Origin of the sequence: Yinghuangia soli, from assembly GCF_021502675.1 — a bacterium.
Lineage (GTDB): Bacteria > Actinomycetota > Actinomycetes > Streptomycetales > Streptomycetaceae > Yinghuangia > Yinghuangia soli.
Genome location: NZ_JAKFHA010000001.1, coordinates 452,382 through 509,299, shown reverse-complemented (window position 1 = coordinate 509,299; position 56,918 = coordinate 452,382). Strand labels below are relative to the sequence as shown.

Genomic DNA, 56,918 nt, shown 5'->3' with positions numbered 1-56,918 from the left:
GGCGTGTGGCCGTCGATTCCGGGGCGGCGAGGTGTCGGGATCGTGTCGGCAGCGCCGTGATCGACGGACCCTGGCTCCTTCGCATGTTCCGCGCCACCGGAATGGCCGTCTGCCGAACCGGGCCGGCTGTCCGCGCCGTTGTCGTGTCCGTCTCCGAGGTGAGGCGGGTCGCTCGCCTGGTTGCCGTCCGCCGAGGGGGATCCGCCCTGAGCCGATTGCGCGCCCGAGTCCAGCCCCGGCGATCCGGTCGTCGTGCCGTGGGGGTCGGCGAGTGCCTGACCGTGCTCGGCGATGCCCGCACCGCCGTCGTCGCCCAGTGAGCGCCAGACGGCTGCGGCCGCGGCAAAGGCTGCCACAGCGGCGATCCGCTTGCCGGTGAGCAGGGACCGGACGCCGGTCTCGTGGGTGAAGTAGGCGCGGGCACGCTCGTCACCGGCTTGCTGTGCCGCGGTCAGGCCCCGGGTGAGGATGCGTCCCCAGGCCCCCCACCGCAGGGAGCAGGCTGCGGCAGGAGCAGCAGCCCGGGCCAGCCCGACTCCGAGATCCGGCCGACCGGAACGGCCTGCGGCCTCGATCCAGGCGGCGATGAGCGGGCCGTGCTCGGCGACCGCTGCGACCGACGTGTCGTGTGCCATGGCCCACGCTGTCATCCGGCCGGTGATCTCGGCGATCCGGGCCGTGTCCTGGCCGGGGTCCGTGGCGAGGGCTGCGACAACATCCGGGGAGACTCTGACCTTCTCGTCGGTACGGGTGAGGAGCCCGAATGCGGCGAGCCGCGCGGCGGTCGAACGTACTGCTTCGGCAGTCGCGGAGGGGGCCAGCAGAACCGCCAGCAGGTCGATCGACACCTCGGCGGCCTGGGCCACCGACAGCAGCCCGAGGATCTCACTTTCCACGCTGGTCGCGGCCGTGATGAAGTCGTGCAGGATCTCGGGAACCTCGGCCGGAGCAGGCAACCGCGCAAGTCCTGTTCCGGCATCGCGCCGGCCCAGCGCGGCGGCGCGCAACAGCTTGAAGGGGTGCCCCGAGCACGCTTCCCAGAGCAGGGACACGCCGACTTCGTCCGCCGGGGACAGTTCACGCCGCAACTCTCCGGCAAACAGCTGCAGTGCCGCCGACTGCGGGATACCGGCGAGTTCGAGCGCCTGGCCGTGTCCCCAAAGCGTGCGCTCGCCGGAGGCGACCAGGACGGTGCCGACGGGTATCGCGTCCTGAAGCCGCGCCAGATGCCGACTCGGCTCGTCGAAGTCGTCGACAACCAGGCAAAGCCGGATGTCGGCCAACAGGGCGTGCAACTCCCCGTCGCTCGGACGGTAGCCAGGACTGTCGTAGCACGCCTCGAACACGCTCTGAAGCAGGTCGTCGAGTTCCTTCCCGTACCCGTCGAGGAACACCACCCCATCGCGGCCGTCGAGTTCGAGGGCGGCGTGCCGGATCAGTGTGCTCTTGCCGATTCCGTCCGCGCCGTATACCTGCACGGGCTCGTTGTCCGCGATGGAGCGCAGCACCAGCGCCGTTTCGTCGTCGCGTCCCAAAGGGCCGGCGCCGCGGCGGGGGAGGCGCTCGATGTGCGTCCGCCGTTGAGGCTTCACACGCGGGGCGGCCAGGTGGACCTGCACCAGCGAAGCATTGGCGGTCACGAGCACGTTGTGGTCTCCGGTGGAGAACTGGCCGATGGCGTCGCCACCTACCGACAGCGCTCTTTCCCCACCCGTCATTGCCGCCCCCGGTCCACAACGTGTGCAGTAACACGGCCCAGCATCCCGGAACTTCGGCAACTCCGGCAGCGGAATAGGGAATTCCCCTTTGCGGCCTTGGGCGAGGCGATGGATGACACTGAGCACCTGCCGCGCGCTGCGGTGGGGCGCGCACGCCGACGAGACGAAACCGGCCGCACCGGTCCATGGCCGGCAAGTACGCCGGCACCCTGAAGGTTGTCACGGATCTCGCGAACTGCCGTGACTTCCGCGGACCGTCCACCGACGCGATGGGGCCGGGGACGCGTTTGCTCGGCCGTGAATGCGGAGAGCGGGCATGCCGGCCACTCACGGCCGCATCACCATGAGCGCAGATCTCGTGGTCTGAGACTCCTTCGCGCAGCCTCACCGCAAGACTCGCGACCACACGGCGTTCGGCTCGTTCCGTCTCGAGCGCCGGCAACGCGACGACGCGTTGAGCGCTCTGGCAACAACAATTCTGACGAGACGTGATCCGCACCCGCCGGTTCGCCACCGTCCTTAATCGGGGGCGGCCGAGCAGCGCGGCGCGCCAGGATGAGTGCATGGACGATCTGCTGGGGTTCCTCGTCGGGCGCATCATGGACGACAACCATGCCTATGCTTTCGTGGCCGACACCATGGGCGGAGAAGCCCTTCTGGACAGCCATCTGCCTATGCTCGACCTGATCTGGCAACTGGCGAACGACCACAAGGCCATGGATGCCACGGATGCCCGTTCGGCGGGGGTGGAATACGCCCTTCGCGTTCTCACCCAGGCGTATGACTACAGCGCCGCCTACCGCGAGGAATGGCGGCCGTAGGCGTCGGAGCAGTCTGCCTCCGGTGTCGGCGTTCGCATGAACGCCACGGACAGCGCTGTACTTGGTCGACTCGCTGGTTCGGCGGGACGGTTCCACCCAGATCTGGCCCCACGTATTGGAACCTGCCACCCGAAGCGGGGCGCGGCGTGACGGATCTGTGTGCGGGGACAACTGCTGTGTCTGTCGGCGTGGATAGGCTCGCCACGCATCTCGAACATGCCGCCGACGGTCTGGGAGTTTTCGTGGTCAGCCGCAGTGTCCAAGCGCATCGCCTCGCTGCGCAGCTGTCAGGAGTCGCCGGAGTCGAGGTGACGCTCCGGTTCCGGAACAAGCGATGGGTTCTTGAGTGGACCGACGGGCCGGAGACCCCGCAGATGAAGCAGTACATAGCTGCGGCGCTGAATGACGACGCCTTCCCCGACATGCGCGCGCACTACGAAGCGCGCCTTCTGATCACCGGTCACTATGTGACTGGCTGATCACGGCCCAGTAGGGCGAGGCTCTTTCGCGTGTGAGCGGCTCTGTCTCCGATGAGGGCGACCGCGATGCGGCGTGCCGGTGCCCCTGGCCCGCAACGCGCGGCAGCACGGCCGTGAAGTAGCTTCGCTGCCATGACCATTCCCCCCAGGCCCCCGCAGCCCCCCGCGCCGGGCGAGCCGACGCACGGACCCGGGAACGGGTCCTGGCCGCAACCGCCCCAGGCGCAGCCGTCCTGGGGCACGGCGCCGACCGCGGCACCGAAGCGGAAGCGGACCCGGCTGGTGGCGGCTGTCGCGGGCTGCCTTGTGCTGGCGTTGGGGTTGGGCGTAGGCGCGTACAAGCTGGCCGGCGGGAACGAGGACTCCGAGAGTGAGTTCCCCGCCGCGGAGTACCGGATCGTGGTGCCGGAGACGCTGATGGACGGCGCGTACAAGCTGCAGGAGCGCCCGACCGTGAACCAGCGCGACGACGGCACCGAGATCCCGGACGCCAAGGATCCGATACCGGTCGCTGCCGTTTACGGGCCCGCCACTCCGAACGCGATGGCCTCGACCGGTGCCGGCCCGTTGCTCTTCTTCGGTATGCACGGCCGTTTCAGGAATCCGGACCTCCACCGCGAGAAATTGCTGAGGCCCGATGTCCCTCAACAAGTCGTCGTGGCGGTGCCGCCGCGTGACATGACACCGCCCGGTTCCGACGTCAAGGTCGGCTGCGTGGTGCACACCGGCGGGCCTGAAGGCGCATACGCCCTGTGCGCATGGGCCGACGACAACACCCTCGGGACGGTCAAGGTCCCGATCCTGCGTGCCGATGTCGAGGATCCCCGAGAGGTGGACCTGGCCGCGTTCGCCCGCACGACCCTTCAACTGCGCAGCGAAGTCCGGCAGCCGGTAGGCACAACGGATCGGCGATGACCCGCCTGCCCGTGGCTGGTGGGGAGAGGGCGTCCGACCGGGGTGGTGGGCGGAGGGGGCGGCGCCAGCGGGCGGCGGGGGTCAGTTGGCGACGGATCCGTCGCCTAGGTCGGCGCTCAGGTGGTGTTCGGGGCGGAGGGTGATCAGTACCGTCTCGCCGTGGTTGGCGTCGGCGAAATCCACGTAGGCGTCGACCAGTTCTGCGGGGAGGTAGCGCGACGCCATGGCGTGGAGGTGGGCGCGTGTGCCGGGGCTGATGTCGATGACCGGGCCTTCGACGGAGATGTAGCGGGCGGTGGGGTCGACGCGGTCGATCATCAGGGAGAACCGGCCTGCGGCCTTGATCAGCCGGGCCTTGCGGGAGTCGGCGCCGGTCAGGATCTGGAGGTCGCCGTCCGCGGTGTAGAGGTACCAGAGGGGTACGGTCAGCGGGCCGCGGCCTGGTCCCGCGTCCACGGACAGGGCCGCCACGTGCGGTTCGGCCAGCATTGCCTCGCGTTCTTGGTGGGTGAGTGCCATGGAGCCTCTCCGGTCCTGAGGGTGTGTGGGTGGTGGGCGGGGTGGCGTGTGTGACGGGTGGTTGGCGACCTTGACGCTTGCCGCTTCGGGGGTCGGCAAACGCGGAGCGCGGACGGCGGCTCGATATCGTGGTCGGGATCTTTCGGTCAGGAGGCCGCGGTGAACCTGGACGAGTTGTTCGAGCGCTCGCCGTGGCAGTGGGGCCTGCGCGGCGACCCTCATGTGTGGGCGGCGATGCGCGAGTACCTGCGGGGCCGGCCGCTGCCTGACGACGCCTTCGCGACGCGGCGCGTCCTCGAGGAGGCCTTCACCGAGGTGGTGGGCGTGGCGCCGCAGTGGCTGCCGGGGCAGGACGAAGCGATCCCGGTCGCGCAGTTCCGTACCGGGTCGGGGATCAGCGACGGCATAGTGTCTCTGCACTACTGGAGCTGCACGGCGATCCCGCTGCTGGTCGACCGGGCGGGGGCTGCCAAGGGCTGGTGACGGCGTCCGTCGGTCGGCTTGGTGGACGCGGGGGATGTCTGGGGTCGGCGGCTTCGGGGAACCGGCCCGGGATGGATGATCACGACGCTGTCGCCATCGTCGGACTCGGGCACCTCGGGGAGGCGATCCTCCGCGGACTGCTCGACGCGGGCGTGGCGCGTACCGCTCTTTCCGGCTCGACGCGGTCCGCGGACGATGCCGAGCGGCTGTCCGCGACGTACGGGGTCCGCGTGTCGGCCGATGCGCGCGAGGTGGTCGGCGGTGCGGGGGTTGTGGTGTTGGTTGTACCGCCGGGTGCGGTGGCGGCGACTCTCGAACGGGTGACGCCGGTGCTCCGGCCGGATGCCGTGGTGGTGTCCCTGGCGGCCGGGGTGTCGCTGGCGCGGCTGGGGGCGTTGCTGCCATCGGGTACGTCTGTGGTGCGGGCGATGACCAATACGGCGGTGGGTGTGCGGGAAGGGATGTCGTGTCTGTCAGCTGATGCTCGCCTGGGGGTCGGTGAACGGGCGCGTGTGCAGGCGTTGTTCGATCTGCTTGGGGCGACGTTGTGGGTCGGTGAGGACGCGCAGCCTGCGGCGACGGCGATTGCCGGGTCCGGGCCCGCGTTCCTGTATCACCAGGCGTCGGCGATGTCGGACGCCGCGCTGGGGCAGGGGCTGGATGCGGACGCCGTTCGCACCCTGGTCACGCAGACCCTGTTCGGGGCGGCCGCCTTGATGCGGGGGTCGGCCGATACGCCTGCGGCTCTGGTGGAGGCGGTGGCCACGCCGGGCGGGACGACACGGGCTGCGCTCGACGAACTGGACGGTGCGGACGTGCCGTTGGCGGTACGGCGTGCTGTGGGGGCGGCTGCGGATCGGGCACGTCTGGCTTCGGGGGTGGAGGCGGATCCGACGGAGCTATTGCCTGCGGCGCTGGCTCGGTGGGGGCGGCTTCCGGTGACCAAGGTGCAGTTGGCCGCCGATGGGGCGTGGGAGCACCCGCTGGTTCTGGAGCCTGGGGCGGAGGGTGCCGGGAGTATCGGCGGTGCCGGGGGAGCTGTGCGGCTTCTCGACGAGTGGCTGGACGCGCAGGGTGAGGACGTTGCCGTGGAGGTGTTCTTCGCGGACCGGGTCTTCCTTGGGGCTCGGACCAGGGATCGGGAGTTCCTGCACGGGGTGGCGGCTGCAGTCTGGGATGGGCGGTGGAGGTCGCTTGCCGCTGCCCCGGAGTACTGGAGGCTGCCGGACGGCACGGCGCTGCTGTCCGCGGCGGCGCCGGACACGCTCGAAGTGGGCGTCGTGGACGCGTGGAAGAGCGTGGGGTCGGCGGTTATCTGGCGTACGGGAGAGACGACGGGATCGCCAGGCAAGACGGGCAGGGCTGCGGCGGACTTTGGGCGCCTTACCGCGGAATTGCGTGAGCCACAGAGGACGCCCGTCGCGGTGGAGGCGGCGTGGAGTGTGCCGATCGGGCATTGGATCGGTATGAACGTGGCGGCCGCGGAGTATCGCCTGGACGTACACGAACTGGACGGTGTGGTACGGGCGTTCCTTGGCCGAGGCGGCGTGGCTTGAAGGCTTCCGGTGTGCTGAGGAGTCGCTGCGTGTGCGGCCGCTTCGTGCGGAGCCGCTACGTGAGCGGCCGGCGGCCGGCGAAGCCGGTGTCGGTGCGGTGGTACCAGGTGAGCGCGCGGTCGCCTTCGAGCCAGCAGAGCAGCACCGGGGTGCCGTCGAGGTCGGACGGGAAGTCGACGAGGAGGGGAGCGAACCCCTTGAGCTCGGCGCCGGTCTCCTGGACGCGGGTCATCAGCTCGTCGAGGCGGGCGTGCAAGCCCTTGAGCTCGGGGAGCCCGCCGTGCTCGGTCGGGCCGGTGCCCTCCGCGAGGTCGGTGGACAACTCGGCGGCCTGTGCGCGCAGCGCCACGATCTCGTCGAGGACCGGGAGCAGCTCGGCCAGGACCTCGCGCGCCTCGTCGACAGTGAACAAACCCATGGCGACAGCTTGTCATGTCCGTCCGCGGGTGCCCGCGCCGCGGCGCTCCGGTCAGTCGTCCGCCAGCTGCTTCTTCTGGACTTTGCCCATCGCGTTGCGCGGCAGTTCGTCGCGCAGCAGGACGCGGCGCGGGCGCTTGTGGACCGACAGCGAGCGGGCCACGAAGTCGGTGAGCTCCGTACCGGAGACCCCCTCGGCCACCACGTACGCCACGATCTCCTGGCCGAGATCGTCGTGCGGGCGGCCGACGACCGCCGCCTCGCGGACCCCCGGATGGGCGAGCAGCGCGCTCTCCACCTCGCCCGCGCCTACGCGGTAGCCGCCGGTCTTGATCAGGTCCGTGGACGCGCGTCCCACGATCCGGTGCCGGCCGTCCGCCGCGACCGCGGCGACGTCGCCGGTGCGGAACCAGCCGTCCGGGGTCATCGACTCCGCGGTGGCGTCCGGACGGTTCAGGTAGCCGTCGAACAACGTCGGCCCGGAGACCTGGAGTTCACCGACCGACTCACCGTCGTGCGGCACCGCGGAGCCGTCCTCGCCGACGAGGCGCGTGGCGATGCCGGCGAGCGGCGTACCGACCCAGCCGGCCTGCTTCGGGCCGTCCGCGCGGGCCGAGACGGTGATCAGCGTCTCGGTCATGCCGTACCGCTCTGCAGGGGCCTGCCCGGTCAGCGCGGCGAGCCGGTCGAAGACCGGGACCGGGAGCGGTGCACTGCCGGAGACCAGCAGCCGCGCACCGGAGAGCGCCCGCGCCGACGCCGGGTCGTCGGCGATCCGCGACCACACCGTGGGGACGCCGAAATAGAGCGAGCCGCCGGCCTTGGCATACGCCTGCGGGGTCGGGCGCCCGGTGTGCACGACGCGCGAGCCGGTGCGCAGTGCGCCCAGCACGCCCAGGACCAGACCGTGCACGTGGAAGAGCGGCAGGCCGTGGACGAGGACGTCGTCGGGCGTCCACGCCCACGCGTCGGCCAGCGCATCCAGGTCGGCGGCCAGCGCGGCCGCGGACAGCAGTACGCCCTTGGGGGCACCCGTCGTGCCGCTCGTGTAGAGGATGAGCGCGGCGCTGTCGGGTGCGGGCTCGGGCGCGGTCCGGGTGTACGCGGGGTCGGCGCGGCGTGCCGGGTCGACCGGGACGACGGGGAGGGCCAGGTCGTCTGTCGACCAGCCGGGGGCACCGGCCGGATCGGGCTCCAGGAGCAGTTCGGCTCCGGAGTCGCCCAGGATGTGCGCGCGTTCGACCGGCCCGGAGTCCGGCGGTACCGGCACCACGGGGACCCCGGCCAGCAGCCCGCCCAGCGTCGCCGCCACCGTGCCCGCGGATGCGGTCGCGCGGACGGCGACGGCACGTGCGCCTGCGATGTCCCGGGCCACGGCCGCGGCCGCGCCGAACAGCTCCTCGCGGCTCATCGCCCGGCCGTCCACGACGACGGCGTCCGGGCGGTCGGCCGCCGCCGGGACGGCGAGGGGCACGAGCGGGGTCGCGGACGGGGTCGCGGGCGGGGTCACAGGGGGCCTCCACGGGGTGACGGGTACGGCCCGATCGTAGGCAGTCTCCCTTTCTTCCCGGCCAAGGGATGGTCCGGCGCCGTGCGGGCTGGGATCATGCCGTTCACCCTGGTCGCGAGGCCAGGGCCGGGGGACAGGCGCGGGGGAAGGCGCCGGGGGCAGGCGCGGGCAGTACCGGGTGGGGCCGGGCGGGCCTGTGCGGCGTGAACGGCGCATTGCTCGCAGCGCACTGCGCACGCACCACGAACTATGTACGGCGCTCCACGTACCGCGCTCCATGTACGGCGCTCCACGTACCGCTTGTACGGACAGCACGCAGCGCACGGCTCGGACGTCTGGTCCGACGCGTATCGAATGCACCGCCTGAACAGAGGCTCGGTTCGGCTCGGTTCCGCACAGCCCGGTACGGATCGGCTTGGTTCGGATCGGCTCGGCACAGTTCGGCACAGCTCGGCTCGGCACAGCTCGGCTCGGCTCGGCACAGTCCGGCACCACGGGGGCACAAGATCGAGGGGGCGCAATGCGTCGCGGCGTTTCGGTGGGGCTCGCTCTGGCGGGCTTGCTGAGTGTCCTGACCGGCTGCAGCAGGTTCGAGAACCGGAACGACGCGTTCCCGGACCGCTGGCCCACCGCCACGGCCCCGGTGACCGCCCCTGCCCCCGGCCGCGGCACCACGCCGCCCGTGTCCGGTGCGCCTGGCGGCGGTGTACGCCCCGACGCGCTGGACGCCGCCGAACTCCTGCGCCGCGCCCGGCTCGCCGTCGCCGACCTGCAAGGCCTGCGGATCCGGATCGGGCCGGACGCGCGGAGCGGGATCAGCCTCGTGGACGCCGGCTACAACCCGCGCGAGAACACGTACACGGCCATTGTCGTCTCCGGCCGGTTCACACGCGACATCGTCCGGATCGGGCCGGACGCGTGGGTGAGCGCGTCGATGGCGTACTGGATGGATCTCGGGTGGCCGGAGAGCGACGCCCAGCAGCTCGGCGACCGGTACGTTGCCGCCACCGTGGACCCGAACTTCGACGCGTTCGAAGTGCTGCTGGAGCAGTCGGTGCCCGAATTCGTGCTGACCAGCTGGGACGGACGTCCGGAGAAGGTGACCGTCCAGGCCGAGGGGCAGGGCCCGGTCACCGCCTTGAAGGGCCGCGCCCAGGGCGGTGAACTCACCGTGCACCTCACCGGCGAAGCGATCCTCCCGTCCCGGGCCATCTTCACCGGATCACGCGAACGCAGCATCGAATACAGCGAGTTGGGGATCCCGCAACCTGTCCTTGCGCCGCTTAACCCGGTGTTCCCGACGCGCTGACGCCGGGAGCTTCGCTCAGAACGACGCACCGCAACTGTGGTGTGCGCCATGGCTGGTGTGGTGCGTCGCCCCCGGAGTCGCCCCCGGCGTCGTCGGTGCGGAGGCGGGAGGACTGCTCGGGCGCGGCGGGGTGGTTGCGGTGCGCGACCACGGGTACGAGGAGAACACGTCCGAGTCCGGAAACAGCGCCTCCCACCACAGCGCGAGCCGCGTACCGGACTCCGCCTCCAGGGCCTCCCAGGCGGCGACCTCCCAGCGCACCGGCGCGTTCGCCCATCGGCTCAGCTCGCGCAGCGCGGCGTCGAGGGTGTAGGCGTCAAGGGGTTCGGCGGCGGCCCACCGGTGCGGCGCGACGGGGTCGGGGAGGACGTCGGCGGGCGGGACGTCCACGCGGTGGACGTACACGTAGCGCGTACCGTACGGGCCGTTCACCAGGAGCATCTTCCACAGCTGCTGCCCGGCGATGACGCGGCCGGTGCGGCGCGCCTCGGCGGCCGCTGCCCGCGCCTCGGCCGCCTCGCGGATCAGCGCCTCGTCGCTGTCCCGCTGCCACGTCGCCCCGTGGCCCGGCTGCTGACGAGCATCCAACGCCGACACCCCCCTGCCGCTCGCACGCCCGGATCTCATGGTCCGGCACCGCGCCGCCGCGGACAATGGATCAGGCGCTGGATCAGGCGCTGGATCAGGCGTTGGATGACCCGCTGGATCAGGGTGGATCAGGTGCCGGCCCGCCGGCGGATCAGCCGCCAGATCAGCCACTGGGTCAGTCTCCGGATCAGCCTCCGGATCATCCGCCGGGTCAGCCGCGTCCGCCGCCCATCCGCGACGCCAATTGCGCCAGATCCGCGGTGCGTTCGGCCGGCGGGCGGCCCGGGCAGCTTGTGCACATCGCCTGGCCGGGGGCGCGGTAGATGAGGCAGCAGGAGGTGCGGTGCACGAACCGGGTGCGGCCGAAGTCGACGTAGCGCGGGGGCGGGAGCGGCTCGCCGACCGCTTCGGACGCTGCGGCGAAGAGCGGCGCGGCGAGGGCGGTCGCCCGGGGAGCCTCGCCGATCACCGTCCCGGCGCGGAGCAGGACGCCGGCCGCGGCGTCGACCCCGATCGCCCAGGCGGCGCGCGGGCGCACGGGGGCGGCGGCGGACAGCGCGGTGACGTAGGAGCGGAGCGCCTCGCCGAGCGCCGTCCCGACCTCGGCGGGATCGCTGCCCGCGACGGCGGACGACCGGGCGCCGGACGGCAGTCCGTCCCGGCGCAGGTGGAGCACGGTGGCGGCGGGGCGCGGGTCGACGGCCCAGCGGGTGATGGCGTACGAGGCGAGGGCGGGGGTGAGCAGGACGCTGCTCGCGGAGTACCACCAGAGCACGGCCGCGACGCGGGCGTCGGCGGTGCGGTAGCGGCGCGCGGACTCGGCGACCCGGTCGGCCAGCCAGGCGGCGTCGAGCACGGCGGAGGCGGGGACGGCGGTGTCGGCGGGGGAGGGGAGCAGTTGGGGGCGGTACTCGGGACACCAGTCGGCGAGGGCGCCTTGGATCTGCGCGGCGTCGGGGCGGCCGGACGCGGGCCCGGGCGCGTGCCCGGACGCGGGTGCAGGCGCGGCCGCGGGTGGCTGGGCGGGGGGTGGCACGTCAGACGGAGGCACCCGCCGAACCTACCGGGCGGGCCGGGCTGCCCTGGCGGCCCGAGCGGGCCTGGCGGGCCTGGCGGCCCGAGCGGGCCTGGGCCGGGCGGGCCTGGGCCTGGGCCTGGCGGGGCGGGCCTGGGCCTGGCGGGGCGGCGTATGTCACGGGTGGTGGAAAAGGGAGTCAGGTGTTTGTAAAGCGGGTGGGTCCCTTGCAGCCATAACGAATGCGATGGGGGAGGGGTTCCGCGGCGGCGCGTGCACGGCTCCAGCCCTTCGTTCTCACTCAGCGTCAATGAACCCGCCTGTATGCTGACGCAACGTCATAACACTGATCAACTCTGACATATGCCTGTAACACACGGGCCTTACGCTGCGGTAATGGGCGGCGGCAGTGCAGGTGCGACGCGCGCAGTGACGGTCGGGGTCGAGGAGGAATTCCACCTCGTCGGGCTCGACACCAGGCATCTCGTACCGGGCGCCCGTGAAGTGCTGGAGCGCCTGCCGGGCAAGGGGTTCACCGCCGAGCTGCAGCAGTCCGTGGTGGAGACCAACAGCCATCCGCACACCGGCCTCGCCGAGCTGCGCGACGACCTCGTCCGGTCGCGCCGCGAACTCGCCGACGCCGCCGAGCAGTCCGGCCTGGCGATCGTGGCCGCCGGGACCGTGCCGCTGGCCCGCATCGAGGAAATCTCGGTCACCCCCGACGCGCGCTACCTGCACATGGTCGACGCCTACCAGCGCGTCGCCCACGAGCAGCTCATCTGCGGCGCCCAAGTCCACGTCGGCGTGTCCGACCGCGACCTCGCCGTCGCCGCGCTGCCCTGGCTCGCCCCCTGGTTACCGGTCCTGCTCGCCATCTCCGCGAGTTCGCCCTACTGGCTCGGCACCGACACCGGCTACGCCAGCTGGCGCACCAGCGTGTGGCAGCGCTGGCCCACCACCGGCCCCGCCGGGAGCTTCTCCTCCGCCGCCGAATACGACGAGATGGTCGAAGGGCTGCTCCGGTCCGGCGTGATCAGCGACCCCGGCATGGTCTATTACGACGTCCGCCCCTCACGCCACCTGCCCACCCTCGAACTCCGCATCACCGACGCCTGCCCCAACGTCGACGACGTCCTCCTCATCGCCGGCCTCTTCCGCGCCCTGGTCGTCCGCGGCTGCACGAACGCCGCCAAGGGCACCCGCCCCCCGCACATGCGCGACGAATGGCTCCGCGCCGCCACCTGGCGCGCCGCCCGCTCCGGACTCGAAGGCGAACTCGTCGACCCCGTACGCCTGGACGCCGCCCCCGCAGGCGAGGTCGTGCACCAGCTCCTGGAAACCCTGCGGCCCTACCTCGAAGACCTCGGCGACTGGGACGAGATGTCCGCCGCGGCCCTCGCCGTCCTCGCCCACGGCACCTCCGCCGCCCGGCAGCGCGAAGCCGTCGCCCGCGGCGGCTCGCTCGCCGACGCCGTCGACCTCGTCGTCGGCCAGACCCGCACCACCCCGGTATGGCCGCTCGGCGGCACCATCCCCGCCCAGCGCACCCCCGGACTCTTCGAGGGCTACGCAGCCCCCACCGACGAAGCCGTCGGCCCCGACGGCCGGGTACGCCCCGCCTATGCCGGCCCCGTCGCCGCCCTCGCCCGCCTCGGCGCCGCCCGCCTGCGGGTACGCGCCCGCGCCCGCGACGAACTCCAGCGCGTCGACGGCACCCTCTTCCGGCCCGAAGGCGCCGACGAGCCACGCCTGTTCCCCTACGACCTGCTCCCGCGCATGGTCGACGGCGAAGACTGGTCCCTGCTGCGCCGCGGCCTCGCCCAGCGCGTCTCCGCCCTCGAAGCGTTCCTGCACGACGTGCACGGCGACCGCATGGCCGTCCGCGACCGCATCGTGCCCGCCTGGGTCGTCGAGGACGCCCCCGGACTGCGCGACACCGGCGCCCGCGTACCCGCCGACACCGTCCGCATCACCCTCGCCGGCATCGACCTCGTCCGCGACGGCGACGGCCACTGGATGGTCCTCGAGGACAACCTCCGCACCCCCTCCGGCATCGCGTACGCCCTCGCCGCCCGCCGCCTCTCCACCGTGGTCCTGCCCGAACTGGAGCCCGGCGACCTGGTCCTGACGCCCGATCAAGTCCCCAGCCTGCTCAAAGGAGCCCTCCTCGCCGCGGCCCCGCGCCGCTCCGAACGCGACCCCGTCGTCGCCGTCCTCAGCGAAGGCCCGGACAGCCCCGCCTGGTTCGAGCACAAGCTCCTCGCCACCGAGATGGGCGTCCCGGTGGTCACCCCCGGCGAACTCCGCATAGTCGACGACCGCGTGGTCGTCATGGGCGGCCGCTACGGCGCCTACCCCGTCGACGTCCTCTACCGGCGCATCGACGAAGACCGCCTCGTCGCCGCCCTCGGCGCCGACCGCCGCCCCCTCGGCCCCGGCCTCCTCGACGCGGTACGCGCCGGCAAGGTCGCCGTCGCCAACGCCCTCGGCAACGGCGTCGCCGACGACAAGGTCCTGTACGCCTTCGTGCCCCGCCTCATCGAGTACTACCTCGGCGAGCAGCCGCTCCTGCGCTCCGTACGCACCTACATGTGCGGCGACCCCGACGAGTGCGCCCACGTGCTCGACCACATCGACCGGCTCGTCGTGAAACCCGTCGACGGAGCCGGCGGCAACGGCGTCCTCATCGGCCCCGACGCCACCGACGCCGAACTCAAACAGGCCCGCGCCGACATCGCCGCCGCCCCGCGCCGCTGGGTCGCCCAGGAGACCGTGCCGCTCTCCACCCACCCCACCTTCACCGGCGAGCGCTTCGAACCCCGCGCCGTCGACCTGCGCGCCTTCGTCTGCCAGTCCGGCAGCGCGACCGTCCTGCCCGTCGCCCTCACCCGGTCGGCCCCCTGCCGCAGCCTCCTCGTCCACTCCCTCCGCGGCGGCGGCGCCAAGGACACCTGGATCATGCGCTGACCGCAGCCCCCGGTCCCCCTGAACCGCCCCGTGGATTGTGCGGTGCGCAGCCCCGGCGCCCGCAATATTTGTCGTCCCGCACAGTCCCCGGCGCGTTGAGACCAAGCTCACAGAACCGCTTACGACCTGTGAGGGAACAATGTTCCCGCTGGTCAGCGCTGTTGCTCCGCAATCACGCACGGTGCCCGGCATATGGGACCGACCTGCGGGGGACCAGTACATCTGTCCTATGGTTCGGGGCATTCCGACCGGAATCCCCGGGCGACCGGGCAAGGAGGGTAGGTAGCTCGTGATCCGCAAGTTGCTGGTGGCCAACCGCGGCGAGATCGCCGTGCGGGCGCTGCGTGCCGCAACCGAGCTGGACATCACCACCGTGGCCGTCTACGCGTATGAAGACCGCCACTCGCTCCACCGTCAGAAAGCAGACGAGAGCTACGAGATCGGCGAACGCGGCCACCCGCTGCGCGCCTATCTGGATGTCGACACCATCGTCAACGCCGCGCTCGCGTGCGGTGCGGACGCCATCTACCCGGGCTACGGCTTCCTGTCCGAGAACCCGCTGCTCGCCGAGGCCTGCGAGGCCAACGGCATCCAGTTCGTCGGCCCCAACGCCGACGTCCTGTCCCTGGCCGGCAACAAGGTCCGCGCACTGGAGGCCGCCAAGTCGGCCGGCCTGCCCACGCTGCGCACCGCCGACCCGCAGGACGACATCGACGCGCTGCTCGCCGCCGCCGACGAGATCGGCTTCCCGATCTTCGTCAAGGCCGCGGCCGGCGGCGGCGGGCGCGGCCTGCGCCGCGTCGACCGGCGCGAAGACCTGCGCAGCGCGATCGAGACCGCGATGCGCGAGGCGCAGACCGCCTTCGGCGACCCGACCGTCTTCCTCGAAGAGGCGGTGATCCGCCCGCGGCACATCGAGGTCCAGGTCCTCGCCGACGCGGCCGGCAACGTCGTGCACCTGTACGAGCGCGACTGCTCGGTGCAGCGGCGCCACCAGAAGGTCGTCGAGATCGCCCCCGCGCCGCACCTGGACCCGGACATCCGGGCCCGCATGTGCGCCGACGCGGTGCGCTTCGCCGAGACCATCGGCTACCGCAACGCCGGCACCGTCGAGTTCCTCCTCGACGAGCGCGGCCGCTACGTCTTCATCGAGATGAACCCGCGCATCCAGGTCGAGCACACCGTCACCGAAGAGGTGACCGGCATCGACCTCGTGCAGTCCCAGCTGCGCATCGCCTCCGGCGCGACGTTCGCCGAACTGGGCCTGTCCCAGGACGCCATCCGCGTCCAGGGCGCCGCGCTGCAGTGCCGCATCACCACCGAGGACCCGGCCCTCGAGTTCCGCCCCGACACCGGCACCGTCTCCGCCTACCGCTCGCCGGGCGGCGCGGGCGTGCGCCTCGACGGCGGCACCTTCACCGGCGCCGAGGTACTGCCGTACTTCGACTCCATGCTGGTCAAGCTGACCTGCCGCGGCCGGACGTTCGGCGACGCGGTGGCCCGGGCGCGGCGCGCGGTCGCCGAGTTCCGGATCCGCGGCGTGGCCACCAACATCCCGTTCCTGCAGGCCGTCCTCGACGACGCCGAGTTCCGGGACGGCAAGGTCACCACGTCCTTCATCGAGGACCGCCCCGACCTGCTCCGCGCCCGCGCCGGCGCGGACCGCGGCACGCGCCTCCTCGCGTACCTCGCGGACGTCACCGTCAACCGCCCGCACGGCCCCGCCCCCGCGCTCGCCACGCCGCGCACCAAGCTGCCCGAACTCCCGGCCGGGTCCGCCCCGGACGGCGGCCGCCAGCAGCTCCTCGCGCTCGGCGCCAAGGGCTTCGCCGAGGCACTGCGCGCGCAGACCGCGCTCGCCGTCACCGACACCACCTTCCGCGACGCCCACCAGTCGCTCCTCGCGACCCGGGTCCGCACCTTCGACCTGGCCGCCGCGGCACCGCACGTGGCCCGGCTGACGCCGCAGCTGCTCAGCGTCGAGGCCTGGGGCGGCGCGACCTACGACGTCGCGCTCCGCTTCCTCACCGAAGACCCCTGGGAGCGGCTCGGCACGCTGCGCGAGGCCATGCCGAACCTCAACCTGCAGATGCTGCTGCGCGGCCGCAACACCGTCGGGTACACCCCGTACCCCGACAAGGTGTGCGTGAAGTTCGTCGAAGAGGCCGCCCGCACCGGCATCGACATCTTCCGCATCTTCGACGCGCTCAACGACATCGAAGCCATGCGCCCGGCCATCGAGGCGACCCTCGGCACGCACGCCATCGCCGAAGGCACCCTCTGCTACACCGGCGACCTCGCGAACCCCGACGAGACGCTCTACACCCTCGACTACTACCTGCGGCTCGCGGAGCAACTGGTCGAGGCGGGCGTGCACGTGCTGTGCATCAAGGACATGGCCGGCCTGCTGCGCGCCCCCGCCGCACGCACGCTCGTCACCGCGCTGCGCGAGAACTTCGACCTGCCCGTCCACCTGCACACGCACGACACCGCGGGCGGCCAGCTCGCCACCTACCTCGCCGCCATCGAGGCCGGCGTGGACGCGGTCGACGGCGCCTCCGCGGCCCTGGCCGGCACCACCAGCCAGCCGCCGCTGTCCGCGATCGTCGCCGCCACCGACCACACCGAGCGCGCCACCGGGCTCTCCCTGGACGCCCTATGCGACCTGGAGCCCTACTGGGCCGCGGTCCGCGAGGTGTACGCGCCGTTCGAATCGGGCCTGCCCGCACCGACCGGCCGCGTCTACCGGCACGAGATCCCCGGCGGCCAGCTGTCGAACCTCCGCCAGCAGGCCATCGCCCTCGGCCTCGGCCACAAGTTCGAGCAGATCGAGGACGCGTACGCCGCGGCCAACGCGATCCTCGGCAACATCGTCAAGGTCACCCCGTCCTCCAAGGTGGTCGGCGACCTCGCCCTCCACCTGAGCGCGGTCGGCGCCGACCCGGCCAAGTTCGAGGACGACCCCGCCGCGTTCGACATCCCGGACAGCGTCATCGGCTTCCTCCAAGGCGAGCTGGGCACGCCGCCCGGCGGCTGGCCCGAGCCGTTCCGCTCCCGGGCCCTGGCCGGCCGCAGCACCACGGTGTCCCGCACCGTCGAACTGTCCGCCGAGCAGGACGCCGCCCTCGACGGCGACGACGTGCGCGGCACCCTCAACCGGCTGCTGTTCCCGGGCCCGGCCCGCGACTACGAAGAGGCCCGCCGGCTCTACGGCGACGTCTCGGTGGTCCCGACCCCGGCGTTCCTGCACGGCCTCAAGCCGGGCGAGGAACTCACCGTGGAACTCGCCACCGGTGTCGCGATCTACCTCGCCGTCGAGGCCATCGGCGAAGCCGACGAGCGCGGCTACCGCACGGTCTACTGCCGCATGAACGGCCAGCCCCGCGTGCTGTCCGTCCGCGACCGGTCCGTCAAGCCCGCCCGCCCGGAAAGCGAGCGCGCCAACCCGGACAACCCGAGCCACGTCGCCGCACCCTTCAGCGGCGTCGTCACGCTCCAGGTCGGCGTCGGCGACCAGGTCGAGGCCGGCCAGGCGGTGGCCACCATCGAGGCGATGAAGATGGAGGCCTCCATCACCGCGTCGGCCTCCGGCACGGTCGAACGGCTCGCCATCGACAAGGTCGCCTCCGTCGAGGCCGGCGACCTGCTCGTCGTCGTCGGCTGACCTTCCGCTGACCGTCGGCCGACCCTTGGCCGACGCAGTCCGCACCCGGGTTCGCCCAGGTCGACGCACAGCCGCACAGCGGCGGAACTACCGCCGAAGGGCGGTGCGCACACAGCGCACCGCCCTTCGGCGTACTCGGCGACGCCGATCCCGCGTCGTGCCCCGAGCTCAAGCTGAGCCCACGTCGCGTTCGCCCCGCGCCCGCGTTCGCCCCGCGCCCGCGCCGCATCGAGCGAAACCCGCGCGGCCCCGCGCCAAGCCGCGCGGCCCGGCATCGTGCCGCCCGTCGCGGCAAACCAACACGTTGCCCGATATGTGACGTTCATCGCCGCACGCGAAGCGTTTGATTTCGGACGCCCCCTGCCTCTCGGCCCGGCACTCCCATTCGGCGGTTCCGATAAGCGGACATTAGGCCGAATGAACGGCGTCTCATCAGTTTTTCGGACGCTCCTTGCGCGCGTTAACGCCCGTAGAAGGGGGTTTTGTGGTGTTTTGGACACTTCCGTAACCCGTCGGGCCTCTTGCCCTTACGTGTCCGGCGTCACAGACTCAGTGTCCACTCGGGGTTTCGGTGTCTGTCCGTCCGGTTTTGGAGACCTGTATGGCTGTGCGCCTCGAGTACGACGCCGCCGTGGCCCGGCGGGGCAAACGCCCCGCAGCCGTGGCGACCGAGCCCGCGAGCGTGCCCGCTGCCGACCACTCTGCCGACCCCGCGGCACACCCGGCAGCCACCGCGGCCGCCGCCGCACCATCCGTCGCGGCGACCGTCGTCCCGCCCGCACCGGCCGACCAGCTGTCGCCGGTCCGCACAGGATCGACGCTCGACATCGACGAGCTGCTCGCGTACCCGCAACTGCTCAACCACCTGCCCACCCCGCTGGCCCGCGAGGCCGGCGACGGGCTGCTGGCCCGGCTCGCCACCCTGGAACCGGGCACCGCGCAGCACAGCTACGTGCGCGGCCTGCTGGTCGAGCTCAACCTCCCGATGGTCCGGCACGCCGCCGGCCGCTACCGGCGCCGCGGCGAGCCGGTCGAGGACATCGTCCAGGTCGGCACCATCGGCCTGATCAAGGCCATCGACCGCTACGAGGCCGACCGGGGCAGCAGCTTCATGGCCTACGCGATGCCCACGATCATCGGCGAGATCAAACGTTTCTTCCGGGACACCTCCTGGTCCGTCCGGGTGCCCCGCCGACTCCGCGAACTGCGCACCGAGCTCCTCCGGGCCACGGACGAGCTCACCGCCACGCTGGGCCGCACCCCGACCCCGCGCGAACTCGCCGAACGCATCGGCATCACCGAGGAAGAAGTCGTCGAGGGCCTGGACGCCTGCACGGTGTACACGGCCACGTCCCTCGACGAGACCGCGTACGGCGACGCCGAAGGCCAGGAGACCGTCGGCGACCGCCTGGGTGCCGAGGACCACGAGCTCGACCTCGTCGAATACCGCGAGGCCCTGCGTCCCCTCCTCGCCGAACTCCCGGGCCGCGAAAGGGCCATCCTCGTGATGCGCTTCTACGGAAACCTCACCCAGGCCCAGATCGGCGAACGCGTCGGCATCTCCCAGATGCACGTCTCCCGCCTCCTGGCCCGCACCCTCGCCTCCCTCAGAGAGCGCCTGATGGTCCCGAACTGAGCCGCGGCGAACCGCGAGACGGCGTGTGGCCGCCGACCCGCAAGGGTCGGCGGCCACACGTGCGTTGCGAGCAGCAGGCGTACAGAGTCCGCAGACCGGGCCCGGCCCGGATCAGGGGCCCGGATCAGGGGCCCGGATCAGGGGCCCGGATCAGGCGGCCGGGGTCGCGGCCGGGGCGGGGTGGTCCTTGGCCGGGACCGGAGCCGCCACCGGGGATTCGCCGGAAGCGGCGGAGCCGCGGCCGGGGATGAGGAGGGTGGCGAGCGCGCCCAGGACCGCGGCGGCGAAGCCGGTCCACAGGCCCGCCTTGAACCCGTCCAGGGACGGGATCGTGCGCGGGCCCAGGTCCATGGTCATGGACGCCAGGATCATGCTGACGACGGCCGCAGAGGTCGAGGTGCCGATCGAGCGCATCAGGGTGTTGAGCCCTGTCGCGGCGCCGGTCTGCTGCGGAGGGACGGCCTGCATGATCAGGGCCGGCATCGCCGAGTAGGCGAACGCGCAGCCGACCGTGGCGACGCAGGTGACCAGGATGATCTTCCAGACCGCGTCCAGCATGAGGATCGCGAGCAGGTAGCCGAGTGCCGTGATGGCGCTGCCGATGAACAGCGAGACCTTCGGGCCCTTGGCGGCGGACAGCTTCGCGGAGAGCGGCGACACGAACATCATCACCAAGCCCGCCGGGGCCATCACCAGACCGGTGACCACCATCGACTTGCCGAGCCCGAAACCGGTCGACTCCGGCAGCATCAGGATCTGCGGGAAGACCAGCGACTGCGCGTACATCGAGAATCCGATGACGATGGACGCGAGGTTGGTGAAGAGAACCTGCGGACGGGCACTGATGCGCAGGTCCACCAGCGGTGCGGGGGTGCGCAGTTCGATCCAGCCCCAGAGCGGCAGGACGAGCAGCGCGGCAAGGATCAGGCCGAGCGTCGTCGCGCTGCCCCAACCCCAGTCGGAGCCCTTGGACAGGGCAAGGAGCAGCGCGACCAGCCCGGCCGAGAGGCCGAGCATCCCGACGAAGTCGAAGCGGGCGGGCGTGCGTACCGGCGACTCCGGGACGAGGAGCAGGACCAGGACGATGTCGACGGCCCCCAGGACCGCCGCGCCCCAGAACAGCATGTGCCAGTCGGCGTTCTGCGCGACCACGGCGGCGATCGGCAGGCCGACCGCGCCGCCGATGCCGAGCGTGGCGCTCATCAGGGCGACGCTCGGGCCCAGCTTCGCGGGCGGGAGCTCGTCGCGCATCAGGCTCATGCCGAGCGCGATGACACCGAACGACGCGCCCTGGAGCAGGCGTCCGACGATCATCGGGCCGATGGTGTCGCTGAGCGCGCAGATCGACGAGCCGACGGTCAGCAGCCCCAGGCAGAGCGCGAGGATGCGCCGCTTGCCGTACATGTCGCCCAGCCGGCCCATCACCGGCGTGAACACCGCACCGGAGAGCAGCGTCGCGGTGATCACCCACGAGGCGTTGGACGCCGAGGTGTCGAGCAGTTGCGGCAGGTCGGTGAGCAGCGGGACGACGAGCGTCTGCATCAGCGAGACGACGATGCCGCAGAAGGCGAGAACGGTGACGATCACGCCGGGGCCGGCACGTCCGGCGGCTGCGTCGTGGGCCGGCGGCGCGGTCGCGTCGCCGGCGGAAGGTGCGGCGGTCATCTGCCCTCCGAGGCTGTCCCGGCCGAGGCGGCGGGAGGTCGTTCGGTATGCACGATACACATAGTGTGTATCGTGCATATTCAGGTGGGGCCAAGAGACGGGAAAATGACCGGAACGCCGCAGATCCGGTACACGTTGCGGCAATAGGCGATCCGAGGGAGGACGACGTGCTGGACCACGTGCTGGCCCAGATCGAGCGCGAGTGCATGCTCCTGGCCCGGCATCAGGTGATGGTCAACCGCAATGCCGAGGGGCACCCGCTGGAACGCTCGGCGTACCTGCTCATCAGCCGGCTCGAGGACGAAGGCCCGATGTCCATCGGCCAACTCGCCGACGCCTTCAGCCTGGACACCTCGACCGTCAACCGCCAGGTCGCCGCCCTGCTGCGCGGCGGACTCGCGGAACGCATCGTCGACCCGGACGGCGGACTCGCCCGCAAGCTCCGCGCCACCGATGAAGGCCGCCGGCGGCTGGCCGCGGACCGCGAGCGCTACTGCCGCGGCGTCGAACGCGTGGTCGCGAACTGGAGCGACGCGGAGCGCCGCGAACTCCTCGACGTCCTGGCCCGGTTCAACCGCTCCATCGAGGACCTGCAGGGCAACCCCTGGCCGCGCCCCGACCTGGCGGCCGGAGCACGCACCGAATAGGGGACGCGCCGAATAGCGGACGAGCCGGGGGCCGCGCGCTGCCCCCGGCGGTCAGGCGGAGGCGGGGCCGTCCGGCTTCCGGGACTCGGGTGCGTCGGTCTCGGGGTTGGTGTCGGTGTCGACATCGGCTTCGGCTTCCGCATCCGAGTCCGACGCGGCATCCGGGCCGGCGTCGGGAGCGGCAGCGGAGTCGGCTCCGGAAGCAGCGTCGGAGGCCGGGGCGGTGTCGGGCTCTGGTTCGGCTGCCCGCTTCGCTTCCGCTTCCGGGGCGTCGGGTTCGGCTTCTTCCGCCCGGCTGCCCGCGGTCTTCCCGGCGTCCGGCGCCGGAGCGTCAGCCGGTTCCGACCCGGCGGCGGCAGATGCCGGTGACGACTGCGCCGATGGCGATGAAGGCAAGGCCGGTGCAGCCTCTGCGGCCGCCTCGTCCTCCTCGTCGTCCAGTTCGTCGTCCCAGTCGTCGTCCCAGTCCTCGTCGAGGTCGTCCTCCGCGGCCGCGGCCCGCGCCGCGCGTACCCGGACCACGCCGACGACCGCCGCGCCGCCCAGCAGCATCGCGACACCCGCGGTGAGGATCGCCGGGTCCTTGCCGGTCGCGCCGGTGTCGGCGAGGACCGGCTGCGGGTCGTCCTGCAGGCCGGGCACCGCACGTACCGTGAACGGCGCGGCCACGGCCAGGGCGCCCACGGCGATGGTGACGGCCGCGACGCGGCGCAACGTCTTCGTTGACGTGTTCTGCAGCATGCAGTTGCTCTTCTGTCCTTATGCCGACCGGGTGTCTGCGACCTTCCTAGCAGGACCAGAGCCCCTGCGGGAGCCCGACCCGGAACGGAACGCCCGCGCCGCGCGGTGGATTGCGATGATCGAGATGACTTGCCCGCCGCGCACCCGGTACGAGAAAGTGTCGGCCCCCCACTCCGGAGGCCGCCATGACCGACGACCGCGCCGCCGACCCGAGGCGCCCGCGAGGCGGCTCCGGGGGCATACCGACGCAAAGCCGGGGCGCCGACGGCACCCACGGCCACGCCGGTCAGGGGCACGGCCACGCCGGGCATGGTCATGGCCACGGTCCCGCCGCGCCCGCGTCTTCACGGGTACGCCGCATGCTGGCCATGGTGCTCATCCCGTTCGCCCTCGCGGTGGCCGTCGCCATGTACCTCATGTGGCCCTCCCACGACACCGACCGGCACCGCAACGGGAAGGCCACGCAAGGCGTCGAGACCGCGTACGGTGAGGTCACCGCGACCGCCGCGGTGTCCTGCGACCCTGGGGTCTCGGGCGCGGACGGCACCGGCGTCCCGGGAGCCGCGCCGGGAACGAACCCGGGAACGACGCCGGAGACCACCCCCGGGGCCGACCCGGCGGCCGCCCCCGGTACGCCTCCTGACGCCGCGTCGGGAGCCGCGGGTGCCCCGGGGACTCCGCCCCAGAACGCCGCCCCGGCCCCGGCCGCACCGCGCAACTGCACCTCGGTCGCCGTCGACGTCGCCAAAGGCCCCGGCCGCGGCACGACCGTCCGCCAGCTGATCTCGCCCGGCGCCGGGCTCGCCGGCCTCAAGGTCGGCGACAAGGTCGTCCTCGACTACGCCGAGAACGCGCCGCCCGAAGCGCAGTGGACCATCGTCGACTACCAGCGCGACAAGCCGATGCTGTGGCTGGCCGGGATCTTCGCCCTCGCCGTCGTCGCGGTCGGGCGGTGGCGCGGCCTGATGGCGCTGGTCGGCCTGGCGGGCAGCTTCGCGGTCCTGGTGTGGTTCGTGCTGCCCGCGATATTGCAGGGCAGCTCGCCGCTTCCGGTGGCCGTCGTCGGGGCGTCCGCGATCATGCTCGTCACCCTCTACCTGTGCCACGGCTTCAGCGCGCGCACCTCGATCGCGGTGCTCGGGACCCTGGTGAGCCTCGCGCTGATCGGGGTGCTCGGCGAGGTGTTCATCGGGCTGACCCGGCTGAGCGGCATGGCGTCCGAGGAAGCCACGATGGTGCGCGCACTGCACGCCGAAGTGGACGTACGCGGCCTGCTGCTCGCCGGTGTGGTGATCGGCTCGCTCGGCGTCCTGGACGACGTGACCGTCACGCAGACGTCCGCGGTATGGGAACTCAAGCACGCCAACCCGGCCTTGCGGGCCCGCGACCTGTACCGCGCGGGCGTGCGCATCGGCCGCGACCACATCGCCTCGACCGTCAACACCCTGGTCCTGGCGTACGCGGGCGCCTCGCTGCCGCTGCTGCTCCTCTTCTCCGGCTCCGACCTCGCCGTGAACGGCCTGCTCACCAGCGAGATCGTGGCCGAGGAAGTGATCCGCACCCTGGTCGGCAGCATCGGCCTGGTCGCGTCCGTGCCGCTGACGACGGCCCTGGCCGCGGTCGTCGCGGCGCGCGAGCGCGTGCCGCAGGCGTCCGGGCACCACGGCCACGCCGCCCCGCGCGGCCGCGGCGCGCGGCGCAAGCACAAGCACTCCGCCTCGGTCTGAGGGCTGAGGTCCGAGGTCCGACTCGGCCTGCATCGGCTGACTCGGCCCGACCCGACCCGGCCCGACTCGGCCCGACTAGTTCCGACCGCCGGGAGTCCGTCAGTCCGCGGGCCGCGCCCCGTTCTCGCGTCCGGCGAGAAGGTCGGCGGCCGTGGCGCGGTTGCCGGCCGACGCCGCCCGGGCCATGGCCGCGGCCGCGGTCGCCTCGTCGGTGTCCGGCGGCACGACCAGCAGCAGCACGTGGTCCTCCAGACCGTGCGCCAGGTGCACCGTGTGCGCGGTGGTCGACAGCGGGCTCACCTTCGCCGGTGCGGCCTCGGTGAGCACGGCCTGCGGCACCGAGCGCCAATCGGCGTGGTGGATGCCGATCCGCAGGACGGGTCCGATGTGCGCGCCGACCGCGGTCACCAGGTCGGTCAGCTCGGTCTGCGCATCGTCGCTGCGCGGCCACCACGCTCCGTCGAACATGCCCTCGCGGTCCAGGAGCAGAGCCAGCCGGGGGAGCAGCGGCGACCACGGGGGACCCCAGATCCCCCAGGGGGAGTTCGCGTTTTCGGGAGTCGGCATGCGTGCCGTCCAGCCCGGCCCGGAGCGGGCCGCTCGCGGCCGCGGGCGCCGTCGGCGGTACGCCGACGGGCGACGGCCCGCGGCCGTTCTCCACACTACTGCGCCGATTCCGCGGACGCAGGAGATAGTTGCGCAAGTGGCGCAACTATGGTTGCGTGGCGCCACTGACGGTCCGTCAGGTCGTCAGCCGGGCAGGTGGCAGGGGAGGGAGCGGAAGATGACCGACCGCGAGAAGCGGGCACAGACCGTCGCCGACTTCTGGAAGGGCGTCGACAGCCACGACTGGGACCTGGTGGCGTCCACGCTGGCCGACGACTTCGTGCGCATCGGCATGCGCGACAACGAGGCGGACACCTGCCGGGGCAAGGAGAACTACATCGCCTTCGTCTCCGGCGTCATCTCGCGCATGGTCGAGCACGAACTGCAGTCCCGCTTCACTTTCCTCAGCGAGGACGGCCGCTTCGCCTTCAACGAGGCCGTCGAGATCATCACGTACGCGCCGGGCGAGGAGCCGCTCGCGATGCGGTTCGCGAACTACCTCGAACTGAACGACGAGGGCCTGATCAGCAAGCTCGACATCTTCTGGAAGACCCCGCCGCAGATGCCGCCGGACTGGATCGCGGTCGAGGCGGTCATCGGCGACGCCGCCGGGGAGTAGCCTCCGGGGCAGTCGAAGACGGAGGAGCCGGCCATGACCGACCATCCCCGCGCGGGAGGTGCCGCCGGCACGCCCGACGGCACCGGGCTCGACGTCGTCGTGGCCGGCGGCCGCCGGACGCTCACCGACGACGAGATCCACCTGCTGCGCACGATGGCGGCACTGGCCGGCCTCCGCGCGCCCCGCCCGGCCGACACGTACGCCGCGGGCGTCTGACCGGGGCCGGGGCGGCGGCATAGGGTGTTGCGGCCGCGGCACCGCGACGCGGCGCAGTACCGCAGTACGTGGGACTTCAGTACCGAGCAGCACCGAGCAGCACCGAGCAGGCAGGGCAGGCCGATGGCAGACGTACACACGACCGGAACTCCGTCCGCCCCGGCCCGGAGCGGAACGGACGACGCCGTCTGGCTCGCGGCGCTCGTGCCGCCGCTGCGCGACCTGGTCCGCGCGGCCCGCGACGACCGCCTGCTCGCGCGCGTGGGCCGGGCCGCCGAGGTCGACGTGCCCACCCACCTGGTGCTCGCGCTCACCCGGATCGGCGACTTCCAGCCCGTCCGGCTGACCGACCTGGCCGACCAGATGGGCATCGGCCGCACCACGCTCAGCCGCCAGGTCGCCGACTTGGTCGCCGCCGGGCTGGTGGCGCGCACCCCCGACCCGCAGGATGCCCGCGCCGCGACACTGGAGCTCACCCCGCAGGGCACTGCCACGCTGCGGCTGATCTGGGACGCGTGGACGAGCCTGCTCGGCGAGGCCACCGCCGCCTGGGGCGATGCGGAACGCCAGATGCTCCCGCTGCTGCTGGGCCGCCTGGCCCGGGCCCTGACCACGATGGCCGAGGACTGATCCGGCACCCGGCACCCGGCACGCACCCGGCACCCGGCACCCGGCACGCACCCGGCACCCGGCACCTGCCCCCGGCACGGCACCGGAAGCCGCACGGGGTTCGGCATCGGGATCGGCACCGGAGACGGCCGTACAAACGGCCGCGGAACGGCGCACGCGGCGCCGGGCCGAAGCCCGACGCCGCGTACTCACCTGTCAACCTGGCCGGCCGTTCCCGAGAAGCGCGGGGGTGGAGGAGTTCCCGCGCAACGGCCGGAGGCCTCGGAGGTAGGGTCAGCCGTTCTCGGAGATGACGCTCTGCAGGACGTGCGCCAGCGGGTCGTCGCCGGTCTGCTGCACCGCGTTCGGGCTGCAGTACTGGTTGACCTGGTCGGTCAGGACGTCCTGGACGCCGATGCCCGCGCCGATGACGCCGACCGGCACGTTGACCGGGATCTTCTGCAGGCCGAAGCAGTTCACGACGCCGCCCTGGACGAGCGCCATGTTCGGGCTCATGTAGCCGCCGCTGGTCGTGTTGGCGATCTGCTGGTTGGAGCTGTTGCCGTACGAGACCGCGTTGTTGCCGTCCTGACCCCCAGCCATGGCCACGGGCGCCCCGGCAGCCGTCAGGCCGAGGACCGACGCGGCCATGAGGGTGGTGGCGGACACGCGCTTGAGAGCGTTCGTCATCAGACTTCCTTCGAATATGGGTTGCCGTAAAGGGTGCTGCTAGCGCTGCGGCAGCCTGACTAACAGCCAAAGAATGGTTTGGTTGCGGGAGTTCACCCGAAAGCCACACAGATTCCCGAGTGGGTGAATTCCCTTCAGATCCCGCCCTGGTCGGCCCAGCCCTGCGTCCGGCGCGGTCCGATGCGACATATGACGGCCCGTCAAGATCCTTGCGTGGAACGCATGATCGAATCGGCCGAAAAAGTCAACCGGAAACGGAACCGAACGATGAAATTTTCACGCCCGTAACATGGCGCCGAGAGGCTTGCCGTCGCGGGCGGCGGTTCGGGGCGGTTCCGGGCGGTTCCCCGGCCGCGTCACCGGACGAGAGGACCGCGATGGGTGTCATGGCGACGCAGGCGGCACTGGGCTGGGAACGGGAAATCGACGACGTACCGGCCGCGTTGGCGGTCTCCGGCACCCAGTGCGTGGTGGCCGGGCACGGGGGCGCGGTCAACCTGCTCGACATGGCCACCGGCCGGCTCCTCGCCAAGCTCGTGCTGCCGGGTGGCGCCCGCCAGGTGCAGTTCTCCCCGGACGGCACCGTCGTCGCCCTCGCCGGCCCCCGCGGATACGCCTTGTGGCGGATCGCCGACGGCGCGGTGATGATGCGGACCACCGAGGCGGCGTCGCGCTTCGCCTGGACCGACGGCAATCTGTGCGCGGTCTCGTCCGCCGGCACGGTCCGCGTCTTCGACGCCGCGACCGGGATGGAGCAGTGGCGCCCGGTGGACGGGGCGGTCGCGGTGGACGACATGACCTGGTTCGACCGCGGCCGCATGATCGCGGTGGCGGTCGGCGGCGAGGCGCACGCGTACTCCGCACGGGGACGCGTCGCCGCCTGGTCGTACCCCGCCCCCGTCCGCGTCCTCGCGGGCGGCACCGACGGCGCGTGGCTGTGCGCCGCGGGGGACGGCCCGGGCGTCTACATCCGCGGCATCGGCGGCACGTACGAAGACCTCCCGACGCAGGGCCACGGGCTGATCGACGGCCTCACGCTGGACGCCACGGGCCAGTGGCTGGCCGCCGAGGTCGACGGCGGGCTGACGGTGTGGGACCTCGCCGCCCGCGGCGGACGCGTCCGCCCCCGCCCGCGCCGCCTCGAAGCGCGCATCGGCATGGGCGTCGCCGCGTGGCGCCCGGCGGCCCGCGGCGCGGTCGTCGCGACCGGGGGAGTGGACGGCACGGTGTCGCTGTGGGACGTCCGGGCCGGCTCCGCACGCCGCTCCGCGGTCCCGGTCGCCCGCCGCCACACGGGCGCCCCGGTCGTCGCCCTGGCCTGGTCGGGCGCGGACGCGCTGCTGTACGCCGACCGTGCGGGCAAGGTCACCGCAGCCGGCTTCCCGGAGATCGCCGCCCGCTGAGCAGGCCGCCGCGGAATGACGTTCGCCACGGCGCATCCAGCCCTGCGTCCGGTAGGTTGCACAAGCAATGTGACGGTGGGTCAGATCCGTTCTGCCCCACGGCGGTCCGCAGGTGCGCCGGCCGGTCCTCGGCGACGGTCGCGGTGGCGAAAAGATGAGGTGGGCGATGTTCGGCAGGAAGAAGGCGGCCGCGGCCGGCAAGGCGGCGGCGGACGGCACGGGCAAGGACGTCGCGGCCCTGGTGCTCCGCGCCACCCTGGGCCCGATGCTCTTCGCGCACGGCTACAACAAGGTCGCGGGCCCGGGCGGCCTCAAGGGCACCACCGGCTGGTTCGAGGCGCTCGGCCTCAAGCCCGCCGAGGTTCACGCCAAGATGGCGGCCGGCACCGAGATGGCGGCCGGCGTCGGCCTCACCCTCGGCATAGCCAACCCGCTGCCCGCGGCCGCCACCGTCGGCCTGATGTCGGTCGCGGCGCGCACCGACCACCGGGGCAAGGGCTACTTCGTCTTCAAGGGCGGCTGGGAGTACTGCGCGGTCGTCGGCGGCGCCGCGGTCGCGCTGGCCGGCCTGGGCAACGGCAAGTACTCGGTGGACCGGCTGTTCGGCCGCGAATCCTCCGGCGCCAAGCCCGCGCTCGTCGCGGCCGGCCTCGGCATCGCGAACGCGGCCCTGCTCCTCAAGCTCTGCTACAAGCCCGAGGAAAAGCCGGACGAAACGGTCTGATCCGTACGCCGCGCACAAGCACATGCGGGGGTGGCACCGCCGGTCGATCGGTCGAACCGGCAGGTGCCGCCCCCGTTGTCGTCCCGGGCGACTACGTTGGGTGGACACGAAGGCGCTGCACCCGACCGGTGCGGGCCGCGATCCGTCGCGGCTCCCCGCGCGTGCCCCGGGCGCCGAAGTCGAACCAATGCGTGGAGGTTGTTGCTGTGCAGACGCTGCCCGAGTCGTGGCGCCCGGTCCTCGCCGACGAGCTGACCGCGGACTACTACGCCGCACTCACCGCGTTCGTCGACGCCGAGCGCGCGGCACACGAGGTCTTCCCGCCCGAGGACGAGGTCTTCGCGGCACTCGAGGCGACGGCGTACGAGGACGTGAAGGTCCTCGTCGTCGGCCAGGACCCGTACCACGACAACAACCAGGCACATGGCATGTGCTTCTCGGTGCGCCCCGGCATCAAGGTGCCGCCGTCGCTGCGCAACATCTACAAGGAGTCGGTCACCGACATCGGCCTGACCGTGCCGGACAACGGCTACCTGATGCCGTGGGCCGAGCAGGGCGTGCTCCTGCTCAACACCGTGCTCACCGTGCGCGCGCACGAGGCCGCCTCGCACAAGGGCCAGGGCTGGGAGCGCTTCACCGACGCGGTCATCAAGTCGGTCAGCGACCGCGAGCAGCCGGTCGTGTTCCTGCTGTGGGGCGCGCACGCCAAGAAGAAGGCCGCGCTCATCGACACGTCCCGGCACGTGATCGTCGAAGGCGCCCACCCCTCCCCGCTGTCCGCGAAGAAGTTCTTCGGCAGCAAGCCGTTCTCGCAGATCGACGCCGCGCTGGAGAAGATGGGCCACGGCAAGATCGACTGGCAGATCCCGGACCTCGGCAAGGTCGACGCCTGACAATTCCCGTGCCACCACGGCACCACGGCATCACCACCGCACCACCAGCGCTCCGCGGCCTCGGTCATCCGAGGTCGCGGAGCGTCGTTTTCGGACACCGATTTCCCGGTCCTTCCCGGGGATTTCCGCCGGGAACGGTCGACTTGGGGCCAGTTTCGGAGAACGGCGTAAAACCATCTTGTCCGGCGGGAACGGCGCCGCGCCGTGTGCCAAGCTGTGAGGCTCGGTTCGAGCGCACGTCTGGCGGTCCCCTGTGGCATCAACCGTTGTTCGTCCTTCCCTTCCCTCTCCTCCTCCCGACCTGACGCCCGGCTACCTCGCGCACCGCGGACTGCGCGAGGAACTGGCCCGGCTGGCCGTCGCCACCCGCGAGGTCAACCCCGCCGACATCCGCCAAGTCCAGGCAGTGGAAGAGCACTTGGCCCTGGTGCTGCGCTTCCTGGCGGCCCACCACCGCGAAGAGGACACCGTCGTCTACCCGCGCGTCCGGGCCCGGTTGCGCGCCCCGGTCCCCGGACGCGTCTTCAGCGACCTGGAAGGCGACCACGACTCGCTCGACACCCTCACCCGCCGCGCCGCCGACGTCCGCGTTCCGCTCCGCGAACGCGCCCCCGCGGTAGGCCGGTTGCACGATCTCGTGGCCCGGCATACCTATCAGGAGGAGCGCGACCTGTTCCCCCTCATGCGGCGGCACGTGAGCAACCGCGAACACGGCAGGCTGGTACGCCGCACCCTGCGCGGCTGGGGCCGCGACCTGCCCGTGTTCATCTCCCTCTATCTGCATCACGCCGACCCGGTCGAGCAGATCCGTCTGCTCCGCTTCGCCCCGCCGGGCGCGGGCGTGATGTGGCGGCTGGCGTGGCGGCGCCAGTACGCCCGCCGCAGGGCCGCCGCCTACGGAACCACGTAGGCGGCGGCAAACGGGCCCCCGCAAGTGGCGCTGGTTCTAGCCTGGTTGCGGGGGTGCCGATGGACTGGGCGAGTGTCACCGGGATCGGAGTCGGGGCGGGGCTGTTCCTCGCCGGCGTGGTCCTCGCGCTGCTGAAGGACTCCATCGAGAAGGCCGCGGCAAAGCTCTACAACCTGGCCCTCGACCGGCTCGCGGGCAGCGCGCTGCTGCGGCGTACCGTCCTCAAGCGGTACGCCCGCTCGGTGGCCGAGGCGTACGAGGCGGTCCCGGTGCCGTTTGCCACGCGCGGCACGCTGAAGATGAGCGAGATCTACGTCCCGCTGGCAGTCCACGAGTTCGGGTGGGCCGACGAGCGGCGGGACGCGTACGAGGTGTTGCACGCGCACCGGCGGGCGGTCGTGATCGGGGATCCCGGGGCGGGGAAGTCGGTCCTGCTGCGGCACAGCCTGCTCCGTTGGGCTACGGCCCCGAAGCCGGGACGCGGTGCCGTGGCAGTACTGGTCGAGCTCCACCGGCTCAACGGCCTAGTGGACGTGGAGGGGCCGGACGCGTTCCGCCGCCTGATCGTCGACCAGTTCGCCCGGCACCGCTTCCCGCGGGCCGACAAATTCGTGGCCCGGCGGCTGGAGGCCGGCACGCTCACCGTCTACCTGGACGGCCTGGACGAGGTCGACAGCGCAGACCGCATGCGCGCGATGGGCGGCATCAGGGACTTCGCGACCGCGTACCCGGAGTGCCGGATCGTGGTCAGCTGCAGATCGGCTGTGTATGACGGCGGCTTGCGGCCGGAGTTCGCCGACGAGGTGCGGATCGGGGAGTTCGACGACCGGCTGATGCGGCGCTTTCTGGAGGCCTGGCCCGGGCTGCCGGAAGGGCGCTCGACCGTCGAGCAACTGATGGCCGCGCTGCGGAACGCGCCGCGCGTCATGCAGCTGGCCCGCAACCCGCTGCTGCTCACGATGATCGCGTGGCTCTACAGCGAGGTGTACGTGCACAGCGGCAAGCGACTGCCGCACTCGCGGGCGGAGTTCTACAACGAGGTGACCACCGAGCTGCTGCACCGCTGGAACAACCGGCACAACCGCTATGTGGGGCCGGAGAAGAAGATCGTGCTGCAGGCCGTGGCGTTGGCCGCGATGGAGAACGGCGGCGTCATGGACGCCGACCGCCTGGCGCTGCCGTACCACGAGGTGGTCCGGCTGATCGCGGAAAAGCTGCCGGACCTGAACCGCGACCCGTCCGAGGCGCGGGAGATGCTGGACGAGATCGTGCACCGCAGTGGGCTGCTGGTGTACGTGGACGGCGGCGACAAGGTCCAGTTCGCGCACCTGACGCTCCAGGAGTTTTTCGCGGCCCGCCAACTCCAGGACCGGCCGGACGAGTTGCTCGGCCGCTTCCGCAACGACCGGTTGCGCTGGCGCGAGACCGTGCTGCTGTGGTGCGGGATGGCGGAACGCGACTGCACGGAATTCCTGGAGCAGCTTTTCGCGGTGGACGGGCTGCTGGCCTTCGAGGCGCTGGCCGAGGTGCACGCGGTGGCGGACGAGATCGCCGACCTCATCGTGGCGTACGCGCAGGAGCGAGCTGAGCACAATGCGTCCGCTCCGAGGCCCGGTTGGGGGTTCACCGGCGAATTCGGCCGGGTGGCGGCCGCGCGGACTCCGCGCGGCGAAAGGACACTTGCCTATCTGGCGAGCGTGTTGGCGGATCCGGGGAACGGGGCAGGGCTGCACAGGTTCGCCGCGGATGCCTTGGCCTACACCAGCCTTCCCGAAGCCGCCGAGATCCTGGTCAGGTCGTTCGCCCGCTCCCAAGAGGCCTTTTCGGCGCTGGCAGCAATGCGGGAGATCGCCATCCCGGCGCTCGAGCCGATAGCCGATACGGGTCGGCCCTGGGGAAGGGAGCAGATGCTGGTCGTCAGTCTTGTCCAGGGCATGGGCCCGGGCCCTGCCGCCCTCATGCTGGTCCCGTGGCTCGCCGACGACGATGCCCGCGCGCTGTGTGCGGCGCTGTGCCTGGCGTCGATGGCCGGGGAATGGCAGCGGTATGTGGGGCCGCAGCCCGACAACGGTTGGAGATGGTCCACTCGGCCGACTCAGGGCGAAGCCGAGGCCTGGTTGGTAGGCCGACTCTGGGACGCCCGTGTGCCCGGCCGTACCGATGACGTCATCGGGCGGATCGGCAAGCTGCTCTTGCATGCTCCGGAGGCGGACTCGATCTGGATCGACGTGCCGCTCGGCACGGGTCGCCGCCGCGGGGCCGGCCGCCAGGAGCAGCCGGCCCTGCGGGAGACCGTCAGGCCGGAATGATCCGGACCGGCATGTCCTTCACGCCGTTCAGGAAGTTGGAGCGCATCCGCCGCGCCGGGCCGGTCAGTTCGACGCGGTCGAACTTGCGGGCCATCGTCTTGAACATGATCTCCAGCTCGAGCTTCGCCAGGTGCCGGCCCAGGCAGAAGTGCGGGCCGCCGCCGCCGAAGCCCAGCATCGGGTTCGGGTCCCGGCCGATGTCGAACGTGTGCGGGTCCTCGAACACCGACTCGTCGCGGTTCGCCGAGCCGTAGAACACGATGACCTTGTCGCCCACCGAGATCTTCTGCCCGCCCAGCTCGGTCTCCTGGACCGCGGTGCGCCGGAACGCGTTGACCGGGGACACCCAGCGCACGATCTCGTCCGCCGCGGTCGCCGCCAGGCCCTCCGGGTCGGCCTTGAGGCGCGCCCACTGCTCGGGGTGCTCGATGAGGGCCAGCATGCCGCCGGATATCGCATTGCGGGTGGTCTCGTTGCCGGCCACGGCCAGCAGCATGAAGAACAGGTCGAACTCGAGCGCGGTCAGCTCGTTGCCGTCGCGGTCCGGCTGGACCAGCTTGGAGACGATGTCGTCGACCGGGCAGGCGCGCTTCTCGGCGCCCAGTTGGTCGGCGTACGCGAACATCTCCATCTGCACGGCCTGCCCGGCGTCCGGGCCCTCGCCCTTGCGCAGGTCCGGGTCCTCGGAGCCGACCAGGGCGTTCGACCAGTGGAAGAGCTGGTGGCGGTGCTCCTGGGGGACGCCCATCAGGTCGGCGATGACGACGAGCGGCAGCTCGGCCGAGCACATGGTGACGAAGTCGCCCTCGCCCTGCGCCAGTGCCTCGTCCACGATCCGCTCGCAGGCCGCCTCGACCTTGCCCTCGAGGGTCAGCGTGGTCCGCGGGGTGAAGCCGCGGTTGACGATGTTGCGCAGCCGGGAGTGCTCCGGCGGGTCCATGTTGAGCATCATCATGCGCTGCGTGTCGAGGGTGTCCCCGACCGGCTCGATCAGCAGCGACAGGCGCTCGTAGGACGAGAAGATCTCGGGGTTGCGCGACACCGTCACGACGTCGGCGTGCCGGGTGACCGCCCAGAAACCCTCGGGGACCTCGGGGTCGGGGTGGCGGTGGACCGGGGCTTCGCGGCGCAGCGTCGCGAACGACTCGTGCGGGATGCCGTTCTCGTAGGCGTCCGCGGAGTAGACGTCGATCTCGGCGACGTCGGCGGAGGCAGGCGCGGGGTGGGGCACGGCGGACCTTTCGTGGACGGAAAAGGTGCGGTGGTGCGGCGTGTTGCACGCGGCGCGCGGCTGCGCGGGTGCGGCGTGTGGCGACTGCCCCGGAGCATGCCACGCGGCCCCGGAACGGGGAAGACAGAACGCCTGACCGTCGCGGCGTCCGGGTGATCTGTCCGGGACACGCCGTCGGCCTGCGCGGCGCCTCCCGGACAAAAGATGACGCTTTGCTACTTTGTAGACACTTTCGGTAGTCATCCCGATAGGGGCCGCCTGCGCCAAAAGCGTTCAAAGCGGCCTGGAAAGCCACACATCCCCCCTGGTCGCGGCAAGCGTGCCGTCCCCTGCGCTTAACCTGCGCCCCTTCGAGGAGTCCCCATGGCTTTGAACGTTTCCGTCGTCGTCCTGCTGGCGGTCATCGTGTTCCTCTTCATCCGCAAGGGCGGCATGAAGATCTGGCACGCGATCGTCTGCGCGCTGCTCGGGTTCTACCTGGCCAGCACGTCCATCGCACCGAGCATCAGGACGAGCGGCAACAGCGTCGCGAATCTGCTCGGCAACCTGAACTTCTAGGTCTGCCGAGTACGGGCGGGCCGCCTCCCCTCTCCCGGGGCGGCCCGGCCCCTCGTACGGCCCTGTCGTGCCCTCGGCCGGTACGACCCCCGTCACACCACCAGGCGCAGCCGCTTGCCGGCCGGGCCGATGTCCACGCGTTCGCCCCACGAGAGCACGAGGCGGTCCGCCTCGATCCCGTCGCCGAACGCCACCAGCCCCTCCGACTCCACGGTCAGCGAAAGCGTCGCGGCCCCGTCCAGCGTGCCCTGCGTCAGGTCGGTGCCGGTGGTGGGGGAGGGCCACGCCTCGCGCACGAACCACACCAACTGGTCCTGCGTCGGCCCGGGCAGCCGCGGTGCGCCCGGGCGTTCGCGCTGCACCGAGCCGCACCAGCCGGTCGAGCCCGTACCCGTCCCGACCAGCACGCCCGACGAGGCCTGTCGCTCGGTACGCCCGTCCGGGGTCGCCAGCCGGTAGCGCGCGGTCTGGTGCGACGGGTGGCCCAGGAACACCTCGTTGAGCGCGGTCAGCGTGCGCCCGTCGTCGGTGCGCGCCTCGGCCATCGTGCGCAGCTCGCACTGCGCGGTGCCGGCCTCGACCCGGTGCAGCAGGCGCTCGACGGCGTCCGGGCCGTGCCGGGTCAGCACCCCGGTGTTGCCCGGATCCGCGTTCACCCCGATGACCGGCTGGCCGTCGAGGTACTTCGCGACGTTCGCGACCAGGCCGTCCTGGCCGACCACCACGACCACGTCGTGCTCGTCGAACAGGAACCGGTCCAGGTCGCCGCGCTCGACCGTGCCGCGCCGCCAGTGCGGCGGCACCGACGCGCCGGCCAGCGCCAGCGCGTCCTGGACCGTGTCGTTCTGCGCCACCATGCTCTTCGCGGACAGCCCCTTGTTGCTGAGGAAGAAGCTGCCCTGGTTGTACGTGCCGTGCCGGTTGATCAGCTGCTGCAGCGCGGACTGCCGGTGCACGAAGACCGCCCGGGGGACTTGCGCCACCGCGTCACCGCGCCTGCTGGATCTGCTGCGGCGCGGGCCCGCCCGGTGCGGCGGGTGCCTCGGCGAGCCGGCTCAGGGCGCCGCTCAGCAGGTCCGGGGTGATGTTGAGGGTGCCGATCTCCGGGAAGCGCTCGGCGAGTTCCTGCGCCGCGAGGGCGAGCAGGACGGCCGGGCTGGCGCCTGCGTACGCGGCCACGTGGGCGGCGTGCGCCTCGGCCTCGGCGGCACCGAGCAGCCTGCGGTTCTCCGCCGCGGTGGCCGCGGACAGCCGGTCGCGCTCGGCCTGCGCCTCGGACTGGATGCGGGCCGCGGCCGCCGCCTCTTCCGCGCGGCGGCGCTCGTTGAGGCCCTTGCGCTCGACCAACTGCTCCTCGCGCCGGGCCAGTTCGATCTGGTTCTGGAGCTCGTTCTCGGCGATGGCGCGCTCGCGCTCGACGGCCAGCGCGCGGCGCTCGAACCCGGCCGCGTCGGCGGCCTGCTGCACGCGCTCGCGGGCCGGGGCCTGCAGCGCGCGTTCGAGGTCGGCCTCCGGCCGGATCGAGGTTATGCGGACGCCGAGCACGGTGACCCCGGAGTCGCTCAGCCGGGAGTCCTCGGACAGGCCCGCGGTCACCCGGTTGCGGACCTCGGTGAGCCCGCGCGTGACGGCGGCCATCAGGTCCAGGTCGGCGAGCGTGTCGACGGCGTGCTGCTGGGCGCTCTCGGTGAGCAGCGAGGCCAGCTGCTCGAGCGGCGTGGACCGCCAGCGGCCCGTCGCCGGGTCGACGCCGAAGTCGAGCCGGGTGGCCGCGACCGCGGGGTCGGTGATCCGGTACGTGACGGTGCCCTGCACGGTGGCGTCCTGGAAGTCGCTGGTGCGCACGTGGAACAGCACCGGCAACTCGCGGTCGTCGATCGGCACTTCGCTGAGCGCCGCGGTCAGCGGGCGGAACCAGAAGGCGAGTCCGGCGCCCTCGTGGACGACCTGGCCGCTGTGCTGGTGGCGGATCCACTGCACGGGGTCGGCGCGCAGGTGGCTGATGAACGGGCGGCGCTGGATGTGGACCATCGGGACTCCCCCGGGGCCGGAGACCGGTCGCGAAGCCGATCTTCATTTGTCAGGATGACGATAACGAGGGCGCTGATTTTCGTCAATGAGACGAATATCGGCCGCGGACGGTTCCGCCGCGGGCGGCTCCGGCCAGGGTGGCGCACCGCGCCGACAGGCCCATGGTCCCGTCGGACCGGGACCTCCGGACCTGTCTGCGGCAGACAGGTGGGGATATCCATGGGAACGGGTACCCGTCGGGCAATCCGCCCCGAGCCGTGGAGGCGCACGTGAGCACCGCAGTCGAGACCGGCAATCCGCCGCAGCCCGCCCCGGGCGGGCCGCCGCCGGGTCTTGTCGTCGTCGGCACCGACGGATCCGACCCGGGAATGCGCGCGGTCATGCGGGCCGCCGCCGAGGCGGTGCGCCGCGGCGCCGCGCTGCGCATCGTGCACGCCGTACGGGTGCCCACCGCGGCCCCGCCGCAGCACGGCGACGCCGCGCCGGACCCGGTCGCGCAGGACGCCGGCGTCCGCCTCGTCGAGGCTGCCGCCGCGCAGGTCCTGCACCGGCACCCCGACCTGTCCGTGGACGGCGACGTCGCGGTCGGGCTGCCCGGCGACGTCCTCCTGGACGCCGCCCAGGGCGCCGAACTGCTGGTGGTCTCCTCGCGCGGGCGCGGCGGATTCGCCAACCTTCTGCTCGGCTCGGTGGCCCGCTTCCTGGCCGCCCGCACGCCCTGCCCGATGCTCGTGGTGCGCGGCGAGCACGGCGCCCCCAGCGACGACGGCGACCTGGAGCTGGACGGCGACAAGGTCGTGGTCGGCATCCAGGGCGAGGGCGATGCGCCGACCGGGCGCGCCGCGTACGCCGAGGCCCGCCGCTGGGGCCTGCCCGTCTACGCCGTGCACGCGTACGCCTGGCCCGGCTACGTCGGCATGTCCGGGCCCAGCCCCGAGGACCTCAAGGCGGTCACCGAGGCGCACGCGGTGTGCCTGGACTCGGCCCTGGGCCAGGTCCGCGAGATCTACCCCGACGTGTTCGGCACCGAGCAGGCCATCCTGGGCGATGCGGCCGGCACGCTCGTCTCCGCGACGGCCGGCGCTGCTGTCGCGGTAGTCGGCGTCCGGCACCGCAACGGCCTCCTCCGGCACTGGGTCGGCCACGTCGCCCACACCGTCATCGAACACGCGAACTGCCCGGTCCTGGTCGTCCCGCTGACCTGATCCGGCGGCGCCGCGCACGGGGCCGCGGCAGCTGCCCCCACGTCCGCCACGCCTGCCCGGCAGCCGCCCCGCGCGGCCGCCGGGCGCCCCAGCGCCGACCCGCCCGGCGAGCGGAGTCTCCCGCCGCCCGGCCGCACCCTCGGCGTCCAGCGCCCTCCCGCGTCGCCCCCACCCTCGGGGCCCGCTCGCGCTGCCTCCATCCGGCGCCCGCGGCTCCTGGGCGGCCGACCGGCAGCGCGGTCCTGAGTCACCGTCAGCTCGTCCGCGGGCCGTTTAAAACAAGGAGTGTAAAGTGCCGCGGGAGCTGGGCGCCTGTACGCCGTTCTGCTCGGCGGGGGCATTTTTAAATCACTGATTGAAAAGTGCCGCGGATCGTGCTCTCATGTCCGCCCATGGGCACCACCGACAAACCGCGCGTCCCGAACGGCGCCACCGCCGCCACCCGGGCGCGCCTCCTCGCCGAAGCCGAGCGGCTCTTCCTCGCGCAGGGCTACGAGAAGGTCTCGGTCCGTGCGGTCAACGCCGCGGCCGGCATGAACCCGGCCGCCGTGCACTACCACTTCGGCTCCAAGGAAGCCCTGGTCGTCGCGCTCCTCCAGCAGCGTCTCGGACCGCTGTGGGCCGGCGACCTCCAGGCGCTCACCGAGCGGTGCGCGTCCGGCTGGACGCCTACCCCGGCCGAGCTCGCCGACATCATCGTGCGCCCGTTCGACGCCCTGTCCCGCACCGCCGACGGCCGCATGCTGCTGCACCTGCTGGCCCGCGTGGTGCTCGGCAACGACCGGCTGCCCTGGGACGACCCGTGGTTCGAGCACCGCCCCTGGCGCGAACTGCTCGCCGCGATGCGCCCCGACCTCGACGCCCGCGCGGTCCGCGACCGCTGGCGGCTCGCCTTCGCGCTGCTCCTCCACACCTACGGCGAACCCCTCGCCCCCGCCGACCGGATCGGCGCCGTACCGCCGCCGGACGCGCGCGAGGTCGCCGCATTCGTCGCGGCCGGGCTCGACGCCCCGGCCGCGCCCGCTGCCTCCGCACCGGAACGTCCACCCGCCGAAAGGTGACCCCCATGACCCCCGCCCCCGGCGTCCCGGCCTCGCCGACCGTCCCCGACGTCTTCGAGCCCGCCAAACTCGGCCCGCTCACCCTGCGCAACCGCATCGTGAAGGCCGCCACCTTCGAGGGCGTCACCCCCGACGCGCTCGTCACCGACGCCCTCATCGACTACCACGTCAAGCCCGCGGCCGGCGGCATCGGCATGACCACCGTCGCCTACTGCGCGGTGGCCCCCGAAGGCCGCACCGACCGGCACCAGATATGGATGCGCCCCGAGGCCGTCCCCGGGCTGCGCCGCCTCACCGACGCCGTGCACGCCGAAGGCGCCGCGGTGTCCGCCCAGATCGGGCACGCCGGGCCGGTCGCCAACGCCAAGTCCAACGGGCTGCCCGCGCTCGCCCCGGGCAAGCTCTTCAGCCCGATCAGCATGAAGTCGAGCAAGCCCGCCACCGCCGAGGACATCGCGCGCGTGACCGAGGCGCACGCCAACGCGGCCCGGACCGCGGTCGAGGCCGGCTTCGACGCGGTCGAGATCCACCTCGGCCACAACTACTTCGCCAGCGCTTTCCTGAGCCCCAAGCTCAACAAGCGCAAGGACGAGTACGGCGGTTCGCTGGAGAACCGGGCCAAGGTCGCCCGCGGCGTGTGCCGTGCGGTCCGCGATGCGGTCGGCGACCGCATCGCCGTCACCGCCAAGCTCAACATGTCCGACGGCGTCCCCGGCGGCATCGACCTCGCCGAGAGCCTGCAGACCGCGAAGTGGCTGGAGGAGGACGGCGGCCTCGACGCCCTCGAACTCACCGCCGGCAGCTCGCTGCTGAACCCGATGTACCTGTTCCGCGGAGACGCCCCGATCCCGGAGTTCGCCGCGAACTTCCCGCAGCCCACCCGGCTCGGCATCCGGCTGGTCGGCAAGAAGTTCCTCATCGCCTACCCGTACCAGGAGGCGTTCCTCCTGGAGTTCGCCCGGCAGTTCCGGGCCGAGCTGAGCCTGCCGCTGATCCTGCTGGGCGGCATCACCAACCGCGAGACGATGGACCTCGCGATGCGCGAGGGCTTCGAGTTCGTCGCGATGGGCCGCGCGATCCTGCGCGAGCCGGACCTGATCAACCGGATCGCCGCGGACGAGAGCCGGCAGGCCGTCAAGTCGCTGTGCATCCACTGCAACCGCTGCATGCCGACGATCTACTCCGGCACCCGCTGCGTGGTCATCGACCCGGAGCCCCCGACGGTCGTGTGAGCGCCGGGACGGGCGAAACACGGGGGGGCCGGTCGGCGGTTGTCCGGCGTACGGGCCCCGCGGGCTTTGCGCGTATCGGCGCGTCTCAGACCAGGTAGCGGGTCAGCGACTCGATGATGCAGGCCGGCTTGGCCTCGCCGTCGATCTCGATGGTGATCTTGATGGTCACCTGGATGCCGCCCGGGATGTCGCTCACCGCGGCGATCTCGGCCCCGCCGCGCACCCGCTGGTTCACCTTGACCGGGTTCGGGAAGCGGATCTTGTCGACCCCGTAGTTCACGCCCATCGAGATGTTCTGCACCTCGACGATCTGCGGCAGGAACAGGTTCGACAGCGACAGCGTCAGGTAGCCGTGCGCGATCGGGGCGCCGAACGGGCCCTCCTTCGCCTTCTCCACGTCCACATGGATCCACTGGTGGTCCCCGGTCGCATCGGCGAACAGATTGATGCGCTCCTGGGTCACCTCCAGCCACTCGCTGTAGCCGAGGTGCTTGCCCAGCGAGTCCTTGATCTGCTGCAGATCGGTGAAGGTCGTGACGGCCATGTGATCTCCGTGTTCGGCTGGACTGTCGGCATCCCCTGTATAGCAAGCACCGCGTATCTGACGGACCGCCAGGTGGCGCTTGTCATACGGGAATCGGCCCTGCGGATCAGTCGGTGAAGGCCGAGCAGATGCTGATCTTGCGGTCCTCGAGCGGGTACCAGAGCTCGTTGCGGTTCTTCGCATCGCGGCCGCACGGGTACGTCTGCCCGGTCTGCCACTTGTAGATCTTGGTGATGCGCACGATGCCGTTGTTCCCGCTCGGCACCTCGTTCGAGCTGCACGGCCACTGGGTGAACAGCTCGGCGGTCGCGCGGATGTCGGAGTTCTTGTCCTTCTGCGTCCACTGGACCGGGAAGCAGTCGCCGACGTGGAAGACGCGCTCCACGCACAGCACGGTGCCGCCGTCCGGCGACCGCCAGTACGAGCGGCCCTCGCCGCTCTCGGAGCAGGCACTGGAGCTGGTGCCGACCCGCGTGACGTGCAGGTACGCGTTGTCCCGGTCGCACGCGACGACCGAGGGCGTCTTCTCGGAGAACGCCTTGTCCTCCCAGTACTGGCTCAGGCAGTGGCCGGTCTGGATCTTGCGGAAGGCCTGGTCCACCGGGTCCTCGGTGGCCCGCGGCGTGACGCTGCCGGACGAACCCGAAGAGCTGTACCCCGACGACCCGGACGAGCTGTACCCGGACGACCCCGAGGAGCTGTACCCGGACGACCCCGACGAGCCGGACCCGGACGAGGACCCCGACGAACTCCCGGAGCCGGACGACCCGCCGGAACTGCTGTAGCCCGAGGACCCGCTCGACGACGCGCTGCCGGACGACGAGAACCCGCCCCCGCCCGACGAACCCGCCCCGATCGGCACCTTGCTGCCGCCTCCGCTGGCTCCGGCGAGCACCGCCATGACGGCGATGATCAGCGCGATGACCCCGACGACCGCGCCGGCCTGGGCGCCGCTGCTCGGCTGCCCGGCACCGCCGGGCGGCATGCCGAGGCCGCCCGGGCCGGCCGGGCCGAGCCCGCCAGGACCGCCGGGGCCGCTCCCGCCGAACCCCGGTCCCGAGCCGCCGGGCGGCTGGTCGTGCGGTCCCGGGCCGCCCGGCCACGACCCTCCCGGCCCGCCGTATCCTCCCGCTCCGCCCGAATCGTTCGGCGGCGAATGCCAGTTCCCCATCACGGCCCCGTTTCGTCGATCAACGGCGGGGACCCTACCACCGGCGTACGTACCGCCAGCAGGCAGAAGTCCCTCGAATCCGGGCTGTGCACGGCCGGTTCCGCGGCGCAGTCCGCCCGTTCCGCGACCGGTTCTGTCCACTGCGCGCGAGGCCGCCGACCGGGTGCGATGAGTTTCCGGCGGCGCCACGGTCTCCATTGCACGGGGCTTCGGGACGACGCGGCCTTCGATCCGCCGTGCCGCGCCCTCGCCGGGCGCAGGACCGGCGCTACGGGAGGAGTTCGACGTGGGCGGATGGGTTGGCGTGCGCGTGGCCGCAGGGGAGGTCGTGGTGGCGCTGGGCGCCCTGACCCGGGCCGAAGTACCCGCATTGTGCGCGCTGGCCGACGAACGGCTGGCCGGACTCCCGGACGCGCGCCTCGTCTGCGAGGTGCCGCCCGGGCGCCCCGCCGACCTGGCACTGATCGACGCCCTCGCCCGGCTGCGCCTGACCGCCAAACGCCGCGGCCGGGTCTACCAGGTCAGAGACGCCCCGGCGGAGCTGGGCGAACTCCTGGGCCTGGTCGGCCTCGCGGCCGCCGTACCGCTGGACGCCGCCGAGCCGGCGGACGGCCCGCCCGCGCCACCTGCGGACCCGCCACCGCCGGCGGCGGGCCCGCACCCGGTCTCCGGGCTGCTGCTCTAGTCCTCGTCCTCGAGGTGCGGCGGCAGGCCGAACAGCGGGAACAGCTGATCGGTGTCCAGGAACGAGTTGAGGCCGACGATGCGGCCGTCGGCGATCTCGATGACCTGGAGCGCCCACGGCTCGTACCGCCCCGGCCCGGCCGGGCGGTACTGCCCGAACGCCGGCGTGCCGTTGGCGGCCACCACCGGGACCAGGCGCGAGCCGCGGCAGCCGTTGCCGGTGCCGAGCATCCAGGTGCGGATCTCGTCGGCGCCGCGCAGCCACAGCTCGAACGGCGGCATGGACAGCGTGACGTCCTCGTGCAGCAGCGCGGCCAGCGACTCCAGGTCGTAGGTCTCGAACGCCTTGACGTACTTGGCCAGCAGGACCCGCTGCGCCTCGTCGTCCGGCTCCTCGAGGTCGGTCGCGGCCACATCGGCCGCGGCCAGCGTGGCGCGGGCACGCTGCAGGGCGCTGTTGACCGAGGCGACCGAGGTGTCCAGCAGCTCCGCCACGTCGGCGGCCGGCCAGGCCAGCACCTCGCGCAGGATCAGCACGGCGCGCTGCCGGGCCGGCAGGTGGTGCAGCGCGGCGACGAACGCCAGCCGCACCGAGTCGCGCGCGACCACGACGTCGGCCGGGTCGCCGCCGACGAGGACCTTGTGGTCCGGCGTCGGGGCCAGCCAGGTGTTCTCCGGGTGGGTGGCGAGGGAGGGGTCCGAGGCCGAGCCGACCGTGGTGAAGTCGGTCGGCCTGGCCTTGCGCTCCTTGCCGCCCAGCATGTCCAGGCACACGTTGGTGGCGATGCGGTACAGCCACGACCGCAGGGCCGCGCGGCCCTCGAATTTGTCGTAGCCGCGCCAGGCGCGGACCATCGTGTCCTGGACGGCGTCCTCGGCCTCGAACGGGGAGCCGAGCATGCGGTAGCAGTAGCCGGTCAACTCGGTCCGGTGCTGTTCGAGCGCGAGTTCCAGCGTCGCGGTTCCGTCGGCATCGATCACATATCGCAGCCTAGACGTGCGGTCCGACAAATCGCGCGTGCATGCCGCGGGCCGCGCCCCGGCCCGCGACATGCGGCGAATTCGCGGACCTTGCGCAACCGTCCGTACGCAGCGGGCTACTTCGCGCGCTCCTCCTCCGGGACCGGGGCCCAGGAGACGCCGTTGATGTGGCTGCCGCCGCCGACGAACAGGGTGTTGCCGGTCAGATACCGGGCGTCCGCGGAGGCAAGGAAGACGGCGACGCCGCCGATGTCGTCCTCCGGGTCGCCCATGCGCCCCATCGGGTTGCGGGCCTCGGCCTCGGCGGCGCCCTCCGGGTTGATCCGGGCGTACGCGGCGAAGGCGTCGGTCTTGGCACCGGGGCAGATGACGTTCGCGCGGATCTGGTGCGGCGCCCACTCGCGGGCCGCCGAGCGGGTCAGCGCGCGCAGCGCCTCCTTGGAGATGTTGTACTCCGCGGTGAACTGGTGCGCGTTGACGCCGTTGAGGGAGGCGACGTTGACGATGCTCCCGCCGCCCGCGTCCCGCATGTGCGGGAAGGCCGCGCGCATCGTCCACCAGCCCGCCCACAGGCCCATATGGAGGCCGTGTTCGAGCATCTCGTCGGTCTTGTTCTCCAGGCGGTTGATGCGGCCGCCGCCCCAGGCGTTGTTGACGAGCGTGTCGATGCGGCCCCAGCGGGCCACCGCGGCCTCGACCAGGCCGACCGCCTGCTCCTTCACGGTGACGTCGGCGGGTATCGCGAGCACGTCGACGCCGAAGTCGTCGGCGATCGCCTTGGCAGCCGCCTCGGCGTGCTCGGCGCGGATGTCGTTGACCAGGATGCGCGAGCCCTCGGCGGCCATCTTGCGGGCGATACCGCGGCCGATCCCGGCTCCCGAGCCGGTGATGACCGCGACCTGGTCCTGCAGTCGGCCCATGCTGGTTCTCCCCACGGCGAGGCGGCGGGCGCCGCACCGGGAATCCGGTCCCCGGCCCCGACTCCCGGAATCATTGACTGGGTTAAGTACTTATGACGGATCGTCAAGATCCGCAAGTACCTTCGCCGTGTGCTCGCCCAGTGCGGGGACCGGATCCAGGCGCGGCGCCCAGGTGTCGGACACCACCGGGGGCAGCAGTGCGGGGATCGGGCCGACCGGCGAGCCCACCTGCTGCCAGCGGCCGCGCGCGGTCAGCTGCGGGTGGTCGACGAGTTCGGCGACCGAGTTGACCTTGCCGCACGGCACCCCGGCCGCTTCGAGCAGCGCAATGGCGGCGTCCGCGGTGTGCGCGGCGAGCGCCGCGGAGATCAGCGCATCCGCCGCGGCGCGGTTGCGGACCCGGTCCGGGTTCTTCGCGAACGCCGGGTCGCGGGCCAACTCGGGCCGGCCCAGCAGATGCTCGGCCAGGCGGGCCCACTCGCGGTCGTTGGTCACGCTGACCACCACATGGCGGCCGTCGCCCGCACGGTACGCGTCGTACGGCGAGATGGCCGGGTGGCTCATGCCACGGCGCACCTCGGGCGTACCACCGTGCCGCACCACCGTCGTGCAGTAGCCCATGAGTTCGGCGATCGTGTCGAGCATCGAGACCTGCAGCACGCAGCCGCGCCCGGTGCGTTCGCGGTGCAGCAGCGCGGTGGTGATCGCGGACAGCGCGTACAGGCCGGTGGCCAGGTCGGCGACCGGCACCTGCGCCTTGAGCGGCTCGTCCAGCGAACCGGTCACGGTGGCCACCGCGCCCTCCGCCTGCACGAGCACGTCGTACGCGCGGCGCGCGTCGTACGGCCCGCCCACGCCGTAGCCGCTCACCTCGCACACCACCAGCCGGGGATGACGCTGCGTCAATTCGGCGCCGCCCAGGCCGAGTCGGGCGGCCGCACCGGGCGCCAGGTTCTGCACGAAGACGTCCGCGCGCGCGAGCAGGGCGGCCATCGCCTGCCGCCCCTCGGGCGAGGCGAGGTCGAGCGCGACCGACTCCTTGTTGCGGTTGCACCAGGTGAAATGCGCACCCATGCCGCTCGCGAGGTCGTCGTAGTCGCGCGCGAAATCCCCGCCGTCCGGCCGCTCCACCTTGATGATGCGGGCTCCGTAGTCGCCCAGGTGCCGGGTCGCGAACGGCGCGGACACCGCCTGCTCCAGGGCCACCACCACGATGCCGGCCAGCGGACCCGCGCCCGGTTCGGTGTCCTCCGCTGCCTCCGGCGGGGGGCTCGGCGCGTGGTCCATGGGCATGGCCTCCCAAGCTGCGTCGGCGCGGCGGGTCCAGACCTTACTATCTTTAGCAAGATAGACCCCTGGCAGAACCTCCGGACGGGAAGCACGGACCCCATGCGTCAGCGGCAAATGCGCCAGCCCCGGCTGGCCGAGATGGTCTCCGACGATCTGCGCGAGGAGATCCTCGCCGGTCGGCTGCGGCAGGGCGAGAGCCTGCCCCGGCAGGAAGACCTCATGGCCCGCTTCAACGTGAGCGGCCCCTCGGTGCGCGAGGCGCTGCGCATTTTGGAGACCGAGGGCCTGGTCACCGTGCGGCGCGGCAACGTCGGCGGCGGCACCGTGCACCTGCCGACCTCGGCGCGCGTCGCGTACACGCTGGCCCTCGTCCTGGAGGCCGAGCGCGCCCCGCTGACCGACCTCGGCTCCGCGGTGCTCGAACTCGAACCGATCTGCGCGGCGCTGTGCGCGGGCCGTGAGGACCGGTCCGCGACGGTCGTCCCGGCGCTGCGCGACGTGCTCGCCGAACAGCGCGAGATGACCGGCGACACGCCCGCGTTCAACCACGCCGCCCGGCGTTTCCACGAGGTGCTGGTCGACGGCTGCGGCAACGCCACGCTCGCCCTGGTCGTCGGCGGCCTGGAGCAGGTGTGGTCGCGGCACGAAGAGGAATGGGTGCGCGAGGCCTCGGCGGCCGGCGCGCAGACCGCGCAGGAGGCCTTCGATGCGGGCCTGCGCGATCACGAGAAGCTCGTCGACGCCATCGAGGCGGGCGACGCGGCCCGCGCCGCGCGGATCGCGAGCCGCCACCTCGATGCGACGCAGCGCTACACGGGCCGCGAGGACGCGGCCCGCAGAGTACGGTCCCGGCTCGTGCGCTGAGGCAAGGCGCCCGGCCCGGACCGCCCGACGGGGAAGGCGGACGTTCATGCTCATGCGCGAGGCGGTCATCTGCGAGCCGCTGCGGACGCCGGTGGGCCGGTACGGCGGCGTCTTCCGGGACGTCACCGCCGCCGAACTGGGCGCCACCGTGGCCCGCGAACTCGTCCGGCGCACCGGACTGGACCCGGCCCGGATCGACGACGTCCTGCTCGGCCAGTGCTACCCCAACGGCGAGGCGCCCGCGATAGGCCGTGTGGTCGCCCTCGATGCGGGCCTGCCGGTCGAGGTCACCGGCCTCCAGGTCGACCGCCGCTGCGGCTCCGGCCTGCAGGCCGTCCTGTACGCCGCACTCCAGGTCGCGGGCGGCATCAGCGACCGCGTGCTGGCGGGCGGCGCGGAGAGCATGAGCCAGACCGCCTTCTACTCCACCCAGATGCGGTGGGGCGCCCGCGGCGACGGCATAGCCCTGCACGACGGCCTGGCCCGCGGCCGCGTCACCGCGGGCGGCCGGAACTTCCCGGTGCCCGGCGGCATGCTGGAGACCGCCGAGAACCTGCGCCGCGACTACGGCATCGGCCGCGAGGAGCAGGACGAACTGGCCTACCGCTCGCACATGAACGCGGTCGCCGCGCAGAAGTCCGGCGTCTTCGCGCACGAGATCGTCCCGGTCACCGTGCCCGCCCGGTCCGGTGATGTCCTCGTCGACACCGACGAGCACCCCCGCGCCGACACCACCCCCGAAACCCTGGCCCGGCTCCGCCCGGTGATGTCCCGTCAGGACCCGGACGCGACCGTCACCGCGGGCAACGCCAGCGGCCAGAACGACGGCGCGGCGCTCTGCCTGGTCACGCACCGGGACGAGGCCGAGCGCCTGGGACTGCGCCCCTACGCCCGCCTCGTCTCCTGGGCCGTCGCCGGCGTCCCGCCCGCCACCATGGGCATCGGCCCCGTCCCGGCCACCGCGGCCGCCCTCGAACGCGCCGGGCTCGCCCTCGCCGACATCGACCTGATCGAACTCAACGAGGCCTTCGCCCCGCAGGTCCTCGCCTGCACCCGCGAATGGCGCTTCGGGGCCACCGACTTCGACCGGCTCAACGTCAACGGCTCGGGCATCTCCCTCGGCCACCCGGTCGGCGCCACCGGCGGCCGCATCCTGGCCACCCTGCTCCACGAAATGCGGCGCCGCGACGCCCGCTACGGCCTGGAGACCATGTGCATAGGGGGCGGCCAAGGGCTCGCCGCCGTCTTCGAACTCCTCTGACGCACGTATGGATCATTCGCAGTCCGCGCGCGAAGATGCGGCGCGCACGCCCCTGGGCCCCAGGGGCCGCGTACGCCTGTGTTCCGCTACGTCCCGCCCCCCGGGCGGGCCGGTACGACCGCTAGGAGAGTCGCCATGCCCCCGACGCCCCGTCAGGTGCGGTTCCACGCCGCCGAATACGGCTCCCGCAACGACGCCGGCGGCCCCCTCGAGGTGGTCGGCGACCGGTGGGACCCGGAGGGCGGGTCGGCCGGGACCGTCCTGCTGCTGCACGGCGGCGGCCAGGCCCGCGGGTCGTGGACGCGCTCCGCGGCCACCCTGGCCGGGCAGGGCTGGACCGCGCTCGCCCTCGACCAGCGCGGGCACGGCGAGAGCGACTGGTCGGCGGACGGCGACTACAGCATCGACGCGTTCGTCGCCGACGTGCGCGCGGTGTCCCGGGCGGTGGCCGCCGAGCAGGGCCGCCCGCCGGTCCTCGTCGGCGCGTCGTTCGGCGGGTGGATCTCGCTGATCGCCGAAGGCGAGGGGGAGGGCGACGCGTACGCCCGCGGCCTGGTGCTCGTCGACATCACGCACCGCACCGAGCGGGAGGGCACCGACCGCATCGCCGCGTTCATGCTCGCGCACCGCGCCGGCTTCGCGGACCTCGGCGAGGTCGCCGACGCGCTCCACGAGTACCAGCCGGACCGGCCCCGGCAGACCGACCACGCCAAGCTGGCCCGCAACGTCCGGCAGCACGCCGACGGCCGCTGGTACTGGCACTGGGACCCGCAGTTCATGGGCAGCCTGGGCGGCACTACCGGCCGCGGCCCGGTCGTCACCCCGGAGCGCCTCGCCGACGCGGCCCGCAAGATCGCGGTGCCCACCCTCGTCGTGCGCGGCCGCCAGTCCGACGTGGTGAGCCTGGAGGCGGTGCACGAAATGCTCGACCTGATCCCCGGATCCACCTTCGCCGACGTCGCGGACGCGGGCCACATGGTGGTCGGCGACGACAACGACGTGTTCGCCGGAGCGCTGCTCGGACTCCTCGACTCCGTTGCCGCCAACGGCTAGCATCGGCCGGGCATTCCTATTCTTATAAAGATAGAGAAATAAGTGCCTGGAGGCAGTCGTGCGCAAGGACGACCTGATCCTCGTCAGCGTGGACGACCACATCTGTGAGCCGGCCACGATGTTCGACGCCCACGTCCCGGCGCGCTACCGCGACCGGGCCCCGCGCGTCGTGGTGCGCGACGACGGCGTCCAGCAGTGGATGTACGGCGACGCCCGCGGCCGCGACCTCGGCCTCAACGCGGTGGCCGGCAAGCCGCCCGAGATGTTCAACATCGACGCCAGCCGCTACGACGAGATGCGCCCCGGCTGCTACGACGTGCACGAACGGGTCCGGGACATGAGCGCCGGCGGCCAGCTCGCCGGCCTCAACTTCCCCAACTTCACCGGCTTTTCCGGGCAGGTGCTGTGGCAGGGCCCGGACCGCGCCGTCAACGAGGTGATGATCCGCGCCTACAACGACTGGCACGTCGACGAATGGTGCGGGGCGTACCCCGAGCGGTTCATCCCGTGCGGCATCCTGCCGCTGTACGACGTCGAGCACGCGGCCGCCGAACTGCGCCGGCTGGCCGCCAAGGGCGTGCACGCGGTGACCTTCTCGGAGAACCCCGAGGCGCTGCAACTGCCCAGCATCCACACCCGCTACTGGGACCCGCTGTTCGCGGCCGCCTGCGACGAGGGCACCGTGCTGTGCCTGCACGTGGGTTCGTCCTCGCGCCGGGCCCCGTCCTCGTCCGACGCGCCCGCGAGCGTCAACATGACGCTGTCGTCGGTGATGTCGACGTTCTCGCTCGTCGAACTGATCTGGGCGGACATCTGGCACCGCTTCCCCGACCTGCGCTTCTCGCTCACCGAGGGCGACATCGGGTGGATTCCGTACTTCCTGTGGCGCGCCGAGCACGTCCAGCGCCGGCACTCCGGCTGGACCAAGGCGGCCTTCCCCGAGGGGGTTTCGGGGCCCGCCGAGATCTTCCGCAAGCACATGCTGTGCTGCTTCATCAGCGACGCGGTCGGCGTCGACCTGCTGCACCACTTCAACACCGACAACGTCTGCTGGGAGTCGGACTACCCGCACTCCGACAGCAGTTGGCCGCATGCGCCGGAAGAGCTGGAGACGCTCTTCAAGGACCTGCCGGACGACCTCGTGGACGGCATCACGCACCGCAACGCGCTGCGGCACTACCGCTTCGACCCGTTCGCCGTACGGCCCCGCGAGCGCTGCACGGTCGCCGCGCTGCGCGCCGAGGCGGGCGATGTCGACACCGTCACCCGCGTCGGCCGCCCGGCCGGGCAGCGGGACTTGGAGAGCTGGAACCGCCTGACCGGCGCCGCGTCCGCGGCGCCCCCGAGGAGCAGCACGTGACCGAAACCGACAGCACCCGGGCACCGATCCGGACCGGCGCCCGGCTGCGCAGCCAGGTGTGCACCGCCGAAGTGATCGTCGTCCGGCCGCCCGCCGCGGCGGTGGACCTGACCTGCGGGGGCCTGCCGATGCTCGGCATCGACGCCGAACCCCCGGGCGGCCTGGCCCCCGAACCGGACCTGGCCGGCGGCGCACTGCTCGGCAAGCGGTACACGCTCGCCGCCGACGAGACCTTCGAGATCCTGGTGACCAAAGCCGGCACGGGCACCCTCGCGGACGGCCGCGAACCGCTGGTGGTCAAGGAGGCCAAGGCACTTCCGGCGAGCGACTGACCGCCCGGCCCTGATTCCGGGGAACCGGGGCATAGGCGGCGCCGGGGCCGGGAGCAGTGCTCCCGGCCCCGGCGTACCCCCGTGCGGCCGGTCAGCTGAACGGCACCCAGGCGCGCTGCGCCAGGTCGCCGAGCCCGTTGACCATGACGCCCTTCGTGGACACCGTCCACAGGTCGTCGCCGATCACCACGGAGCGGCGCATCTGGCTGTAGCCGCCCGGGTGCTGGATCTTGCCCACCTCGGTGAAGGAGCCGCCTTGCAGCTTGAGGACCAGCGCCTGCGAGGACGGCGCGTAGGCGCGGTCCGGGGCGATCTGCGCGGGGCCCGAGCCGCCGGTGCTGCCGCCGGTGCTGCTTCCGTTGGAGGCCGACCCGCTGCCGGGAGCGCCGACGGTCTGCAGCGGGATGACGAGGATCCCGGTCGCGGGCCAGTACAGGAAGGCGTGCGGGTCCATCTCGGCCTCGGAATTGCCCATCGCCACCGTGTAGTTCGCGATCCGCTTCGGGTCCGCGAGGTTGGCCACGTCGAACAGCGACACCTGCGTCCCGGTGCGCCGGCCGGTGTCCGTCGCGTCCTGCCCGACGCCGATGAGCTTGCCGCCCTCCAGCGGGTGCAGGTAAGCCGAGTAGCCGTTGATCTTGAGCTCGCCGAGCACCTTGGGGGCGGTCGGGACGGCCAGATCGAGGGTGTACAGCGGGTCGGTCTGGCGGAAGGTCACCACATACCCGACCGGGCCCACGAAACGGACCGCGTAAATGCGTTCGCCGCGCCCGAGGCCGCCGGCCCGGCCGACCTGGACCAGGTCGCCGCCCTTGCGCTCCAGGACGGTGACCGCGCTCTCGGTGCTCGTCGGCACGGGAGCGATCCGCTCGGCCGCACCGGCCGGACCGCGGCCCGGCTTCACGCCGGTGCCGGTGGACTTGTCCTTGCCCGAGCCGCCCGTCGAGGTCGAGACAGAGCCGGTAGTGCCCTGGGCCGAGGGCGGCGGGGCGAAGATCTGCGCGGTGGTGGCCACCCGCAGGTGCTTGTCGTACTCGGACAGCGAGTACTGGTTGAGCAGCGTGCCCTCGACGTCGCCGGAGGCGACGTGCTTGGGCTGCCCGGACCCGGAGATGTCGAACTGGTAGATCGCGGTCCGCGGCGGCGTCATGACCATCGACTGCCGGGAAGTACCCGGCACGGTGTAGTAGTTCGACGCCACGTACAGGTTCGAGGCGGACGCGTACACGGTGTCCGCGTCCGCGGCGACCGTGACCGGGCTCCCGGTGCCCAGGTCGCGCGTCAGGTCGAAGGACAGCACCGAAAGCGTCGAGGCACCCGAGTGGCCGGGGGCGCCGGGCTCGGTGTCCGGGCGGCTCACCGCGTTGCAGTCCACCAGGCGCCCGGAGCTGCTCTGGCCGCCGGACGTGAGGGTGTAGGCCGGGAGCCAGTTGTCCACGGTGGTCTTGCCGACCGCCGTCTCGTACGCCTTCTGGTAGTCGCCCTTGAAATTCTCGGGGACCGGGACGCGCGGGAAGGAGCGGACGACGACGCGCGCGGTCGTGCCGATCTGGCGGGCGTCCACGTAGCCGCCGTCCACCGCGAGTTCGCCCAGGATGCGCGGCGCGCCCGAGATGTCGACGAGGACCATGCGGGCCCGGTCGGGGCCCATGGCGTCCTTGGAGGACCGTGTGGTGGCGTCGCCCGGCATCGGCACCGGCATGCCCGGACCGCCGTCGTACGCCACGTTGCCGCCCGGCAGGATGAGCAGCGCACGGTCCCCGGACAGCAGCATCTCGCTTGCGCGGCCGCCGGGCAGCGCCAGCTTGCCGGTCTGCGTGCGGCCGGCCGCGTCGAAGACCCGCAGCGTGCCGTCCGCGACGGTGAGCAGCCGCTTGCCGTCGGTCTTGACCAGATCCGGCTCGTCGACACCCTGCTCATGGGTGTTCGTGCCGGAGTACCCGGGCGCGCCGCTGGGCTGGGTGCCGCCGTTCGGCGCGGCCGCGGCGGGGGCCTCTGCGGCCCCGGCTCCGGACTTGCCCGCGGCGTCCTGCTGCAGGCTCCGCTCGCCGCCGGTGGTGCCGCCGCCGGTGAAGCCCGATCCGGGCGGGGCCGCACCCGGCATGGCGGGTGCCGCGGCGGCCATGTCGCCGCTCTCCAGGAACGTCTGCTTCGAGCGGGCCAGGGCGGCCTTCCGGAAGTCGGTCAGCAGCGCGTCGCACGAGTTGTACGTGCTGAGCCGCATCATCTTGGCCCGGATCGCGCCCGCCTCGCCGGTCAAGGTGCTCGTGCCCCCGGGGACGGGGGTGGTCGCACCCGGCGAGGCGTCGGGCTTGTCCGAGGACGTGCAGCCGGCCGCGACCAGGCCCCCGCACAGGAGCAGGGCCGCCAGCGCTTGGCCGCGCGTGCGGCGGCCGGACAGGACAGGAGGCCGGCCCGGGGGCGTCCCGGCCGGTCCGAGAGTGCCGTCGTCGATTCGCATGGCGGTGGGACGGAGCGGACCGGGTTTCGGTTCCGTGTCCGGGGCGGCCGATTTCCGCGCCGGTTCTCCCGCGTACCGAAGCCCCTGACGGACCCGACCGAGGAGACCTGACCGTGGCACCCCGGAACACCGAATCCGCATCCTCCTCGCAGTCCCAGTCCTCCCCGCCCTCCTCGTCCGCCCGTGCCTCGGACGGGAGTGCCGAGGAGCGCGCGGAGCTGGGCCGCGTCGTGCGCGCCTTCCTCGCCGAGCACGCACCGGAAGCCTCAGTACGCGCAGCCATGGAGAGCGGATCCGGGCACGACCCCGCACTGTGGCGGCGGCTGTCCGGCGAGCTCGGCCTGACCGGGCTCGCGATCCCCGAGGCGTACGGGGGAGCGGGCGGCATCGAGGAACTCGGCGTCGCCTGCGCCGAGCTGGGCCGGGCGCTCTGCTGCGCGCCCTATTTCTCCACGATGCTCGCCGCGCAGGCTCTGGTGGCCTCGGGGGACACCGAGGCGTGCGCGGCGTACCTGCCCGGGATCGCCGCGGGGGAGACCGTCGCGACGGTCGCGGTCGCCGAAGCGGACGGCCGCTGGCGCCGCGACGCGTACGCCACCACCGCGGAGCCCGATGCCGAAGGCCGCTGGCTGCTGACCGGCGCCAAGACCTGTGTGACCGACGGCATGGCCGCCGACCTGCTGCTGGTGGCCGCCGACACGCCCAGCGGCAGCAGCCTCTTCGTCGTCGAACACCCGGACCGGGCAGCCGGGCTGACGCGCCGTCGGCTCGCCACGCTGGACCTGACCCGGCGCCAGGCAGGCATCGCCTTCGACCGGACCCCCGCCCGGCGCCTCGAGTCCGCCGGCGCCGCGGAACCGCTGGTCGGCCACGTCCTCGACATGGCTGCTGTGCTGCTGTGCGCCGAGCAGGCCGCGGGCGCCCGCTTCCTGCTGGACACCACGGCCGACTACGCCCGCACGCGCGTCCAGTTCGGCCGGCCGATCGGGTCGTTCCAGGCCGTCAAGCACAAGCTCGCCGACGTACTCGTGCAGGTGGAGTCCGCGCACTCGGCGGCCTACCGCGCACTCGGGGCGTGGGCCTGCGGAGACCCCGAACTCCCGCTGGTGGCCTCGCTCGCCAAGGCGTACTGCGCGGAGGCGTACGTGCACGCGGCCCAGGAGGCCGTGCAACTGCACGGCGGCATCGGCTTCACCTGGGAGCACTCCGCGCACCTGTACCTCAAACGCGCCCGGTCGACGCGCGAACTGTTCGACCCGCCTGCCGCGCACCGCGCCCGCATGGCCGCCTTGCTGGACGAGCAGCACCCTTGATACTGCAATCATTATAAAGATAGCCTTGCGGCGCACCCGTCCCCGGCGGAGGTAAGCGATGCCCATCACGGATGACGCGATCGACCGGCTCCGCGCCCGGATCGGCATCCCGGAACCGCACACCGCACCCCCGCACTACCTGCTGCCGGGCACCGACGCCTTCCGGCACGTGGCCGAGTCGTACGGCGACGACAACCCGCTGTGGTGCGACCCGGACTACGGTCCCGAGACCCGGTGGAAGAGCCCCATCGCGCCGCCCGCACTCGCCGGCGGCGACACCCTCGTCGGCGAGGACGAGGTCCGGGAGGTCGCCGACGAGCACCGCGCGCTGATGAAGGGCGACCCGCTGCGCGGCGTGCACGCCTTCTACTCGGCGAGCATGCGCGAATGGTGGGCGCCGCTGCTGCCGAACCGCCGCGTCCGGCGCCGCAACGCGCTGGTCGGCGTGCACGACAAGGCCAGCGCCTTCGCCGAGCGGGCCGTACACGAGTGGACCGGGCAGGTCTTCGGCGACGACACCGGCACGCTGCTGAGCGCCCAGTACCGCCTGATGATCCGCACCGAACGCGGCAAGGCGCGCGGCAAGGCGCGCGAGAAGGACGTCGAACTCGCCACGTACACCGAGGCGGACATCGCGGCGATCGACGCGCAGTACGCCGCCGAGCGGCCGCGCGGCGCCCAGCCCCGCTGGTGGGAGGACGTCGAAGTCGGCGACTCCGTCGGCCCGTTGGTCAAGGGCCCGTTCACGGTCACCGACCTGGTCTGCTGGCACGTCGGCATGGGCATGGGAATGTACGGCGTCAAGGCGCTGCGGCTCGGCGCCGCCAACCGCCGCCGCATCCCGCGCTTCTACCACCGCGACCCGCAGGGCATCCCCGACGTCCTGCAGCGCATCCACTGGGACCCGGAGTTCGCCAAGCGCTCCGGCAACGCGAGCACCTTCGACTACGGCCGCATGCGGGAGAACTGGCTCATCCACCTGTGCACCGACTGGATGGGCGACGACGCCTGGCTGTGGAAGCTGGACTGCGAGTTCCGGGCGTTCAACTACACGGGCGACACGCAGTGGCTGCGCGGCACCGTGACCCGCAAGTACCTTGCGGACGGCGGACGCCCGGCCGTCGACCTGGACATCGCCGCGGTCAACCAGCGCGGCGAGACCACCACGCCCGGCCACGCCACCATCCTGCTGCCCAGCCGCGAGCACGGCGAGGTACGCCTGCCGGACCCGCCCGGCGCGCCCCCCGGAGCCGGCGACGGCACCGGCAGCAGCCTGGCCCGCGCCCTGGAAGCCGCCGCCGCCCGGTTCGCCGAACGCGACCGCACCGCGGCAGTCGAGGACGCCGGCCCGGCCGGCGGAGAGGACGGCCCTGCATGACCGGCGCACCTTTCGGCGGCACCCCCGTCCCCGGCCTCGACATCGCCCTCGACCCCGCGACCGGCATCCTGCACCTGACCCTCGACCGGACCGCCAAGCGCAACGCCCTCGACGACACCATGGTCGCCGGGCTCATCGACGCCCTCGACGCCGCCGGCCGCGACGAGGCGGTCCGCGCCGTCCTCCTCGCCGCCCGCGGCGCGCACTTCTGCACCGGCGCCGACATCGTCCAGCGCAATGCCGCCGAGGAGACCCAGGGGGCGGGCGCCAAGCCGCGCGTCGGCAGCATCCAGCGCCGCCTCCCGTCCCAGGCCCACCGCCTCATCCCGCTCATGCTGACCGTGCAGGTCCCCATCGTGTGCGCGGTACGCGGCTGGGCGGCCGGCATCGGCCTCGCCCTGGCACTCGCCGCGGACGTGACCGTCGCCGCCGACGACGCACGCTTCTGGGCCCCGTTCTCGGACCGCGGCTTCACCCCGGACAGCGGCATGACCTGGCTGCTCCCGCGCCGCATCGGCGAAGTCCGGGCCCGCAAGATGCTATTGCTCGGCGACCGCGTCGACGCCCGCACCGCAGAGGAGTGGGGGCTCGTCGACCGCGTCGTCCCCGAATCCGGCCTGGACAAGGCCGCC

The 56,918-nt window shown here is 72.4% G+C and carries 52 protein-coding genes (2 of these 52 cut by a window edge); 33 read left to right on the top strand and 19 right to left on the bottom strand.

The window, feature by feature from the left end:
* Nucleotides 1-1,640 carry the 5' portion of a hypothetical protein gene (locus LZ495_RS02155; RefSeq protein WP_235050091.1) on the bottom strand. The gene continues 964 nt to the left of window position 1, outside the view, so only the first 1,640 of its 2,604 coding nucleotides appear in the window; it begins with the start codon at nt 1,638-1,640; its stop codon lies beyond the left edge, outside the window.
* A gap of 641 nt (nt 1,641-2,281) precedes the next feature.
* Between LZ495_RS02155 and LZ495_RS02150 the strand changes: the two genes are divergently transcribed.
* From LZ495_RS02150 to LZ495_RS02140, 3 genes are all read left to right on the top strand, one after another.
* Nucleotides 2,282-2,539, top strand: coding sequence for a hypothetical protein (locus LZ495_RS02150; protein ID WP_235050090.1), 258 nt, complete (start codon nt 2,282-2,284; stop codon nt 2,537-2,539).
* Nucleotides 2,540-2,715: 176 nt separating this feature from the next.
* Nucleotides 2,716-3,018: a hypothetical protein gene (locus LZ495_RS02145; RefSeq protein ID WP_235050089.1), complete on the top strand. Its 303-nt coding sequence runs from the start codon at nt 2,716-2,718 to the stop codon at nt 3,016-3,018.
* 282 nt (nt 3,019-3,300) lie between these two features.
* Entirely contained in the window at nt 3,301-3,933 is a 633-nt protein-coding gene (locus LZ495_RS02140) for a hypothetical protein (protein ID WP_235050088.1), read from the top strand.
* 81 nt (nt 3,934-4,014) lie between these two features.
* Here the strand turns inward: LZ495_RS02140 and LZ495_RS02135 are convergent, their stop codons facing one another.
* Complete coding sequence (locus LZ495_RS02135; protein ID WP_235050087.1) at nt 4,015-4,452, bottom strand: pyridoxamine 5'-phosphate oxidase family protein; 438 nt, start codon at nt 4,450-4,452, stop codon at nt 4,015-4,017.
* Nucleotides 4,453-4,611: 159 nt separating this feature from the next.
* On the opposite strand from LZ495_RS02135, the gene LZ495_RS02130 reads away from it, so the two are divergent.
* Together LZ495_RS02130 and proC are read left to right on the top strand one after the other, a co-directional pair.
* Complete coding sequence (locus LZ495_RS02130) at nt 4,612-4,935, top strand: hypothetical protein (protein ID WP_235050086.1); 324 nt, start codon at nt 4,612-4,614, stop codon at nt 4,933-4,935.
* A 71-nt stretch (nt 4,936-5,006) separates the two neighbouring features.
* Nucleotides 5,007-6,491 carry a pyrroline-5-carboxylate reductase gene (proC, locus tag LZ495_RS02125; protein WP_235050085.1) on the top strand — a complete coding sequence of 495 codons (1,485 nt, stop codon included), beginning with the start codon at nt 5,007-5,009 and terminating at the stop codon, nt 6,489-6,491.
* Nucleotides 6,492-6,546: 55 nt separating this feature from the next.
* Here the strand turns inward: proC and LZ495_RS02120 are convergent, their stop codons facing one another.
* Together LZ495_RS02120 and LZ495_RS02115 are read right to left on the bottom strand one after the other, a co-directional pair.
* Complete coding sequence (locus LZ495_RS02120; protein WP_235050084.1) at nt 6,547-6,909, bottom strand: DUF2203 domain-containing protein; 363 nt, start codon at nt 6,907-6,909, stop codon at nt 6,547-6,549.
* Nucleotides 6,910-6,960: 51 nt separating this feature from the next.
* Nucleotides 6,961-8,418, bottom strand: coding sequence for an acyl-CoA synthetase (locus LZ495_RS02115; protein WP_372498504.1), 1,458 nt, complete (start codon nt 8,416-8,418; stop codon nt 6,961-6,963).
* A gap of 520 nt (nt 8,419-8,938) precedes the next feature.
* Between LZ495_RS02115 and LZ495_RS02110 the strand changes: the two genes are divergently transcribed.
* A complete protein-coding gene (locus LZ495_RS02110; RefSeq protein ID WP_235050083.1) occupies nt 8,939-9,727 on the top strand; it encodes a hypothetical protein in 789 nt (262 codons plus the stop codon).
* 15 nt (nt 9,728-9,742) lie between these two features.
* Here LZ495_RS02110 and LZ495_RS02105 read toward each other — a convergent pair whose 3' ends face one another.
* A complete protein-coding gene (locus tag LZ495_RS02105; RefSeq protein WP_235050082.1) occupies nt 9,743-10,315 on the bottom strand; it encodes a hypothetical protein in 573 nt (190 codons plus the stop codon).
* 211 nt (nt 10,316-10,526) lie between these two features.
* A complete protein-coding gene (locus LZ495_RS44620) occupies nt 10,527-11,366 on the bottom strand; it encodes a (2Fe-2S)-binding protein (RefSeq protein WP_308267527.1) in 840 nt (279 codons plus the stop codon).
* Nucleotides 11,367-11,726: 360 nt separating this feature from the next.
* On the opposite strand from LZ495_RS44620, the gene LZ495_RS02090 reads away from it, so the two are divergent.
* From LZ495_RS02090 to LZ495_RS02080, 3 genes are all read left to right on the top strand, one after another.
* Nucleotides 11,727-14,297: a carboxylate--amine ligase/circularly permuted type 2 ATP-grasp protein gene (locus LZ495_RS02090; protein WP_235050081.1), complete on the top strand. Its 2,571-nt coding sequence runs from the start codon at nt 11,727-11,729 to the stop codon at nt 14,295-14,297.
* Nucleotides 14,298-14,586: 289 nt separating this feature from the next.
* Complete coding sequence (locus tag LZ495_RS02085; protein ID WP_235050080.1) at nt 14,587-17,961, top strand: pyruvate carboxylase; 3,375 nt, start codon at nt 14,587-14,589, stop codon at nt 17,959-17,961.
* A 601-nt stretch (nt 17,962-18,562) separates the two neighbouring features.
* On the top strand, nt 18,563-19,597 hold the full coding sequence (locus LZ495_RS02080) for an RNA polymerase sigma factor SigF (RefSeq protein WP_235050079.1): 1,035 nt from the start codon (nt 18,563-18,565) through the stop codon (nt 19,595-19,597).
* 150 nt (nt 19,598-19,747) lie between these two features.
* Here the strand turns inward: LZ495_RS02080 and LZ495_RS02075 are convergent, their stop codons facing one another.
* A complete protein-coding gene (locus LZ495_RS02075) occupies nt 19,748-21,262 on the bottom strand; it encodes an MFS transporter (protein ID WP_235050078.1) in 1,515 nt (504 codons plus the stop codon).
* A gap of 170 nt (nt 21,263-21,432) precedes the next feature.
* Between LZ495_RS02075 and LZ495_RS02070 the strand changes: the two genes are divergently transcribed.
* Nucleotides 21,433-21,909, top strand: coding sequence for a MarR family winged helix-turn-helix transcriptional regulator (locus LZ495_RS02070; protein WP_235050463.1), 477 nt, complete (start codon nt 21,433-21,435; stop codon nt 21,907-21,909).
* A 51-nt stretch (nt 21,910-21,960) separates the two neighbouring features.
* Here the strand turns inward: LZ495_RS02070 and LZ495_RS02065 are convergent, their stop codons facing one another.
* A complete protein-coding gene (locus LZ495_RS02065; protein ID WP_235050077.1) occupies nt 21,961-22,650 on the bottom strand; it encodes a hypothetical protein in 690 nt (229 codons plus the stop codon).
* A 359-nt stretch (nt 22,651-23,009) separates the two neighbouring features.
* On the opposite strand from LZ495_RS02065, the gene LZ495_RS02060 reads away from it, so the two are divergent.
* Nucleotides 23,010-24,377, top strand: coding sequence for a YibE/F family protein (locus LZ495_RS02060; RefSeq protein ID WP_235050076.1), 1,368 nt, complete (start codon nt 23,010-23,012; stop codon nt 24,375-24,377).
* A 99-nt stretch (nt 24,378-24,476) separates the two neighbouring features.
* On the opposite strand, the gene LZ495_RS02055 is transcribed toward LZ495_RS02060, so the two are convergent.
* Nucleotides 24,477-24,944: a DUF5994 family protein gene (locus LZ495_RS02055; protein WP_235050075.1), complete on the bottom strand. Its 468-nt coding sequence runs from the start codon at nt 24,942-24,944 to the stop codon at nt 24,477-24,479.
* A gap of 217 nt (nt 24,945-25,161) precedes the next feature.
* On the opposite strand from LZ495_RS02055, the gene LZ495_RS02050 reads away from it, so the two are divergent.
* The 3 genes from LZ495_RS02050 (at nt 25,162) to LZ495_RS02040 (ending at nt 26,448) form a co-directional block, all read left to right on the top strand.
* Nucleotides 25,162-25,602 carry a nuclear transport factor 2 family protein gene (locus LZ495_RS02050; RefSeq protein ID WP_235050074.1) on the top strand — a complete coding sequence of 147 codons (441 nt, stop codon included), beginning with the start codon at nt 25,162-25,164 and terminating at the stop codon, nt 25,600-25,602.
* Between the two features lie 33 nt (nt 25,603-25,635).
* A complete protein-coding gene (locus LZ495_RS02045; RefSeq protein ID WP_235050073.1) occupies nt 25,636-25,818 on the top strand; it encodes a hypothetical protein in 183 nt (60 codons plus the stop codon).
* A gap of 123 nt (nt 25,819-25,941) precedes the next feature.
* Entirely contained in the window at nt 25,942-26,448 is a 507-nt protein-coding gene (locus LZ495_RS02040) for a MarR family winged helix-turn-helix transcriptional regulator (protein ID WP_235050072.1), read from the top strand.
* Between the two features lie 273 nt (nt 26,449-26,721).
* Here LZ495_RS02040 and LZ495_RS02035 read toward each other — a convergent pair whose 3' ends face one another.
* Nucleotides 26,722-27,117, bottom strand: a complete 396-nt coding sequence (locus tag LZ495_RS02035; protein ID WP_235050071.1) for a rodlin — start codon at nt 27,115-27,117, stop codon at nt 26,722-26,724.
* A 386-nt stretch (nt 27,118-27,503) separates the two neighbouring features.
* Between LZ495_RS02035 and LZ495_RS02030 the strand changes: the two genes are divergently transcribed.
* From LZ495_RS02030 to LZ495_RS02010, 5 genes are all read left to right on the top strand, one after another.
* Nucleotides 27,504-28,520 carry a WD40 repeat domain-containing protein gene (locus tag LZ495_RS02030; protein ID WP_235050070.1) on the top strand — a complete coding sequence of 339 codons (1,017 nt, stop codon included), beginning with the start codon at nt 27,504-27,506 and terminating at the stop codon, nt 28,518-28,520.
* Between the two features lie 166 nt (nt 28,521-28,686).
* Entirely contained in the window at nt 28,687-29,244 is a 558-nt protein-coding gene (locus LZ495_RS02025) for a DoxX family protein (RefSeq protein WP_235050069.1), read from the top strand.
* A 206-nt stretch (nt 29,245-29,450) separates the two neighbouring features.
* On the top strand, nt 29,451-30,137 hold the full coding sequence (gene ung, locus LZ495_RS02020) for a uracil-DNA glycosylase (RefSeq protein WP_235050068.1): 687 nt from the start codon (nt 29,451-29,453) through the stop codon (nt 30,135-30,137).
* A gap of 253 nt (nt 30,138-30,390) precedes the next feature.
* Nucleotides 30,391-31,047: a hemerythrin domain-containing protein gene (locus LZ495_RS02015; RefSeq protein WP_235050067.1), complete on the top strand. Its 657-nt coding sequence runs from the start codon at nt 30,391-30,393 to the stop codon at nt 31,045-31,047.
* 59 nt (nt 31,048-31,106) lie between these two features.
* A complete protein-coding gene (locus LZ495_RS02010) occupies nt 31,107-33,356 on the top strand; it encodes an NACHT domain-containing protein (protein ID WP_235050066.1) in 2,250 nt (749 codons plus the stop codon).
* Here LZ495_RS02010 and LZ495_RS02005 read toward each other — a convergent pair.
* A complete protein-coding gene (locus LZ495_RS02005; protein WP_235050065.1) occupies nt 33,343-34,587 on the bottom strand; it encodes a cytochrome P450 in 1,245 nt (414 codons plus the stop codon). The two genes, LZ495_RS02010 and LZ495_RS02005, sit on opposite strands and share 14 nt — an antisense overlap.
* 363 nt (nt 34,588-34,950) lie before the next feature.
* Here LZ495_RS02005 and LZ495_RS02000 point away from each other — a divergent pair, with 363 nt between their 5' ends.
* Nucleotides 34,951-35,145 carry a DUF2304 domain-containing protein gene (locus LZ495_RS02000; protein ID WP_235050064.1) on the top strand — a complete coding sequence of 65 codons (195 nt, stop codon included), beginning with the start codon at nt 34,951-34,953 and terminating at the stop codon, nt 35,143-35,145.
* Between the two features lie 92 nt (nt 35,146-35,237).
* Here the strand turns inward: LZ495_RS02000 and LZ495_RS01995 are convergent, their stop codons facing one another.
* Both LZ495_RS01995 and LZ495_RS01990 read right to left on the bottom strand, forming a co-directional pair.
* Nucleotides 35,238-36,128, bottom strand: coding sequence for an NAD(+)/NADH kinase (locus tag LZ495_RS01995; protein WP_235050063.1), 891 nt, complete (start codon nt 36,126-36,128; stop codon nt 35,238-35,240).
* Nucleotides 36,129-36,132: 4 nt separating this feature from the next.
* Nucleotides 36,133-37,176, bottom strand: a complete 1,044-nt coding sequence (locus LZ495_RS01990; protein ID WP_235050062.1) for an SPFH domain-containing protein — start codon at nt 37,174-37,176, stop codon at nt 36,133-36,135.
* A gap of 269 nt (nt 37,177-37,445) precedes the next feature.
* Here LZ495_RS01990 and LZ495_RS01985 point away from each other — a divergent pair, with 269 nt between their 5' ends.
* The 3 genes from LZ495_RS01985 (at nt 37,446) to LZ495_RS01975 (ending at nt 40,674) form a co-directional block, all read left to right on the top strand.
* Nucleotides 37,446-38,381, top strand: a complete 936-nt coding sequence (locus LZ495_RS01985; RefSeq protein WP_235050061.1) for a universal stress protein — start codon at nt 37,446-37,448, stop codon at nt 38,379-38,381.
* A 392-nt stretch (nt 38,382-38,773) separates the two neighbouring features.
* Entirely contained in the window at nt 38,774-39,442 is a 669-nt protein-coding gene (locus LZ495_RS01980; protein ID WP_235050060.1) for a TetR/AcrR family transcriptional regulator, read from the top strand.
* Between the two features lie 5 nt (nt 39,443-39,447).
* Complete coding sequence (locus LZ495_RS01975) at nt 39,448-40,674, top strand: NADH:flavin oxidoreductase (RefSeq protein WP_235050059.1); 1,227 nt, start codon at nt 39,448-39,450, stop codon at nt 40,672-40,674.
* Between the two features lie 85 nt (nt 40,675-40,759).
* On the opposite strand, the gene LZ495_RS01970 is transcribed toward LZ495_RS01975, so the two are convergent.
* Together LZ495_RS01970 and LZ495_RS01965 are read right to left on the bottom strand one after the other, a co-directional pair.
* Entirely contained in the window at nt 40,760-41,218 is a 459-nt protein-coding gene (locus LZ495_RS01970) for a MaoC family dehydratase (RefSeq protein WP_235050058.1), read from the bottom strand.
* 106 nt (nt 41,219-41,324) lie between these two features.
* Nucleotides 41,325-41,819 (bottom strand): hypothetical protein, encoded by a 495-nt coding sequence (locus LZ495_RS01965; protein ID WP_235050057.1) that lies wholly within the window; start codon nt 41,817-41,819, stop codon nt 41,325-41,327.
* 22 nt (nt 41,820-41,841) lie between these two features.
* Between LZ495_RS01965 and LZ495_RS01960 the strand changes: the two genes are divergently transcribed.
* Together LZ495_RS01960 and LZ495_RS01955 are read left to right on the top strand one after the other, a co-directional pair.
* Nucleotides 41,842-42,003: a hypothetical protein gene (locus LZ495_RS01960; RefSeq protein WP_235050056.1), complete on the top strand. Its 162-nt coding sequence runs from the start codon at nt 41,842-41,844 to the stop codon at nt 42,001-42,003.
* A 672-nt stretch (nt 42,004-42,675) separates the two neighbouring features.
* Nucleotides 42,676-43,074 (top strand): STAS domain-containing protein, encoded by a 399-nt coding sequence (locus LZ495_RS01955; RefSeq protein ID WP_235050055.1) that lies wholly within the window; start codon nt 42,676-42,678, stop codon nt 43,072-43,074.
* Here the strand turns inward: LZ495_RS01955 and LZ495_RS01950 are convergent.
* From LZ495_RS01950 to LZ495_RS01940, 3 genes are all read right to left on the bottom strand, one after another.
* On the bottom strand, nt 43,071-44,054 hold the full coding sequence (locus LZ495_RS01950) for a sigma-70 family RNA polymerase sigma factor (RefSeq protein WP_235050054.1): 984 nt from the start codon (nt 44,052-44,054) through the stop codon (nt 43,071-43,073). The genes LZ495_RS01955 and LZ495_RS01950 overlap by 4 nt on opposite strands.
* 116 nt (nt 44,055-44,170) lie before the next feature.
* Nucleotides 44,171-44,974 carry an SDR family NAD(P)-dependent oxidoreductase gene (locus LZ495_RS01945; RefSeq protein ID WP_235050053.1) on the bottom strand — a complete coding sequence of 268 codons (804 nt, stop codon included), beginning with the start codon at nt 44,972-44,974 and terminating at the stop codon, nt 44,171-44,173.
* 90 nt (nt 44,975-45,064) lie between these two features.
* Nucleotides 45,065-46,267 (bottom strand): CaiB/BaiF CoA transferase family protein, encoded by a 1,203-nt coding sequence (locus tag LZ495_RS01940; protein WP_235050052.1) that lies wholly within the window; start codon nt 46,265-46,267, stop codon nt 45,065-45,067.
* Between the two features lie 96 nt (nt 46,268-46,363).
* Between LZ495_RS01940 and LZ495_RS01935 the strand changes: the two genes are divergently transcribed.
* From LZ495_RS01935 to LZ495_RS01915, 5 genes are all read left to right on the top strand, one after another.
* Nucleotides 46,364-47,128: a FadR/GntR family transcriptional regulator gene (locus LZ495_RS01935; protein WP_235050051.1), complete on the top strand. Its 765-nt coding sequence runs from the start codon at nt 46,364-46,366 to the stop codon at nt 47,126-47,128.
* A 52-nt stretch (nt 47,129-47,180) separates the two neighbouring features.
* Nucleotides 47,181-48,389, top strand: coding sequence for an acetyl-CoA C-acetyltransferase (locus tag LZ495_RS01930; RefSeq protein ID WP_235050462.1), 1,209 nt, complete (start codon nt 47,181-47,183; stop codon nt 48,387-48,389).
* Between the two features lie 135 nt (nt 48,390-48,524).
* Nucleotides 48,525-49,442, top strand: a complete 918-nt coding sequence (locus LZ495_RS01925; RefSeq protein ID WP_235050050.1) for an alpha/beta fold hydrolase — start codon at nt 48,525-48,527, stop codon at nt 49,440-49,442.
* A 58-nt stretch (nt 49,443-49,500) separates the two neighbouring features.
* Nucleotides 49,501-50,802, top strand: a complete 1,302-nt coding sequence (locus LZ495_RS01920; protein WP_235050049.1) for an amidohydrolase family protein — start codon at nt 49,501-49,503, stop codon at nt 50,800-50,802.
* On the top strand, nt 50,799-51,134 hold the full coding sequence (locus LZ495_RS01915) for a hypothetical protein (protein ID WP_235050048.1): 336 nt from the start codon (nt 50,799-50,801) through the stop codon (nt 51,132-51,134). The genes LZ495_RS01920 and LZ495_RS01915 overlap by 4 nt, the downstream gene beginning before the upstream one ends.
* Before the next feature lie 91 nt (nt 51,135-51,225).
* Here LZ495_RS01915 and LZ495_RS01910 read toward each other — a convergent pair whose 3' ends face one another.
* Nucleotides 51,226-53,595: a beta-propeller domain-containing protein gene (locus LZ495_RS01910; protein WP_235050047.1), complete on the bottom strand. Its 2,370-nt coding sequence runs from the start codon at nt 53,593-53,595 to the stop codon at nt 51,226-51,228.
* Nucleotides 53,596-53,708: 113 nt separating this feature from the next.
* On the opposite strand from LZ495_RS01910, the gene LZ495_RS01905 reads away from it, so the two are divergent.
* The 3 genes in view from LZ495_RS01905 to LZ495_RS01895 are tightly spaced (at most 58 nt apart) and all read left to right on the top strand, a layout consistent with a single transcriptional unit that may run on beyond the window.
* Nucleotides 53,709-54,908: an acyl-CoA dehydrogenase family protein gene (locus LZ495_RS01905; protein WP_235050046.1), complete on the top strand. Its 1,200-nt coding sequence runs from the start codon at nt 53,709-53,711 to the stop codon at nt 54,906-54,908.
* Nucleotides 54,909-54,966: 58 nt separating this feature from the next.
* Entirely contained in the window at nt 54,967-56,286 is a 1,320-nt protein-coding gene (locus LZ495_RS01900) for a hotdog family protein (RefSeq protein WP_235050045.1), read from the top strand.
* Nucleotides 56,283-56,918: the 5' portion of an enoyl-CoA hydratase/isomerase family protein gene (locus LZ495_RS01895; RefSeq protein ID WP_235050044.1), read on the top strand. The gene runs 207 nt beyond the window's last position; only the first 636 of its 843 coding nucleotides appear in the window; the start codon lies at nt 56,283-56,285; its stop codon lies beyond the right edge, outside the window. Before LZ495_RS01900 ends, LZ495_RS01895 begins: the two co-directional genes overlap by 4 nt.

Bases quoted from the DNA above. Each gene is read 5' to 3' on its own strand.
- LZ495_RS01980 (WP_235050060.1), top strand. From the start codon at position 38,774: ATGGGCACCACCGACAAACCGCGCGTCCCGAACGGCGCCACCGCCGCC.
- LZ495_RS02110 (WP_235050083.1), top strand. From the start codon at position 8,939: ATGCGTCGCGGCGTTTCGGTGGGGCTCGCTCTGGCGGGCTTGCTGAGT.
- LZ495_RS01925 (WP_235050050.1), top strand. From the start codon at position 48,525: ATGCCCCCGACGCCCCGTCAGGTGCGGTTCCACGCCGCCGAATACGGC.
- LZ495_RS02135 (WP_235050087.1), bottom strand. From the start codon at position 4,452: ATGGCACTCACCCACCAAGAACGCGAGGCAATGCTGGCCGAACCGCAC.
- LZ495_RS01935 (WP_235050051.1), top strand. From the start codon at position 46,364: ATGCGTCAGCGGCAAATGCGCCAGCCCCGGCTGGCCGAGATGGTCTCC.
- LZ495_RS02010 (WP_235050066.1), top strand. From the start codon at position 31,107: ATGGACTGGGCGAGTGTCACCGGGATCGGAGTCGGGGCGGGGCTGTTC.
- LZ495_RS02055 (WP_235050075.1), bottom strand. From the start codon at position 24,944: ATGCCGACTCCCGAAAACGCGAACTCCCCCTGGGGGATCTGGGGTCCC.
- LZ495_RS01930 (WP_235050462.1), top strand. From the start codon at position 47,181: ATGCGCGAGGCGGTCATCTGCGAGCCGCTGCGGACGCCGGTGGGCCGG.
- LZ495_RS02060 (WP_235050076.1), top strand. From the start codon at position 23,010: ATGCTGGCCATGGTGCTCATCCCGTTCGCCCTCGCGGTGGCCGTCGCC.
- LZ495_RS02080 (WP_235050079.1), top strand. From the start codon at position 18,563: ATGGCTGTGCGCCTCGAGTACGACGCCGCCGTGGCCCGGCGGGGCAAA.
- LZ495_RS02050 (WP_235050074.1), top strand. From the start codon at position 25,162: ATGACCGACCGCGAGAAGCGGGCACAGACCGTCGCCGACTTCTGGAAG.
- LZ495_RS01940 (WP_235050052.1), bottom strand. From the start codon at position 46,267: ATGCCCATGGACCACGCGCCGAGCCCCCCGCCGGAGGCAGCGGAGGAC.
- LZ495_RS02120 (WP_235050084.1), bottom strand. From the start codon at position 6,909: ATGGGTTTGTTCACTGTCGACGAGGCGCGCGAGGTCCTGGCCGAGCTG.
- LZ495_RS02040 (WP_235050072.1), top strand. From the start codon at position 25,942: ATGGCAGACGTACACACGACCGGAACTCCGTCCGCCCCGGCCCGGAGC.
- LZ495_RS01990 (WP_235050062.1), bottom strand. From the start codon at position 37,176: ATGGTCCACATCCAGCGCCGCCCGTTCATCAGCCACCTGCGCGCCGAC.
- LZ495_RS02045 (WP_235050073.1), top strand. From the start codon at position 25,636: ATGACCGACCATCCCCGCGCGGGAGGTGCCGCCGGCACGCCCGACGGC.
- LZ495_RS01975 (WP_235050059.1), top strand. From the start codon at position 39,448: ATGACCCCCGCCCCCGGCGTCCCGGCCTCGCCGACCGTCCCCGACGTC.
- LZ495_RS02090 (WP_235050081.1), top strand. From the start codon at position 11,727: ATGGGCGGCGGCAGTGCAGGTGCGACGCGCGCAGTGACGGTCGGGGTC.
- LZ495_RS02075 (WP_235050078.1), bottom strand. From the start codon at position 21,262: ATGACCGCCGCACCTTCCGCCGGCGACGCGACCGCGCCGCCGGCCCAC.
- proC (WP_235050085.1), top strand. From the start codon at position 5,007: ATGGATGATCACGACGCTGTCGCCATCGTCGGACTCGGGCACCTCGGG.
- LZ495_RS02030 (WP_235050070.1), top strand. From the start codon at position 27,504: ATGGCGACGCAGGCGGCACTGGGCTGGGAACGGGAAATCGACGACGTA.
- LZ495_RS01910 (WP_235050047.1), bottom strand. From the start codon at position 53,595: ATGCGAATCGACGACGGCACTCTCGGACCGGCCGGGACGCCCCCGGGC.
- LZ495_RS02065 (WP_235050077.1), bottom strand. From the start codon at position 22,650: ATGCTGCAGAACACGTCAACGAAGACGTTGCGCCGCGTCGCGGCCGTC.
- LZ495_RS02025 (WP_235050069.1), top strand. From the start codon at position 28,687: ATGTTCGGCAGGAAGAAGGCGGCCGCGGCCGGCAAGGCGGCGGCGGAC.
- LZ495_RS02000 (WP_235050064.1), top strand. From the start codon at position 34,951: ATGGCTTTGAACGTTTCCGTCGTCGTCCTGCTGGCGGTCATCGTGTTC.
- LZ495_RS01970 (WP_235050058.1), bottom strand. From the start codon at position 41,218: ATGGCCGTCACGACCTTCACCGATCTGCAGCAGATCAAGGACTCGCTG.
- LZ495_RS02035 (WP_235050071.1), bottom strand. From the start codon at position 27,117: ATGACGAACGCTCTCAAGCGCGTGTCCGCCACCACCCTCATGGCCGCG.
- LZ495_RS02150 (WP_235050090.1), top strand. From the start codon at position 2,282: ATGGACGATCTGCTGGGGTTCCTCGTCGGGCGCATCATGGACGACAAC.
- LZ495_RS01945 (WP_235050053.1), bottom strand. From the start codon at position 44,974: ATGGGCCGACTGCAGGACCAGGTCGCGGTCATCACCGGCTCGGGAGCC.
- LZ495_RS01900 (WP_235050045.1), top strand. From the start codon at position 54,967: ATGCCCATCACGGATGACGCGATCGACCGGCTCCGCGCCCGGATCGGC.